A 42,938-nucleotide genomic window follows, 5' to 3' on the forward strand; every position below is an offset into this window, starting at 1 on the left:
ATCTGGCGTTGACTTTTGGCACGCTGTTGAGTTCTCAAGGAACGGACGCTTCCTTCGGACCGCCTTCCAGCGGGCCCTCCGGGCTTCGTTCTTTCGTGTTTCCAGCTTACCAGATGTTTTCCGCTCCGTTTACCGGGGCTTCATTCATCCGATTCCCGCTGGCGGGATTTCCTGCGAACTTCGTCCCGAAGCCTATCAAGGCTTTCGGAGTGCTCAGTCCGTGGGATTTGCTTCGTCGGAGGGCGCGCATTTCGTGAAACGCGCTCGCCTCGATTCGGCGGTGTCGTAGACACTAACGCCCGGGCCCGACTGTTGTCCAGTCAGTCCCAACCGTTCAAACCTACTAGCCCACCCGCACCACGTCAATGGTTTGGCCGGGGTGAGAGGAAGAGTAGCAGGTCAGGAGCCTGTTGATCACATCGGGCTCAGGCCGCGACGGGCTGGAGGTCCGCCCGATCGGCCGCGTCCAGATCACCGGACTCGCCGGCCGCGGCGGCCTTTCGGCCCAGCACCAGGGCGTAGACGAGGAAGGCCGCCTCGGCGAGCACGCCGATGGAGATGCGGGCCCAGGTCGGCAGGCCGGACGGGGTCACGAAGGCTTCGAGGACGCCGGAGACCGCCAGCACCGTCGCCAGGCCGATCGACATGCCGATGATCGCGCGGCCCTGTTCCGCCAGCGCCACCGAGCGGGTCCGCGGGCCGGGGTCGATGACGGTCCAGCCGAGGCGCAGGCCGAGGCCGCCGGCCACGAAGACCGCGGTCAGTTCCAGCAGGCCGTGCGGGATGAGCAGGCCGAGGAAGACGTCGAGGCGACCGGCCGAGGCCATCAGCCCGACGCCGACGCCGAGGTTCACCGCGTTGGTCCACATCACGTAGAGCACCGGAATGCCCAGCGCGATCCCGAACAGCAGGCACTGCACGGCGATCCAGGCGTTGTTCGTCCAGACCTGCGCCGCGAAGGAACTGGCCGGCCGGTCCGAGTAGTACGTCTCGTACTGGCCGCCGGGGCGGGTCAGCTCCTGGAGGTGCTCGGGTGCGACCAGGCTGTTGCGGACCTCCGGGTGGGTGGCCACCCACCACGCGAGCAGGACGGCGGCGACCATCGAGACGATCGCCACCGGCACCCACCAGCGGCGCGCGCGGTACAAGGCGGCCGGGAAGCTCACCGTGTAGTAGCGGGCGACGTCCTGCCAGCCGTTGGTCCGGGCTCCGGTCACCGCGCTGCGGGCGCGGGAGACCAGGCCGGTCAATCGGCTCACCAGGGCCGGATCGGGCGCGGCGGCCTGGACCTTGGCCAGGTGGCCGGTGGCGCGCTGGTAGAGCGTGACCAGTTCGTCGGCCTCCTCGCCGCTGAGCCGGCGCCGCCGGGCGAGGGCGTCCAGCCGGGCCCACTCCCCCTGGTGGGTGGCGACGAAGACGTCCAGGTCCATTTCGGCGGCTCCATGATCGGCGGCGGGCGCGGACGTGCGCGGGCGGGCGGGTGGGTCCAGGCTGGCGGTCCGGGCCGGCGGGTCCGGGCGGACGCGTGCGGCCCAGCATGCCAGCAGGGACTGCCGCCCGGGCCGTCGGGATCTCACTTCCCGTGCGCCCGCCGGGCCCCGTATGTTGGCGGCTGCGGATCAGACTGCGGAGAGCGGGTCAGGGGGAGCCGGTCCGGGGTGACTGCCTCCCCCGGGTGCAGCCGCTGTCCCAGGGGTGGATCTCCATGGGCGAGCCGTACGGGCTCCAAGAACGTGAACGGACAGGTGTCTTGAGCGACCTGGTGACGGGTGAGGCGGTCGTTCTCGGCCTCCAGACGGCGAAGCTTCCGAGCAGGGCCCTGGCGATCGTGATCGACCTGTTGGTGGAGTTCGCCGCCCTGCTGGTGTTCACGCTGGTGCTGAGCGTCGCCCTGATCGGCCTCGACAACGCCGCGCTGGCCGCCACGATGATCGGCCTGACGGTGTTCTTCCTGGTGGCCGTGCCGGTGATGATCGAGACCCTCACCCGCGGCCGCTCGCTCGGCAAGGCCGCGCTCGGTCTGCGGGTGGTGCGCACCGACGGCGGGCCGGTGCGGTTCCGGCACTCGCTGGTGCGCGGGCTGGTCGGCTTCTTCGAGATGATCGTGCTGACCGGCGCCCCGGCCGTGATCACCTCGGCGGTGCACTCGGACGGCAAGCGGCTCGGCGACATCTTCGCCGGGACGGTGGTCGTCCGCGAGCGCACCCCGGGTGCGGGCGGTTCCGCCGCCCCGCTGCCGCCCGTGCACCCGCAGCTGCTGCAGGCGATGGGCCACGAGCTGGTCGCGATGGACCTGTCCGCCGTGCCGGAGCCGCTCTGGCTTGCCATCCGCCAACTGCTCGGCCGGGTCGGCCAGTTGGACCCCGCGGTGATGAACCAGATGTCCACCCGGCTGGCCGGGGACCTGTCCGCCAAGATCGGCCACCCGGTCGCACCGGGGCTGCACCCGGCGGCGTACCTGGGCGCGGTGCTCACCGAGCGCCAGCGGCGCGAGTGGACGCGGGCCCGGGAGCAGCAGTGGGCGGCCGGGCCGGTACCCGCTCAGCCGGTCCCCGCCCAGGCCCCGGCTCCCGCGCCGGCTCCGATGGCCCCGGCCGGTCGGCCCACCCGGGTCCTCGGTCTTCCGCCGCAGCAGCAGCCCGCTCCCATGCCCCCGGCCGTACCCGCGGCCCCGCCCGCGCCGGCCCCGCCCGCCGCACCGACCGCACCGTCCCTCGACAAGCCCACCGACACCGGCTTCGCCCCGCCCGCCTGAACCCGGCCCGCCCGAGCCCCGCCCGTCTGAAGCCGGCTCGCCCGAAGCCCGGCCACCACGGCCGTACGGGCCCGCTACTCCTCCTCCGCCCCCACCCGCCAGGCGTTCGGCGGCGACTCCAGCTCCTCCAGCTCGATCCCCTCCGCCGCCAGCACCACGTCCCCCGCCAGGTGCACGACCTGCTGCTCGCCCGTCTCCAGGTCCGCCACCTGGTACCGCTCGACCAGCAGCGGCCCCGAATCCGTCTCGTGGGTGTCGACGCCCTCCAGCAGCCACCCCTGGTCGAGGGTGCGCGGCGCCAGCACCGGCTCGGTGAAGGCCACCAGCCGCACCCGCGCGCTCGCCCCCTCCCGCAGCCGCAGCAGCCGGGCGGTGGCGACGAGGAAGCCCGGCGAGCGGCCGGTGAAGGCGTGCGCCCGGTCGTGGCCCTCCACCGCGTGCTCGCCACCGGGGTCGGCCGCGTCGGTACGGACCCAGGCCACCCCGTCCACCGCCCCGCCGCGCACCTGCCAGCCGCCGGCCCGCAGTTCCATCCGCAGCGGCCGGGCCCGCGAGTCCAGCGTGAGGTCGGTGCTGCCGAGCACCCGGCCGTCCGGCGCGTAGGTCTTGGAGACGTACCGCCAGCCGGCCGCCCCGGGGGCGCAGCTGAAGCGCTCCTCCCCGAGCAGGACGTGGTCATGAGGGTCATGGAGCGAGTACCGGCCGTTGGGCATGCCGGAAAGCCTACGTGCGCCGCGTGCGCGCTCCGCGTGCAACCTTCCGGCCGGTGCCCGCATTAGAGCGGCGGACGGCGCGGCGGCGCGTCGCCACCACGACGAGAGGGGGTGCGGATGGCGAAGCAGACGCGCGACGTGGAGTTCACGGATTACGTGGCCTCCAGGAGCGGCTGGCTGCGCAAGGTCGCCTATCTGCTGTGCGGGGACTGGCACCGGGCCGACGACCTGGTGCAGGAGTGCGCGACCAAGCTGTACGTGAACTGGTCACGGGCCGGCCGGGTGGAGAACCTCGACGGCTACGCCCGCAGGGTGCTGGTCAACACCTTCCTCGCCGAGCAGCGCACCTCCTGGTGGCGGCGGATCTCGCGGACCGCGACGCCGGTGGACGTCGCGTCGGTGGCCGCCGACCTCGACGCCAACCTGGACCTGCGCGAGGCGCTGGCCGCGCTGCCGCCCAGGCAGCGGGCCACCGTGGTGCTCCGGTACTACTGCGATCTCACGGTCGATCAGACCGCCGAGGCGATGAGCTGCTCCTCGGGCAATGTGAAGAGCCAGACCTCACGCGCTCTCGCCACCCTCCGGACGACCCTCACCCCTCGTCCCACCACCACCGAGAGGACGCCATGAGGACGCACGAGCAGCGTGATCTGACCGCCCGGCTGAGCGCCCTCGCCGAGGCCCCGGCGCCGCCCCCCGCACTCGACGCCTCGGCCGTGATCGCCCGCGGGCGGGTCCGGCTGCGCCGCCGACGGCAGGCCCTGATCGGCGTGGTGGCCGGGTCGACCGCCGCCGTCCTGGCCGGGGTGCTGCTGCTGCGCCCGGCCGGGGGCCCGCCCGCGCCGGCCGTCCCCGCGCCCACCGCACCGGCCTCGATCACGCCCTCCCCGACCGCCGCGCCGACCCCGGCGGCCGCCACCGGTCCGCTGAGCACGGAGGTCCGCTTCGGCTGGCTGCCGCAGTGGCTGGCGCACCCGGCCGTCGGCTACGCGAACAGCGACGGCCGGTCCGTCGCGACCGCGGCCACCACGGTCGCCGTCCTCAACGCGGTCCCCGACCTGAAGCTCCAGCTGCTGCGCGGCACCGAGGAGTCCCCCGCCCCCGGTACGCACACCGCCACCGCGCCCCCGGTCGCCGGCCGGGAGGCCCACTGGCTGGTCACCGACGCGTCGGGAACCACGGTCGGCCTGCGCTGGCTGACCGACTCCGGCCGCTGGGCCGAACTGCGCGCCACGGTGTGGCTGGGGTCGAAGGTCCAGGACGACCTGCTACGGGTCGCGGCCGACGTCCGGTTCGGCGGCTCGGACGTCCCGTTCCCGGTGCGGCCGACCGGCGTGCCCGCCGACCTCAGGCTGCGGACCGCCGAGGTCCACCGGCCCACCAAGGACTCCGAGCCCAAGTGGAGCGCCATCCTGTCGTACACCGTCGACGGCAAGTGGCTGAGCGTCACGGTCCAGCCGGAGGGCTTCGGGACGTTCGTGGACGGCCGGCCGGACGGCGGCACCCCGGTGTGCCGGGTCGCGAAGGGCGTCCGGCTCTGCGCCAACGGCACCGCGGCGCAGGCTCCCTCGGTCCAGGCGGCCGGCGGGCTCGCCGGCCTGCTCGAACGGTTCGACGTGCTCGGCGCGGACGAGGCGTCCTGGGCCCGCTGACGCACCCCGCACACACGCCGGCGGCCGGCGCCCCCGGAGAGGAGGCGCCGGCCGTCGGACCGTCAACCGGTCAGTAGCGGTACTGCTCGGCCTTGTACGGGCCCTCGACCGGAACGCCGATGTAGTCGGCCTGCTCCTGGGTCAGGGTGGTCAGCTTCACGCCCAGCGCGTCGAGGTGCAGGCGGGCGACCTTCTCGTCCAGGTGCTTCGGCAGCACGTAGACGCCGATCGGGTACTGCTCGGTCTTCGTGAACAGCTCGATCTGGGCGATCGTCTGGTTGGCGAAGGAGTTGGACATCACGAAGGACGGGTGGCCGGTCGCGTTGCCCAGGTTCAGCAGGCGGCCCTCGGACAGCATGATGATGGTGTGGCCGTCGGCGAAGCGCCACTCGTGGACCTGCGGCTTGACCTCGGTCTTCACGATGCCGGGCAGCTTCGCCAGGCCCGCGATGTCGATCTCGTTGTCGAAGTGGCCGATGTTGCCGACGATCGCCTGGTGCTTCATCTGCTCCATGTGCGAGGCGAGGATGATGTCCTTGTTGCCCGTGGTGGTGATGAAGATGTCGGCGATCGAGACGACGTCCTCCAGGGTGGTGACCTGGTAGCCGTCCATCGCGGCCTGGAGCGCGCAGATCGGGTCGATCTCGGTGATGATCACGCGGGCGCCCTGGCCGCGCAGCGACTCGGCGCAGCCCTTGCCGACGTCGCCGTAGCCGCAGACGACCGCGACCTTGCCGCCGATCAGGACGTCGGTGGCGCGGTTGATGCCGTCGATCAGCGAGTGGCGGCAGCCGTACTTGTTGTCGAACTTCGACTTGGTGACGGCGTCGTTGACGTTGATGGCCGGGAACAGCAGCTTGCCGTCACGGTGCATCTCGTACAGGCGGTGGACACCGGTGGTGGTCTCCTCGGTCACGCCCTTGATCGTGGAGGCGACCTCGGTCCACTTGTTCGGGGTGTCCTTGAGGGTGCGGTTGAGCAGCTCCAGGATGATCCGGAACTCGTCGTTGTCCGCGGTGGACGGGTCCGGAGCGGCACCGGCCTTCTCGAACTCGACGCCCTTGTGGATCAGCAGGGTGGCGTCGCCGCCGTCGTCCAGGATCATGTTCGGGGTCTTGCCGTCAGGCCAGGTCAGGGCCTGCTCGGTGCACCACCAGTACTCGTCCAGGGTCTCGCCCTTCCAGGCGAAGACCGGCACGCCCTGCGGGTTCTCCGGGGTGCCCTCCGGGCCGACGGCGATGGCCGCGGCCGCGTGGTCCTGGGTGGAGAAGATGTTGCAGGAGCACCAGCGGACCTCGGCACCGAGCGCCGTCAGGGTCTCGATCAGGACGGCGGTCTGCACGGTCATGTGCAGCGAGCCGGTGATGCGGGCGCCGGCCAGCGGCTGCGACTCGGCGTACTCGGCGCGGATCGCCATCAGGCCGGGCATCTCGTGCTCGGCCAGCTGAATCTCCTTGCGGCCGAACGGCGCCAGGGAAAGGTCGGCGACCTTGAAGTCACCGGTGATGTCGGTCGACATGCGTCTGCTCCTCGCTGATGGGGTGGGGCCAAAGCTCCGGGCGTGCTTCGCGCGCGTCAGGCCGTACGGGTGCACGGCCACGCCGGGACCACCGGATCCGCGCCGGACCGGCCTCCCGTTGCGCAGCACAAACCGTCGGAGGACCTCTCTCCCTCGACCGGCGCACGCCCTACGGGTGCGGACCGCCGATCGACCGCCATCAGCAGCGACGTTCTGGCTCTGGTGACGAATCTACACCGACGGCCCCGTCGGCCGTCCGCCGATGACCGATTTCGGCCTGCGGTCCGACCGGGCCCGAGCCGGGCCCGCGAGAGTCCCCGGCCGTGGCCGGGGACGGCTCAGTGCTCGCCGCCGGGGCCCGGGCCACCGGGCGTGGCGGCCGGGTCGTCGCCCGCCGCGGCCTTCTCGGCGCTGTAGACGTCGGGCTCCAGGTAGATCGCCCGGGCGATCGGGACGACCGCGCGCACCCGCTCCTCGGCCGCGTCGATCGCCTCCGCGACCCGGGCGGCGCTGTCCTCGGCGTTGACGGCGATCTTGGCGGCGACCAGCAGCTCCTCGGGGCCGAGGTGCAGGGTGCGCATGTGGATCACTCCGGTGACGGTCTCGCCGTCCACCAGCGCCTCCCGGATCCGGCGCACCGACTCCTTGTTCGCCGACTCGCCGAGCAGCAGCGACTTGGTCTCCAGGGCGAGCACCACGGCGATCACCACCAGCAGGAGGCCGATGCACAGGGTGCCGATGCCGTCCCAGACGCCGTCACCGGTGATCACGGTGAGCCCGACGCCGAACAGCGCCAGCACCAGGCCGATCAGCGCGCCGGTGTCCTCCAGCAGCACCACCGGCAGCTCCGGCGCCTTGGCGGTGCGGATGAACTGGGTCCAGCTCTGCTTGCCCTTGGCCTTCTCCGACTCCCGCATCGCCGTCAGGAAGGACCAGCCCTCCATGCCGATCGCGAAGACCAGCACGCCGATCGCCCAGCCCCAGGCGTCCAGCGTCTCCGGGTGGCTGATCTTGTGCCAGCCCTCGTAGATCGCGAACAGGCCACCGACGCTGAACAGCACGATGGCCACCAGGAAGCCGTACACGTAGCGCTCGCGGCCGTACCCGAAGGGGTGCTCCTCGTCGGCCTCCCGGCGCGCCCGCTTGCCGCCGATCAGCAGCAGCACCTGGTTGCCGGAGTCGGCCACGGAGTGCACGCCCTCGGCGAGCATCGAGGAGGAACCGGTGAAGCCGAAGGCGGTGAACTTGGCCGCCGCGATCGCCAGGTTCGCGGACAGTGCCGCGATCAGTGCCTTGGTGCCGCCTTCGGTACTCATGCCTCTTCTTCCTCACGGGTCGGTCAGCGTCGTCGAGCGCTTACCGTACCGGCCTGGAAGTCCCGTCCGGCCGACCGCCTCAGGACTGCGCGGCCGCGAGCCCCAGGTAGACGGCGGCGAAGTCGGTCAGCGCGACCAGGTCGGCCAGCGCGTGCAGCGCGTCCGGCCGGGCGCTCGCGTACTCGGTCAGCCGGACGTCGTGGGCGGCGGCCAGCCGGTGCGCCCGGGTGACGCCGAAGCTGCGCGGCCCGGCGTCCTCCTCCGGCACCTCGACCGGGCCGTCCCGCCCCTCCTCCGTCACTGGTCCGGCCGCGCCCGGGACGTGCCGCAGCAGCAGGACCTGCAGGTACAGCGGGTCCGGCTCCTCGACCCGGTCGCGGAAGAAGTCGTCCGGGTCGGCGCCCGCTCCCAACTGCCCGGTGAACATGCCGCGGTGGGCGGTGAGCACCTGCGGCAGCGGCCCGGCCAGCGCCGGGCGCCCGGCCCGGTCGGCCAGCTGGGCGGCGAACCGGGCGGCGGCGGCCCCGGCGATCGGGCCCTCGGCCCACAGCAGCGGGACCGTCCCGGCCAGCCGGGCGGCCAGGCCCTTCGCCGGGTTGGTGTACGCGGCGGCGTCCGGGCGGCAGCGCACCGCGGCGGCGTCCAGCAGGTCGGCGACGGCCGGCAGCGCGTCGTACGGGAGCTGGGTGAGGCCGATCTTCTGGGCCAGCGCCAGCATCGGGGTGAGGTGGGACCAGAGCGCCGCCGGGTCCTCGGCCGGCAGGTCCGGCTCGGCGGCGGCCACGGGCGCGAGGTCCTCGGACAGCACCGAGGCCGTGAACGGCAGCGGCAGCGCGCGCACCTGCAGCGCGGCCTCGGCCAGCGCGCTGCCGGCCGGGGCGGTGACGACGATCGCGCAGCCGCGCGCGTACGCCTGCTCGGCGAGGCTGACCAGGCCCTGCTCGCCGCCGTCGGCGGAGCTGATCACCAGCAGGTCCAGCGGGCCGGCCCAGCCGGGCAGCTGCCAGCCGAGTCCGGCGGTGAAGGCGGGCCGGGTGCCGGCCCGATCGGCGCGCGGGGCGGCCGCCTCGGTCGGCGGCAGCGCGGTGACCAGGGAACCCGTGCCGGCCAGCGCGGACAGCATCTCGGCGGCGGTCAGCGCGCTGCCGTGCCCGGCGACCAGGACGGCGCGCGGACGGCCGTCCGGACGCAGCCGGTCGAGGCCGGCCGCCTCGGCCTGCCGCAGCGCGGTGCGGACCCGCGCGCCGGCGCCGGCCAGGGCCAGCAGGGCGCGGTCGTGGTCGGCGCGCTGCAGCGCGGCCGGGTCGTCGAGCAGGGTGTCGTCGAGCATGCGGCGAACCTCCGGCTGCGGTCCTCTGGGCGCGCGCTCCGCTGCGCGCCGGGCGGTCGGGGTGGGGCTTCGCCCCCAGGATCACGCCGGGCGGCGGGCCTCGTCCACCAGGAGGACCGGAATGCCCTCGCGGACCGGGTACGCGAGGCCGCAGTCCGCACCGGTGCAGACCAGCTCGGGCTGCTCCTCGGTGCCGCCCTCGGCGAGCGCGGCCCGGCACTGCGGGCAGACCAGGATCTCCAGCAGGAAGGATTCGAGCTTCATGGGGCTCTCCAAAGTTCGGGGGTGGCACGGAGGTGCCCCGGCCGATAGGAAACCCTACCGGCCGGGGCACCGGGGCCCGTGGTCAGGCGCGGGGCTCGGACCGTGGCCCCCGGGCCTGGGGGCTCAGCCGCGGACGACGGCGAGCACACCGTCGCGCAGCTCGGCCATCTTCGCCGGGTCCTTGGCCTCGACGTTCAGGCGCAGCAGCGGCTCGGTGTTGGAGGCGCGCAGGTTGAACCACCAGTCCGGGCCGGCCACGGTCAGGCCGTCCAGCTCGTCCACCGTGGTGCCCTCGCCGCCGGCGTACGCGGCGCGGACGGCGGCGGTGCTGGCGGCCTGGTCGGCCACGGTGCTGTTGATCTCGCCGGAGGCGGCGTAGCGGTCGTACTCGGCGGTGAGCGCGGACAGCGTGCCCGGCTGCCCGCCGAGCGCGGCCAGCACGTGCAGCGCGGCGAGCATGCCGGTGTCGGCGCGCCAGAAGTCGCGGAAGTAGTAGTGGGCGGAGTGCTCGCCGCCGAAGACGGCGTCGGTCTCGGCCATCTCCTGCTTGATGAAGGAGTGGCCGACCCGGGTGCGCACCGGCTTGGCGCCGAGCTCGCGGACCACCTCGGGGACGGTCCAGGAGGTGATCAGGTTGTGGATGACCGTCGGCTCGGCCTCGCCGGCGGCCTTGGCGCGGGCGACCTCGCGGACGGCCACCAGGGCGGTGATCGCCGACGGGGAGACCGGCTCGCCGCGCTCGTCCACGACGAAGCAGCGGTCGGCGTCGCCGTCGAAGGCCAGGCCCACGTCGGCGCCGACCTCGCGGACCTTGGCCTGGAGGTCGACCAGGTTCTTCGGGTCGAGCGGGTTGGCCTCGTGGTTCGGGAAGGTGCCGTCCAGCTCGAAGTACATCGGGACGAGCTCGATCGGCAGGCCGTCGAAGACGGTCGGCACGGTGTGGCCGCCCATGCCGTTGCCGGCGTCCACCGCGACCTTGAGCGGGCGGATCGCGGTGAGGTCGACCAGGCCCAGCAGGTGGTCGGCGTAGCCGCGCAGGGTGTCCTGGGCGGACAGCGCGCCCGGCTTCACGTCCTTGGCCGGGACGGTGACGGTGTCGTCCTCGGCGGTCCAGGACTCGACCAGCTCGCGGATCTCGGCCAGGCCGGTGTCCTGGCCGACCGGGGCGGCGCCGGCCCGGCACAGCTTGATGCCGTTGTACTGGGCCGGGTTGTGGCTGGCGGTGAACATCGCGCCGGGCAGGTCGAGCTTGCCGCTGGCGTAGTACAGCTGGTCGGTGGAGCACAGCCCGATCTGCACCACGTCGGCGCCGTAGGCCGCCGCGCCCTCGGCGAAGGCCAGGCTCAGCGACGGGGAGGAGGGCCGCATGTCGTGCCCGACCACGATCGCGGACGCGCCGGTGACCTGCACGAACGCGGCACCGAAGGCCCGGGACAGGCTCTCGTCCCACTGGTCCGGGACGACGCCCCGGACGTCGTACGCCTTCACGAGCTGCTTGAGGTCGCGCACTGCGGCTCCACCCTGGTCTTAGGACTGATCACGATACGTCTGGGCCACCGCGCGTCCGGTCGACGGGCGCGGTGACGGTAGACGGGCAGCGTACCCGGGCCGGACGAACGCCCCGTGCCGGGTGAGGCCTCAGTTGTCGGGCGAGCGCAGGACCCGGAGGTGGCCGCGGCGGCCGCCCTCGGTGGACTCGCCCTCGGGGGCCCGGCCCTGACGGTGGGTCTGCGGGCGGGCGGCCTCCCGCACGGCGTTGGCCAGCGCCTCCAGGTCGTCGCTGCTGCGGCGCAGCGGCCCGGCCTCCGCGGCGAGCCGGACGACCTCCCAGCCGCGCGGGGCGGTGAGGCGCTCGGCGTGCTCGGCGCACAGGTCGTAGCAGTGCGGCTCGGCGTAGGTGGCGAGCGGGCCGAGGACGGCGGTGGAGTCCGCGTAGACGTACGTCAGCGTCGCGACGGCCGGCCGGCCGCACGCGGTCCGCGAACAACGACGTACAGAGCTCACGAGGGTGGACGGTACCGCACTCCCCGCCGGGGAGCGAAGACCGGCTGCCCGGAGGGGGTGCCGTGTCGCCCTCCGAGCGCCGGGGCGCGGATCCGGCGCCCCGTGTGATTCCCCGTCGGAGTGGTCCACTTCCGACCGTCCAAGGACTACCCTCGGCAGTGATATGGACAGCTCCGCACCGCAGTCATCGACAGGCCCGGCGCGCCGCCCCCGGCACCGCGACCGGCACGGGCGGGGCCTGCGCGGCCCACTGGCGCCGCCCCAGGTGCCGATCTCGCTCACCCGCTCCGAACTGTTCGACGACTACGTGCGCGAGTCGGTGGAGCGCCTCGAGCGGCGTTGGCCGCAGCTGATCGAGGTGGAGTTCGCCGTGCAGGAGGTGCCGCTGCACGAGCCGGACGGCGCCGACCCCGAGGACGGCGTGCCGCTCGGGCGGGTGTCGCCGGGCGGGCAGGGGCGCAAGAGCCAGATCGTGGTGTACCGGCGGCCGGTGGAGATCCGGGCGAAGACCCGGGAGGACCGCGCGGCGCTGGTGCACGAGATCCTGATCGAGCAGGTCGCCGAGCTGCTGGGGCTGTCGCCGGACGCCATCGACCCGCGCTACGACGAGGACTGAACCCCGACGGGGGCGGCACCCGGTGGTGCCGCCCCCGTCGTCCGCCCCGAGCGGGACGGCTCAGCGCAGGACGACGCCCGGGTCCTGGCCGGCCTGCGGGACCTTGACGGTGCTGCGGTCGTCGTGCAGCGCCTGGACGGTGAACATCGGCACGTCCTTGGCCGGCAGGGACAGCATCCGGGCGGCCACCACGGGGCCGCCGGAGACGGTCTCCACGGTGAGCGCGAAGGTCCCGTTCAGCCCGGCGGGCTCGGGTGCCGGGAGGGCGACCGTGCCGCCGGCCGGGACCTGGACCTCCTTGGTGGCCGGGGTGCCGCCGCCGCTGCCGGCCGAGGCGGTGACCCGGACGGTGGCGGCGTCGCCGCTGGAGGTCAGGTAGAGCGTGGAGGCGCCGGCCCGGTTGTCGGCGACGGTGGCGCGGGCACCGACCGGGTTGCTGCCGGTCAGCCAGGCCGCGTCGGTCTTGCCGTTGGCCGCCGCCCGGTCGACCCGCAGTCCGGCCACGATCGGGGTGCGGTGCTTGTCGTCGCTGGGCGACAGCCGCAGCCCGGCGACCTCGTCCCGGGTGACCTTGCCGAGGTCGACGGCGGCCACCATGCCCGCCTTGACGTGGATCGACTCGTTGCCGGCCGGGCTGAACCAGCCGTTCTTGCCGGACAGCTGGATCTTCAGGTCGGCGTCGTCCTCGGGCGGCGCCCAGACCACCAGGCGGGCCGAGGCGGTGTCGGCGGGCAGGCCGGGCAGCACCTGGACGGGGGCCGGGTCGGCCGAGGCCGGGACCCAGTCGGCGCCCTTACCGCTGTCGGCGGCGTGCAGCGCGGCCCCGACCCGCCCGGAGCGCGCCACCACGTGCACCGCGAGGTCGGCGACCGCGCCCTTGCTGATGGTCGACAGCAGGATGGCCTGGGAACTGCCGGGCGGGACGGTTATCCCGTTGGCGGCGTCGTTGTCGATCAAGCCCTTGTCGCCGTACAGCTTGATGTCCACCACCGCGGCGGAGGACTCGGTGTTGACCAGGCTGACGTAGTCGACCCGGTCGGCGGCGGTGCTCGCCCCGGCGAACCAGAAGCCGGTCCCGGCCGGGGTGCAGGTGAGGCCGGACAGGCCGAGGCCGCGCGGCTCGGTGACCACCGTGGTCTGGGTGACGGTGAAGCCGGGGGCGAGGACGCCGGTGGCGACGGCCCCGGTGCCGGGCGCGGCGTCGCCGTTGGCGGCCGGGCCGGTGGCCGGGGTGCCGGGCTTGGGGACGGTCAGCCGGGCGTCGGCGGGCGCCGCGTTCCTGTCCTGGACAGGGGCGGCGGGGGTGCCCGAGCCGGTCGGCGCCGGGGTGGCGGGCGCCGCCGGAGCGGCGGTCGGCTGGGCGGCGGGCGCGGCCGCGTCGGAGAGCCAGCCGGCCCCGCCGGTGGCGGCGCCCGTCCCGGGCGGGGTGTAGGCGGTGAGCGTGGTCGAGCCGGTCAGGCCCTGGAGCGGCTGCGGGCAGACCGCGGACGTCCGCTCCACCTGTGCGGTGGTCGGCGCCACGCCGGCGGCCGCCTTGGCCGGAGCGGCCGGCGGGCGCACCTCGGCGATCCCGAACACCGCCGCCAGCACCACGGCCGCGGCGAGCAGCGACGGGGTGGTCCTGGCCGCGCCGCCGGCCCCGGCGGCGAACCGGCTGCGGCCGGGGCGGGCCGCCGGGGCCGGCCCGGACGGCTCCGCCGCGAAGGCGGGCCCGGCCGGCTCGGCGGCCGCGTCGGCGCCGGCGCCGGACTTCTTCCTGAACGCTGGCTTCTTCATCGCGGGCTTCTTCATCGCGGGTCAGCTCCCCGATCCGTGCTGGTGCGGGTACCGGCCGGGGCCGTTGGGGTCGTTCGGGTCGTAGTAGGGCTCGGGCTGCTGCCGGCCGGGCCCCCAGGACTGCCCGTCCGGCTGCGGCTGGTGCCCCTGGTACCCGTGGGCGTCGTAGCCGTACGGCTGCTGCTCGGGCTGGTACGGCTGCTCGTAGCCCTGCTGCTGTTGCTGGTAGCCGTCGTACGTCTGTCCGCCGTACGGTGCGGCGGCCGGCTGCTGGGCCGCGTACTGGTCGTAGCTGTACGGGTCGGCCTGCTGGTACGCCTGGTACGGGTCGCTGTACTGCTCGGTGTCCTGGACGGCGGCGGCCGCCTGGACGGCTCCGGTCAGCGGCTCGGCGGTCGGCTGGGCCGGGATCGCGCCCGGCCTGTCGTACACCCCGGACTCCTCGGCGCCGCCCTCGGCGCCCTCGCCGGCCTCGCCGCGCTCGGCCATCCGGCGGGCCCGGCGGCTGCCGGGCGCGGGGGCCTGCGTCTGGGCGGCGGCCAGCGCGGCGGCGGCGACCACCTCCTCGGGCAGGTCGTCGTCCTTGTGGCTGCGGCGGCCGGGCAGGGCCAGCACCAGGATGGTGAGGCCGAGCAGCACCTGGGCCCAGATCCAGCCGGTGTGGGCGGCGCCGCCCTCCCGGGTGACGGTCAGCTTGCCGCCGGCGGCCGGGAGCTTGAAGCCCTGCGCCCAGCCGTCGACCGTGGTGGGCTCCAGCGCGGTGCCGTCCACGGTGGCCTTCCACTCCGGGGCGGCGGACTCGGCGAGCCGCAGCACCCGGCCGTCCGGGCCGGCCGGGACGGTGGTGGACAGGTCACGGGCGCCGGACGGGACGACCACCGGGGTGGCGCCCGGGGCCGTGATCACCGCGCGGACCGCGGGGGCGCCGTTGACCTGCCAGAGCGCGGCGGCGCCGTCCTGGTTGGCCTTGACCAGGCCGGGGGTGGTGTCCAGGACGTCCTTGTAGACGTCGATCACCGGCTGCTGGACCAGCACGTAGGCGATGCCGTAGCCGGCCAGGGCGCTCGCCTGGTCGGCACCGGAGCCGGCCAGCAGGCTGCCGACCATCCGGTTCAGACCGTCCTGGGTGCCGGTCGCCGGGTCGACGGTGGACTCGGCCTGGCCGAGCGTCAGACCGGCGCCGCGCAGCACGGTGTAGCGGACCGCGCCGCCGTTGCTGTCACCGGTGACGACGAGGGTGCGGGCCCGGTCGGTGGTGCCAGCCTCCTCGGCGATGAAGGCGGGGACCTGGTCTGCCTGGCCGCGGTGCAGCGGACCGCCGGCGCCGGTCAGCGCCCACCACAGGCCGGTGCCGAGCGGGGCCAGGACGGCCGCGGCCACCACCAGGGCGGCCACCGGCTGGCGCCAGCCGAAGGCGATCCCGGCGACGCGGGCGTTGGCGCCGTCGGCGCCGATCGCGGCGGCGGCCAGCAGGGCGATCCCGGCGATCAGGGTGGCCGGTCCGGCCCAGGCGGGCACCGCCGGGCCACCGGAGGCCGGGGTGACCGAGGTGCCCGCCACCGCGACCGCGAAGACCAGACCGGCGCCGGCCGCGCCCCAGGCCACGAGCACCGCGCGGCGGCGGTCGGCGCGCAGCAGCGCGGCCAGCGCGGCCAGCACGACACCCGCCGAGAGCCAGATCGGCGGCACTCCGGCGCCGCCCGGGTTGACCAGCAGCAGGCCGGCCGCGCTCGCGCCGGTGCCGTGCAGGCCGGGCAGCCCGGCCTCCAGCAGCAGCCACTGCGGGTGCGACAGCACCTTGAGCGACCACGGGGCCAGCACCGCGACCGGCACCGCCAGGATCACCAGGACGCGCAGGCCGAGCAGCCGCAGCGCCGTGCCGCCGGAGCCGAAGGCGCCGCCGCGCACCACCGCGACGACCAGCATCGCCAGGCAGAGCGGCACCGCGAGCGCCCACGTTATCGGGACGAACGCGGTGGCCAGGGTGAGCAGCAGGACGGTCATCCAGACCGGGCGCCAGCCCGGGCGGGCGCCCTTGGCGGCGCTCTCGTCCCGGATGCCGAGGCCGGCCGCGATGGCGGCGGCGCGGGCCAGCGGCGGCAGCAGCACGGCGAGCACGGCGGTGCCGATCCGGCCCTGGGCGAGCGCGCCGGTCGCGGCGGGCAGCAGCGCGTAGGTCGCGCTGGCCCAGGCGCGGACCAGCTTGGAGTCCAGCAGCGGCCGGGACACCAGGTAGGCGCTGACCGCGGACAGCGGGACGGCGAGCACCACGAGCAGGGTGAGCGCGAGGTCGGCGTGGTCGAACAGCAGCCACGAGAGCACCGCGAGCACGCCGAGGTACGGCGGTGCGGCGGCGGTGGAGCCGGTGCCGACCGGGTGCCAGGAGTCCGCGTACATCGACCAGAGGCCGCCGGCCCCGTCGGCCGCGGGCAGCAGGGCGCCACCGAACAGTTCCCCGCCGGCGAGCAGGCCGCGGCAGGCGATCAGGGCGAACACCAGCAGGGCCGCGAACAGCACCGGCGCCGGGCGCCGGGCGAGCTTCTTGAGCAGCGTGAACTGCTCGACGACCAGGTCCTCGGCGTCCTCGTCGCCGCCGGCCTCGGCCGAGCCGTGCCGGCCGCCGGTGTCGTCGCCGCCCCCGATCCCGAGCGAGCCGATGACGCCCTCGACCGCCAGCCGGGTGGTGGCGCCGGGGGCCGGGAAGAGCGTGCGGTCGTCCAGGGCGTCCGCCGACCGGGACTTGGCGCGGCGTTTGCGCGCGGCCAACAGCCGTGGGAGGCGGACGAGTTCGTGGCCGAGGCCGGCGAGTTCGTCGAACGCCTGGCGCGGGTCCTTGCCGAGCAGGTTGGTGACGGCCCGCACCAGGGTGCCGAGCACCAGCCGCAGCAGGACGTAGGGGAAGAGCGCGCCCTTGCTGTTGGCGAGCAGGGTGTAGACGGCGCCGGCCTTGTCCACCCGGTGCGGGTGGGAGGGGCCGCAGTCGATCGCCCGGCGCTCGCGGGCGGCCGCCTCGGCGTGCCGCAGCACGGCGTCGGGGGCGACCACCACCCGGTGGCCGGCGGCGTTGACCCGCCAGCAGAAGTCGGTGTCGTCCCGCATCAGCGGGAGGGCCCGGTCGAAGCCGCCGAGCTCCTCGAAGACGTCCCGGCGCACCAGCATGCCGGCGCTGGAGACGGCGAGCACCGGGCGGACCTGGTCGTGCTGGCCCTGGTCCTGCTCGCGGCGGTCGAGGCCGGTCCAGCGGCGGCCGGAGCGGGCGATGGTGACGCCGACCTCCAGGAGCTGGCGGCGGTCGTACCAGCTGCGCAGCTTGGGGCCGACCACGGCGGCGCTGGGGGTGGAGTCGGCGACCTGGAGCAGTCGGCGCAGCGCGTCGGTCTGCGGCTCGCAGTCGTCGTGCAGCAGCCAGAGCCACTCGACCGGCCGGGTCTCGCGCGGGCCGCCGCGGCCGAGGTCGTCCTCCTGGGCGAGCGGGTCGCCGAAGTCGTCCCAGCCGCCGGTGACCGGGTCGTAGCCGGAGGGGTCGAGCCGGTACGGCAGGTCCTCCGGGCGCAGGGGCGCGCTGCCGGCCACGGCCTCGGCGACGGCGGTGCCGAAGCCGGCCCGGCGGCCGAGGACCAGCGGGCCGCTCTCGGGCAGCCAGTCGGCGAGGGTGTCCGCGAGCAGTTGCGGAGAGTTGTCGGTGGATCCGGTGTCGACCGCGAGGATCCGCTGGACCTGGCGGTCCTGACCGAGCAGGCCGGCCAGGGCCTGCGGGAGCCAGCGGGCGCCGTCGTGCGAGACGACCACGGCGGTGACCAGGTGGCGCGGGTAGGCGGGCGGCCGGGAAGCGGTGAAGCCGCTCTGGTGGCTGTAGACGGTCATCGAGTGCGCGGGCCCCAGTTCTCGGTGGACACAGCCGGTGAACGGCAACCGGATGGCGCACCACACTAACGGCTCCTGATGACCGCTTCGTCCGGGGTGTGCGTGCGGGGACGGTGAAAGGGGCCCCGGGAACGCGAAAGCGCCCCACCACCGCGGTGAGGCGCCCGTACAGCTGTGCGGTTGTCCGTCGTTGTCGAAGGGTCAGCGGGGGCCCGGGGCCGTCCGGTCAGACCGCGCTCTTCTTGAGCCGCCGGCGCTCGCGCTCGGAGAGGCCGCCCCAGATGCCGAAGCGCTCGTCATTGGCGAGGGCGTACTCCAGGCACTCCGAGCGGACCTCGCAGGCGAGGCAGACCTTCTTCGCCTCGCGAGTCGAGCCGCCCTTCTCGGGGAAGAAGGACTCGGGGTCGGTCTGCGCGCACAACGCACGCTCCTGCCAACCGAGTTCCTCCTCGTCCTCCGCGATGCCGTCCCCGATCAACAGCTCAAAGAGCTCGCTCATATGGCGCGCCTCCTCTGCCCCTACTTGGCGTCCCCGTGGTTGCCGTTGCCTCCTGCGGCTGACGACACGAGTGAAATTACAGTTGCGTCACTCTGGCCCAGTCAAGCCGAGCTCTGGTATTGGGGCCGGGATTCACTCCCTGGCACCAAGCCGTTACGAATAGTGTACATATCCGGACACATCGGACCTTTCGCCTCAAAGTCCTGAACGGTGCCGAACCATCCGCAACCACTCGCCGGGTGACGCACGATCACCGCCACAAGGCCGGTCATCGGCCTGCCTTCCCGGCGATCTTCCCATCGAAACATAGAGAGTGATGAATCACCCCATCAGGGAAAGATCCGGACCTAACCCACTCGAATGCCGCATCATTGCGTTTGACACCGGCCCTGCGAATGCGGTGTCCTTGCTGCTATGTCAGAGTTCGCCAGCCCCCGGAGCGGTTCCACCCTCCGCCGTGCCGTGAACTCCTGTTGTCGCCTCTGTTCCTGCTGTATCTAGGCGCCCGCGTCCCACCGCGCGCCGCCCCCAGGAAGCACAGAGGCCGCCCGCGATTCCCGTCCCAGGACATCCCGGATCCGGCTGATACCGACACGCCAGCCGACCCCTCCGAGGACGACTCCCGTGCGCATGATCCGCATCCGCAAGCGGAACCGCGACCGCAACAAGCTCGCCCGCCGCAGCCCCGCCACCGTCCGCACCGGCACCCCCGCCGACGCCCGGACCCGCCAGTGGGCCGACGGCCTCAGCGACGTCTCCATCGCGGGCGACCCGCTCGCCTTCCCGCACCTGGCCCGCACCGACCTGCCGGCCCACCCCGCCAGCGTCGCCGAGTACGCCCGGCTGGTGCGCGAGATCGCCGCCGACCGCGCCCGCTGGGAGCCGCTGGTCCGCTACGACGCGCTGACCCGCTGGTACGCCCGGCTGGAGACCGGCCCCGGCTACGAGGTCTGGCTGCTCAGCTGGCTGCCCGGCCAGTCCAGCGGCTTCCACGACCACGGCGAGTCCTCCGGCGTGATGAGCGTCGTCCGGGGCGAGCTGGTCGAACGCTCCCTCACCCCGACCGGCGAGAAGACCCGGGAGCTGCGACCGGGCGGGCAGCGGGTGTTCTCCTCCGGATACCTGCACGAGGTCGTCAACGGCGCGCTCGAACCCGCCGTCTCCATCCACCTCTACGCCCCGGGCCTGACCGAGATGAACCAGTACGGCGCAACCGCCGTCCCCGAGCAGCACCCGGAGCGGCAGGCGCAGGCCGGATCGCACTGAACCCGGCTGGAGGGAAGTCCGACCGTGGCAGGATGAGCCCCATGCGCATCGTGGCACTGGCAGGCGGAATCGGCGGAGCGCGCTTCCTGCGCGGGCTCCGCGCGGCAGTCGGACCGCAGGACGAGATCACCGTCATCGGCAACACCGGCGACGACATCCACCTCTACGGCCTCAAGGTCTGCCCCGACCTCGACACCGTGATGTACACCCTCGGCGGCGGCATCAACGAGGAGCAGGGCTGGGGCCGGACGGACGAGACCTGGTCCATCAAGGCCGAGATGAAGGAGTACGGCGTCGGCCCCGAGTGGTTCGGGCTCGGCGACCGGGACTTCGCCACCCACCTCGTGCGCAGCCAGATGCTCACCGCCGGGTACAGCCTCAGCCAGGTCACCGAGGCGCTGTGCGTGCGCTGGAAGCCGGGCGTGCGGCTGCTGCCGATGAGCGACGACCGGGTCGAGACCCACGTGCGGATCACCGACGAGCAGGGCACCCGGGCGATCCACTTCCAGGAGTACTGGGTCAAGCTGCACGCCGCGGTGGACGCCGAGGCGATCGTCGCGGTCGGCGCGGACACCGCCAAGCCCGCGCCCGGCGTGCTGGAGGCGATCGCCGAGGCGGACGTCATCCTCTTCCCGCCCTCCAACCCGGTGGTCTCGATCGGCACCATCCTCGCCGTCCCCGGCATCCGGGAGGCCGTCGCCGCCGCGCCCGCCCCGGTGGTCGGGCTCTCCCCGATCGTCGGCGGGGCGCCGGTGCGCGGCATGGCCGACAAGGTGCTCGCGGCGGTCGGCGTCGAGGCCACCGCGGACGCGGTCGCACTCCACTACGGCTCCGCCCTGATCGACGGATGGCTGGTGGACACCGTGGACCGGGCCTCGGTGGCCGCCGTCGAGGCCGGCGGGATCGCCTGCCGGGCCGTCCCGCTGCTGATGACCGACGTCGAGGCCACCGCCGAGATGGCGCGCGCCGCGCTGGCCCTGGCGGAGCAGGTGCGCAAGTGACGCTGGAGATCCTCGGAGTCGACGGCATCCCGGAGGTCACGGCCGGGGCGGACCTGGGCGAGCTCATCGCCAAGGCGGGGACGTACCAGGACGGCGACATCCTGCTGGTCACCTCGAAGATCGTCAGCAAGGCCGAGGGCCGGCTGCTGCACGCCGCCGACCGGGAGGCCGCGATCGACGCCGAGAGCGTCCGGCTGGTCGCCCGGCGCGGGCCGATCCGGATCGTGGAGAACCGCAACGGCTTCGTCATGGCCGCCGCCGGCGTCGACGCCTCCAACACCGCCCCCGGCACCGTGCTGCTGCTGCCCGAGGACCCGGACGCCTCCGCGAGGGCGCTGCGGGCCCGGCTCCAACAGCTCACCGGCCGCCGGCTCGCCGTCCTCCTCACCGACACCTTCGGACGGCCCTGGCGCGACGGGCTGACCGACGTCGCGATCGGCGCCGCCGGGCTCGGCGTCCTGGACGACCACCGGGGGCGCGTCGACGGCCACGGCAACACGCTGGAGTCGACCGTCGTCGCGACGGCCGACGAACTCGCCGCCGCCGCCGACCTGGTGAAGGGCAAGACGACCGGCGTCCCGGTGGCGGTGGTGCGCGGACTCGGACACCTCGTCACCGCCGAGGACGGCGAGGGCGTCCGGCCGCTGGTGCGGCCCTCCGCGGACGACATGTTCCGGCTCGGCACCTCCGAGGCGCTGCGCCAGGCCGTCACCCTGCGGCGCACCGTCCGCTCCTTCACGGCGGAGCCGGTCGACCCGGGCGCCGTCCGGCGGGCCGTCGCCGCCGCCGTCACCGCGCCCGCCCCGCACCACACCACACCGTGGCGGTTCGTGCTGCTGGAGTCGGCGGACACCCGGGTGCGGCTGCTCGACGCGATGCTCGCCGCCTGGCAGCGCGACCTGCGCGAGCTCGACGGCTGGGACGAGGAGCGGATCGCCCGGCGCACCGCCCGCGGCGACGTCCTGCGCGACGCCCCGTACCTGGTGGTGCCCTGCCTGGTGACGGACGGCTCGCACGATTACCCCGACCGGCGCCGGGCCACCGCCGAACGGGAGATGTTCACCGTCTCGGCCGGCGCCGCCGTGCAGAACCTGCTCGTCGCGCTCACCGGCGAGGGCTACGGCTCCGCCTGGGTCTCGTCCACGATGTTCTGCCGCGACACCGTACGAGCGGCCCTGGACCTCCCGGACGACTGGGACCCGATGGGCGCCATCGCCGTCGGCCGCCCCGCCGAACCCCCGAAGCCCCGCCCGGAGCGCAGTGCCGACGCCTTCATCGAGGTGCGGTAGGGCCGGTCGCGGCGGAAGCGGACCGGCTCAGCGGCGGCGGTGGTCGTTGGGGGCCAGGCGGGGGCCGTAGCGGGGGGCCCGGGCGCCGGCGGCCAGCAGGAGGCGGCAGAGCCGGTGGCGCTGGGGGCGGTAGGGCTCCAGCAGGGCGAGCATCTGGGCGTCGTCGCTGCGGGGGCGGCCGGCCAGGGCCCAGCCGACCAGGTTGGGCAGGTGGAAGTCCCCGACCGAGACCGCGTCCGGGTCGCCGTTGCTGCGCTGCAGCGTCTCGGCGGCCGTCCAGACCCCGATGCCGGGGACGGCGGTGAGACGGGCGAAGGCCTCCTCGTGGCCCATCGCCGAGGACTCCTCCAGCCGCGGCGCCAGCCGGACCGCGCGGATGACCGTCGCGGAGCGCTTCGGGTCCACGCCCGCCCGGTGCCACTCCCAGCTCGGCACCAGCGCCCACTCGCGGGCCGACGGCGCCACCCACATGCCCTCGGCCGGGCCCGGCGCCGGGGTGCCGAAGTCCCGCAGCAGGGTGCGCCAGGCGCGGTAGGCCTCGTCGGTGGTGACCTTCTGCTCCAGGATCGCCGGTATCAGCGACTCCAGCACCAGCCCCGTCCTGGTCAGCCGGACCCCGGCGGTACGGCGCTGGGCGTCCCGCAGCGGACCGGGCGGCAGGACCAGCGACTCCGGGGCGTCCTCCGCGCCGAGCAGGGCGGGGAGGCGGTCGAGGAGCCAGTCCGCGCCCGGACCCCACGCGCTCGCCTCGACCTCGCCGGCGGCCGGACGCGGCAGCACCCGCAGGGTGCCGACACCGGCCGGGGTGCGGGAGGCGCGCCAGACGGCGCCGTCGCCGGTGCTGCGGTACGCCGGGTCGGCGGGGCCTCGGCGCAGCGGGAGCAGGGTGCGGGCGACGTCCAGCGGGAAGCCCGGGCGCCAGCGCCGTACTGCCTCCACCGTCGCCTCCTGTGTCGCCTCCTGGTGTAGCCCCCGGATATGAACGATACGCGCGGGGTCGGACAGGCCCGGAGGGGGCGCCGGACGGGCGCCGCGCGGCACGAGGCTCCCGCGCCCCGGGCGGGACGCGGGAAGCGGAGGGGGACGGGTAGAGCGGCGGGTCAGGGGGCCTGGAGCCGGGCCCCGGCCGCGCGCAGGGCGGGCAGGCGGGCGTAGAGGGCGTCGCCGGGGCACTCGGTGGCGACGCCGTCGCGGTGGCCGGAGATGGCGTCGAACTCGACGACGGTGCCCAGGGGGTAGCGGCTGGCGCTGGAGCCCGAGGTGAGCTTGGTGCGGCCGTCGGTGGCGCGGCCGGTGAGGCCGAGCTTCCAGGCGGAGATGGCGGCGAGGCCGTCGAGGAGGGGCTGGGGCGGCTGGTCGTCGACATAGGTGCCGATCGCGGCGACGCCGGAGGTGTCGGTGTTGAAGCCGAGGGTGTGGGCGCCGTGGACGGGCTGCTCCACGCCGCCGGCCCGGCCCTCGTAGACGGTGCCGCAGCGGTCGACCAGGAAGTTGTAGCCGATGTCCCGCCAGCCGTTGGTCTTCACGTGGTACTGGTAGATCGCCCGGATCATTTGGGGCGCGTCGGCGCAGTCGTAGGCGGTGGCGGTGGCGGTGTGGTGGATGAACACCGCGCGGACCGGGCCGGTGTAGTCGAAGTCCTTCCCGCGCAGTGACTCGTCTGCGCCCCAGCCGGCCCGGGTGACGATCGCCGGGCGCGGGGCCTGGCCGGTGAGGAGCACGCTGGGCGGCCCGACGGAGGACCCCACGGGCGGCTCCGCGGGCAGGGTCCGTACGGCGGCGGAGGCGGCGCCTGGCCCCGGGTCGACCAGGTCGACCCGCAGCCCGGGCGGCACTCCGGCGGGCCCGGGCCGCAGTTCGACCGCGACGCCGTCGCTGCGGCCGGTCCAGAGCGGGGCGGTGGCGCCGTGCGCCGGGTGGTCGGGGCCGTCCCCGGCGTCGGCCTCCAGCCGGTGCCAGTCGCTCCAGCGGCCGGTGGCCGCGTCCCGGGTGCGGACCCGGGCCACCGCGCCGGCGAGCGCGTCGGCCGGGCCGTCCCAGCCCAGGCCGAGGAGGTCGAACGGCGGGGTGCCGCGCGGGGCGAGTCCGGCCCCGTCGGGCAGCGGGAGCGTGGTGGTCGAGCCGCCGCCGGGGAAGTCGTGGCGTTGCGGGGCGGGCGAGGAGGGCGAGGGGGCCGCGGTGGCGGCGGGTTGGAGGAGGAGGGCGGCGGTGCAGCCGGCGAGCAGGGCGGCCGGTAGTGAAAGGCGCATGAAACGGATCGTCGCCGCAAAACGGACCGCCCGCCACGCCGCTGCGCGCCCGTTCGGCCGCCCCTCCCTGCCTCCCACCCGAAGGCCGTAGGCTGGGGCGCACCATGACTGCGCCTTTCGCTGCCGATGCCCGCACCCCCGTCGAGCTGCTGCACGCATTCCTGCGCGGCGGCACCCCTTCGGTCGATCCCGCGGCCCCGCTGGTCACCTTCTACGACGACGCCACCGGCGAGCGGGTGGAGCTGTCCGCCCGCACCTTCGACAACTGGGTGGCCAAGACCGCCAACCTCCTCCAGGACGAGCTGAACGCCGGTCCCGGCGACCGGGCGGCGCTGCTGCTGCCCGCCCACTGGCAGAGCGCCGTGTGGCTGCTGGCCTGCTGGTCCGTCGGGGTGACGGCGGTGCCTGGCGGCGACCCTGCCGCCGCCGACCTGGTGGTCAGCGGCCCGGACGGGCTGGAGGTCGCCCAGGCGTGCGAGGGCGAGCGGGTCGCGCTCGCCCTGCGCCCGCTCGGCGGCCGCTTCCCGCAGCGTCCGGACGGCTTCCTCGACTACGCCGCCGAGGTGCCCGGCCAGGGCGACCGCTTCGCGCCGTACTCCCCCGTCGCCCCGGACGCGCCGGCCCTGGAGACCGCCGTGGACGGACTGCCGCTGAAGCTGACGGGCGAGCAGACCGTGGCACTGGCCAGGGAGGGCGCGGTCCGGCTCGGTCTGAAGCCCGGTGACCGGGTCCTGTCCACCCTGTCCTTCGACGACTGGGCCGGTCTGGAGGCCGGTCTGCTGGCGCCGCTGGCGGCCGGCGCCTCGGTGGTGCTGTGCCGCAACTCGCAGGGGCTGGACGCCGGGCAGTGGGAGAAGCGGACCGAATCCGAACGGGTGACACTGCGCCTCGGCTAACCCCCGGGCCGGGCCTGGCGGGTAGGGATCGCTGCCATGGCCGAGGACGACACCGAGCACCCCCCGACCGCCACTCCCCCGACGGACGGCCCCGCGCAGGAGAGCCGGTCGACGGACGCCCCTCCGGACGGAACGAAACGCCCGCGCAAGCGCCGGCGGTGGCTGATGATCACCGCCGGCGCCGTCGCGTTCCTGCTGGTCGCCACCGGGGCGCTGATCTGGATCGCCTACCGCAAGCTGGACGGCAACATCCGCACCGACTCGGCCACCGACCGGCTGCTCGCCAAGCTGGAGGCCGAGCGGCCGAGTCGCACCGCCGGGGCGCGGGGCGCCGAGAACATCCTGCTGATCGGCAGCGACGACCGGTCCGGCGCGAACGGCTCGTACGGCGGCGAGGCCGGCAGCCAGCGCTCGGACACCACGATCCTGCTGCACCTGGCCGCCGACCGGAAGCACGCGACGGCGGTCTCCGTCCCGCGCGACGTCATGGTCAGCGTGCCCGCCTGCGAGAAGCCGGACGGCACAAGCAGCCGACCGGCGCTGATGCAGTTCAACCAGGCCTTCGAGACGGGAGGTCCGGCCTGTTCGATCCGGGCGGTCGAACAGCTGAGCGGCATCCGGATCGACCACTACGTCATCCTCGACTTCAGCGGCTTCAAGACGATGGTGGACTCGATCGGCGGGGTCGAGGTGTGCGTGCCGCAGCCGATCCACGACAAGGACGCCAGGCTCGACCTGCCCGCCGGCCGGCAGGTGTTGCACGGCGAGCAGGCGCTCGGCTACGTCCGGGTCCGGGAGAGCCTGGGCGACGGCAGCGACACCCAACGCATGGGCCGCCAGCAGCAGTTCCTGGCCTCGCTGATCCGCAAGGCGCAGTCGCAGGGCGTGCTGCTGAACCCGGCGAAGCTGTGGCCGGTGCTGAACGCCGCCACCTCCTCCGTCCGGGCGGACGGCGGGCTGTCCTCGCTCGGCGCGCTGTACGACCTCACCCAGGACCTGCGCGGTGTCCCCTCGGCGAACGTGGTCTTCCTGACCGCGCCGCGACGCCCGTACCACTACGACTCGGACCGGGACGAGTTCGTGCAGCCGCAGACCGGCCAGCTGTTCGCGGTGCTGCGGGACGACCGGCAGGTCGCCGTACGGCCGCCCGCGTCCGTGTCCTCGCCGGGCCCGGCCGCGGGGACGGGCCCCACCCCGGCGCCGGGGCAGGGAGCGGGCACCGGGACGAACCCGACGGCCGGCGCGGCGGCGCTGGCGGACACGTCACCCTCGGCGAGCGCCGCTCCCACCTTCGAGGGACGCACCGCCGACGTGGACGCCTGCGCCCCGCACTGAGCCCGGCACCCGGGACCGGCGCGCCCGCCGATCGGGATGCTTCCGCAATTGCTCGGCCGCGAGCGGTATTTGGCTCCGCACTGCCGGAACGTGGCGGAGATCACACCGGGAACGACTCCTCCGTTCGGCTCGTCTAGTGTGTCCGGATCGGCCCGTCCGCGCGGGCGGTCCGTAGCCGTGACCGGTCGAAGGTAGGGAACCCCGTGCACGAGGAGCAACCGGAAGCCGGACGGTACCGGGTGGAGCCGCCCCCCGGCGTCCCCCGGCAGCGCCTCCGGGCCGCCGAGGCACCGACCGCACCGACCGCACCGACCACGGAGGGCCGCCGGGACAGCCGGCGGCGGGCGGCGGCGCTCGCCAGGCGCAGCCGGCGCCGACGGGCGCTCAAGTGGACGGCCGGGGCGGGCGCCCTGGTGATGGTGGCGGGCTGCGGCGGGGCGTACTACCTGTACCGGCACTTCAACGACAACCTGACCTCGGTCAAGGTCCAGCTGGGCGACGAGTCCGAGCGCCCGGCGGCGGCCGGGGACGCGCTGAACGTCCTGGTGATCGGCACGGACAGCCGGGAAGGCCTCGGCCGGGAGTACGGCGACGAGGGCAGCACCGGGCACGCCGACACCACGCTGCTGTTCCACATCGCCAAGGACCGCTCCAACGCGACGGTGGTCAGCCTCCCGCGCGACCTGATGGTGCCGATCCCGGAGTGCCAGAACGCCCAGGGGAAGAAGATCCCGGGCTCGACCCGGACCGAGTTCAACAACAGCCTCGGCCAGGAGGGGCGCGACGCGGGCTGCACCTGGAAGACCGTCGAGAAGATCACCGGCGTCCGGGTCGACCACTTCGTGCAGGTCAACTTCGAGGCGGTGAAGACCCTCTCCACCGCCGTCGGCGGGGTCGAGGTCTGCGCGGCCAAGGACATCAACGACTCCGGCTCCCACCTCAAGATGACCAAGGGCCGGCACGTGGTCCAGGGCGACGAGGCGCTGGCCTTCGTCCGCACCCGGCACGCGGTCGGCCAGGGCGGCGACCTCACCCGGATCCCGCTCCAGCAGCAGTTCATCAGCTCGATGATCCGCAAGATCAAGAGCGACGACACCCTGACCAGCCCGAGCAAGCTCTACAAGCTCGCGGACGCCGCCACCAAGGCGCTCACCGTGGACTCAGGCATCGGCAGCGTGGACAAGCTCAAGGACCTCGCGCTGGACATCAGCAAGGTGGACACCAAGAACATCACCTTCACCACCGCGCCCGTCCTGGACGACCCCAAGGACAGCGACCGGGTGATCCTCAAGCAGCCGGACGCCGGGCAGCTGTTCGCGATGATCGCGGGCGACCGCTCGCTGACCGGGGCCGCCGCGCCGCCCGCCCCCGAGGCCCCGGCCACCGACGCCGCGTCGCCCGCGCCGCAGGCCCCGGCCGCCACCGCGCCGGCCACCACGCCGGCCGCCGCCCCGGCCCTGCCCGCCAAGCTCGTCCAGCTGACGGTGCGCAACGGTAGCGGCACGCGCGGGCAGTCCGGGCCGACCGTGGAGAAGCTCCGGGCGAAGGGCTACGACAAGGCCGCGGTGGGCAGCGACGCACCGCCCGCCGACACCACGACGGTGTCCTACCCGTCCGGCCGGGAGGCCGAGGCCCAGGCCCTGGCCGCGGCCCTCGGCCTGCCCGGCGACGCCGTCCGGCCGGCCGAGAAGGCGGACCCGAAGGGCGGGCTGCTGCTGGTGCTCGGCAAGGACGTGCTGGCCGCCCCGACCGGCCCGGCGGCGGTGCCCACCGAGGCGCCCGAGGACCTCCAGCGGGTGCAGGCGGACGACACCGACGTCTGCGCCAAGTAGCCGCCGGAGTACGGGGGGTCCGTGCTGCTCCCGCTGCCGCTCCGCGGTCCGGGGACACGCCGGCCGCGCCCGGCTCGGTCCCGGCCCCGGCCGACCCGCCGTCGACTGCCGCCCTGCGCACCGGCGGCAGCGGGGCCGACGCCGGTCACGAGCGGGTGACGAAACGAATCAGCGGGTGTGCGGCTCGGCGGTGTGCGGGTCAGCCGGCCTTCGAGAGCACGTCCTTGGCGGACGGGCCGACGCTGGCGATCACTCTGCGGGCCAGCGAGCGCGGCGAGGTCAGGAAGCCGAAGCCCCAGCTGAGGTGCATGGTCGCGAGGGCCACCGGCAGCAGCGCCTTGGCCTTGAACGACAGGCCGCGGCCCTCGACCGCCGCGCCGCCGAGGATGCCCAGCAGGTAGGCGCCGGGCACCGCGAGGAAGGCCGGGTGGACGGCCGCGCCGAGCACCACCCCGAGGACGACCGCGGCCAGCGCGGCCGGAGGGGCGAGGTAGCGCATGTTGACCGAGCCGCGGTGGTAGCGGGTGACCACCCGGCGCCAGCGGCCGTAGTCCTTGTACTGCTTGGCCAGCGCCCGCACCGAGGGGCGGGGCCGGTACGTCACCTTGAGCTGCGGGGTGAACCAGACCAGCCCGCCGTCCTGGCGGATCCGGTAGTTCAGCTCCCAGTCCTGGGCGCGGATGAACTCCTCGTTGTAGCCGCCGAGCTTCTCCAGCACCTTGCGCCGGAACACCCCGAGGTAGACGGTGTCCGCCGGGCCGGCCAGGCCGCCGGTGTGGAAGGCCGCGTTCCCGACGCCGATCTTGGAGGTCATCGCGGCGGCGACCGCGTGCTCCCACTCGGTCTCGCCCTCGGCGTGCATGATGCCGCCGACGTTGGCCGCGTCCATCTCGCCGAGCAGCCGGACCGCCGTGGTGATGTAGCCCGGCGTGAGCAGGCCGTGACCGTCCACGCGCACGACTATCGGGTGCCGGGAGCCCCGGATCGCGGCGTTCAGCCCGGCCGGCGTCCGGCCGGTGGGGTTCGCCACCGTCCGCACCCGCGGGTCCTCCGCCACCAGCTCGGCCGCGATCTCCGCGGTGCGGTCGGTGGAGGGCCCCAGGGCGATCACCACCTCCATCGGGCCGGGGTACTCCTGGTCCAGGATGCGGCGGACCGCCGTGCGCAGGTGACGTTCCTCGTTGAGCACCGGCATGATCACGGAAACAGCCGGCAGCTCCTCAGCAGCCTTGGTGTTCATCGGGGCCAACCGTACCGGTGCGGACACGTCCCCGTCTTGTCCCGGTCAGGGCCTTCCGGGACGCCTCGCGGCGCGACACCGGCGCTGTGATCAAGAACACCGTACTCCCCCTCGGAGGCGGGCCGGAAGCGGTGTGGATCCGGTGTCGGTCCGGGGCGGGTTCAGAGTGCGTAGTGGGCGACGGTGAACACCGCGTAACCGGTCAGCGCGAGCCGGTTGACCAGGTGCTGGGGGCCGCCGAGGCGGTCCGGCAGGGCCTGCACCGGGCGCAGGTCGGGGCGGTGGGCGGCGGTGGCGACGGTCCTGGCCAGCGCCGCGGGGTCGTACCGGCCGCCGAAGAGCGCGGCCAGCCAGACCGTCGGGCGGTTGAAGAAGGAGAACTCCCGGCCGCCGCGCACCCGGATGGTGAGCAGGTCCCGGTGCACCGCCGCCGCGGTGATCTCCGCCCACCGGTAGCCGCGGGTGCGCAGCGCGGTGGCCACCCGCAGACCGTCGCGGTCGGCCACCAGCTGCCAGGAGAGCGCTTGGGCGCAGGCGAGGATCACCAGCGAGCCGATCCACAGCGGGCGCAGCAGCCCCTCCCACCAGCCGTCCTCGTCGAGCAGCACGACGGCGGCGGCGACCAGCAGCGCCGCCAGCGGCCCGGCCGCCGCCCGCAGCGGCAGCGGCATCTCCCACCGGCGGGCGGCGAGTGGCTCGGTGTCCGGACCGGGTTCGGGGGCGGCGGCGACGGTCTCGGCGGTCAGCGCGGCGACGGCGAGCTCGCGCTCGCGGTAGCGCCCGGAGCGCCGGCCGAGGCGCGGGGCCCGGGCGGCGGGGGCGACCACGGCCGCCACCCAGTGCGGGTCGCCGTCCAGCAGGCCGGGGCGGACGAGGAGCTGGTGGTCGGGGCCGTCGGGGCCGACGTAGAGCACGGCGGGCACGCTGCGCCCGGCGCGGGCCAGCCACTCGGCGGCCTCGGCCGGGGTCGCCCGGTCGAACAGCTCCTCGTACTCCTCCTCGTCCTCGTCGTGGTCGAGGACCGGGTCGGGGTAGTCGGCCTCCTCGTCCTCGGTCCCCCGGTGCTCGGGCACCCAGGCCGGGGACTCGCCGTCCGGGGCGGCGGCGCGGGCCCAGCGGTAGCGGTCGCGTTCGACCAGCCGCCAGAGCCCGGGGCCGTCCGGCGGGCCGTCCAGGGGCAGCACCAGCAGGTCGCCGCGGGCGTCGGCGCGCACCCGTACGGCGAGCGCGGGGGCGGCGCCGACGAAGGCGGGCCTGCTCCGGCGGGCGCTCGCCGCGGCGGCCGAGCCGAGCAGCGCCAGGCCGGGCAGGGCGATCAGGCCGCCGGCGGTCAGCTGGCCGGAGACCTCGTAGTCGTCGCCGAGGGCGCGCACCGACTCGTCGTTCACCAGCAGCGGGACGGGGTCGCCGGAGCGGGGGCGGTGCTGCCACCAGACGTCCAGGTCGGCGGTGCGCTCGGGGCCGCCGCCGGGCGGCTGGAAGCGGACGGTGAGCACGCCGTCCCGGCCGTCCCCGTCCACGGTGCCGGTCACCCGGGTGGCCAGGTCGGCGGCGGCGGTCTCCCGGGCCTGCGCCCAGAGGCCGTACACCGGGAAGGCCGCCGCGACCACCAGCAGCAGGACGCCGAGGGCGCGGCGCAGCACGGGTGGGCCGTCCGGTTGGACGGGCGAGGGCGCGCCGGCGGCCGCCCAGGGGTAGGGGACGGGCGGGGCCATCAGCTCGTCCAGCTGCTGGCGGGCGCGGCGGCGGCCGGCCTCGGCGCCGAGCAGGACGGCGGCGAGCAGCACGTGGACCAGCACCGCCGACCAGCGGGCGAGCGGGGTGACCAGACCCTCCGGGAGGTACCAGAGCAGGGCCAGGACGACCGGCGGGACGAGCACCCGGATCCTGGCCCTGGTGGCCAGCAGGACGATCTCGGCCAGCGCCGACCAGGCGGCCAGCCCCGAGCCCCAGGTGTCCCGGCAGATGTTCTGGGCGTTGCACCGGCCCACGTCCGGTTCCACCACGCTCGCCAGGATCACGAACCCGAGCGGCACCAGCGCGAGCCGGCGGCCGTCCAGCCGCCAGGCGGTCCGGGCGGCTCGCCAGCGGGCGGCGGCCGCGCCGGTGAGGGGCGCGGCGTTGGGGAGGGACGGGGCGTCCGAGGGGAACATCGGACGATCATCTCAGCACTCCGGAGAGCGGACGCCGCTCGGGCGGAACCGCCTTGCGGGGGCGAGAAAGGGGGGCGGGGAACGGCACCGGGGCCGGGTGCTGTCGCGCACCCGGCCCCGGTCCCCCGTGCCCCCGTTTCCCCCGTGGGCTCCCCCGTTTCCCCCGGTTTCCCCCGTGGGCGTCCCCGTCCCCCGTTCCCCCGTGGGACCGCCCCGTTTCCCCCGTGCTCCGGACCCGGCGCCCGCCGGCGCCGGGTCCGGGTCAGTCCGTCGCGATGGCCGCGAGGACGTTCATCCGTCCGGCCCGGAAGGCCGGGACGAGAGCGGCGAACAGGCCGATCAGCACCGAGGCGACCAGCGTGATCGCCACCGTGACGGTCGGGACGGAGAGCGTCCCGAGGCCCTGGTCCCGCAGCACCCGCTGGGCGGTGACGCCCCAGGCGAGGCCCAGCCCGGTGCCGAGGACCGCGCCGAACACCGCGATCACCACGGACTCCAGCCGGATCATCCGGCGCAGCTGGCGGCGGGAGAGCCCGATCGCCCGCAGCAGGCCGATCTCGCGGGTCCGCTCGACCACCGACAGCGCCAGGGTGTTGACCACGCCGAGCACCGCGACCGTGATGGACAGCGCGACCAGCCCGTAGATCAGGTACAGCAGGGTGTTGATCTGGGACTGGGCGAGCTCCTTGTAGCCGGCCCGGTCCTTGATGGTCAGCTGCGGGTACTCCTTGAGCCCGTCCTCCAGCGCGGCGAGCGTCTTCTCGACGTCGGCGCCGGAGGAGGCCTTGGCGAAGAAGGTCCACACCGGCGGCTGTTCGGCGGCCGGGACGGCCTTCTCCATGGTGTCCATGGCCACGAAGGAGCCGTCGCCGAACAGTTCGCCCTTGCCGAGGACCGCGCCGACCGGCAGCGCCTGGGTGCGGCCCTGGCCGTAGTCGACGGTGACCTGGTCGCCGACCTTCAGTCCGTGGTCCTTGGCGAAGGCGGCGCCGATCGCCAGCGAGCCGCGCTGGAGCGAGTCCACCGCGCCGGAGTCGACGGTCGGCCGGAAGTCGGTGCCGAAGAAGGCGGGCGGCACCGCGGTCAGCTGGGTCTTCGCCTGCTGCCCGTCCGACAGCCGGACCTTCGCGGAGAAGAAGAACCGCTGGATGGTGATGTGGTCGATGCCCTGGGTCCGCTTGACCGCGTCCATCATCTCGGGGGTGACCGCGGTGCGGCCGCCGGAGACGATGTAGTCCGCGCCCACCGACTTGTCGATCTGCGCGCTGGTCGAGGTGACGGCCGAGGAGCTGAACACCGCGGAGGCGATCACCAGCGCCAGGCCGATCATCAGCGCGGCGGCGGTGGCGCCGGTGCGGCGCGGGTTGCGCATCGCGTTGCGCTGGGCGAGCCTGCCGGACGGGCCGAACAGCGCCGGCAGCAGCGCGCCGAGCACCCGGACGACGGCCGAGGCCAGCAGCGGGCCGAGCACCACGAAGCCGACCAGGGTGAGCACCACGCCGAGGCCCAGGTACCGGCCGCCGGTGGCGGCCTTCTCCGCCCCCGCGCCGAGCACCAGCACCGCGCCGCCGCCCGCCGTCAGCAGCAGGCCGAGGACGGTGCGGACCAGGTTGCCCCGGGACTCGGCCGGGGTGCCGTGGTCGCGCAGCGCGGCCATCGGCGAAATCCGGCTCGCCCGGCGGGCCGGGAGCCAGGCCGCGGCCAGGGTGACCACGATGCCCAGCGCGTACCCCGCGACGAACACGTCCGGCCCGATCTGCAGGTCGGCCGCCTCGAGGTCCATGCCGATCGCGGTCATCAGCTTGATCAGGCCGACCGCCACGCCCAGGCCGGCCGCGACCCCGAGGGTCGAGCCGAGCACGCCCAGGATCAGCGCCTCGACCAGCACCGAGCGGTTGACCTGCCGCCGGCTGCCGCCGATGGCGCGCAGCAGGCCGATCTCCCGGGTGCGCTGGGCGACCAGCATCGAGAAGGTGTTGACGATCAGGAAGGCGCCGACGATCGCCGAGACGAAGGCGAAGCCGAGCATCGCGTACTTCATGAAGCCGAGGCCCTTGCCGACCTGCTCGCTGCGGTCGGCCTTCTGCTCGGCCGCCGTCTTCACCTGGTAGCCGGTGCCGAGCCCGGCCAGCGCGTCCGCCTTGAGCCGGTCGTCGCCGCGGCTGCCGTCACCGTACGCCTCGACGGTGGTGAAGGCCTGCTCACCGAGCAGCGTGCGCTGGGCGGTCGGGGTGTCCAGGAAACCGAGCGCCGCGCCCGGGTTGGTGGTGGTGAAGGTGGCGATGCCGACGATGGTGAAGTCCTGCCGGCCGAGCGGGTTCTCGACCCTGAGGGTGGCGCCGAGGCCGAGCTTGGCCTTCTTCGCGGTGTCCGCGTCCAGCACCAGCTCGGTCGGGCCGCCCGGGGTGCGGCCCGAGGTGATCTTCACCGGGTTGCTCGGGGTGTCGATCCAGTTGCCGAGCAGGGTGGGCGCGCCGGTGGTCGGGCCGACCAGCTTGTTGGTGGCCGGGTTGATCAGGACGGCGTTCTCGACCAGGACCTGGCCGACCGCGCGCTTCACCCCGGGCAGCCCGGCGACCTGCTGTTCCAGCGCGACCGGGACGGTCGGCGGCTTGACGGCGGCCTGCTGCATCTCGTCGTCGGAGGGCTTGGGCGGCTGGACCGAGATGTCGGAGGCGGTCGCGGCGAAGAGCTTGTCGAAGGTGCCGGTGGCCGTGTTGGAGAAGACCAGGGTGCCGGAGACGAAGGCCACCGACAGCACGACGGCGATGAGCGAGAGCGCCATCCTGCCCTTGTGGGCGAAGAAGCTCCGCAGTGAGGTCTTGAGCAGCATGATGGTGTCGCCCCGCCGCTCAGCTGGTGCGCTTGCCGTCGAAACGGCGCATGCGCTCGAGGACGGAGTCGGCGGTGGGCGCGTACATCTCGTCCACGATCACGCCGTCGGCGAGGAAGAGCACGCGGTCCGCGTAGCCGGCGGCGACCGGGTCGTGGGTGACCATCACGATGGTCTGGCCCAGCTCGTCCACCGAGCGGCGCAGGAAGGTCAGCACCTCGGCGCCGGAGCGGGAGTCCAGGTTCCCGGTGGGCTCGTCGCCGAAGATGATCTCGGGGCGGGCGGCCAGCGCCCGGGCCACCGCGACGCGCTGCTGCTGGCCGCCGGAGAGCTGGGTCGGGCGGTGCTTGAGCCGGCCGGACAGGCCGACCGTCTCCACCACCTGGTCCAGCCAGGCCCGGTCGGGTCTGCGCCCGGCGATGTCCATCGGGAGCGTGATGTTCTCCAGCGCGTTCAGGGTCGGGAGCAGGTTGAACGCCTGGAAGATGAAGCCGATCTTGTCGCGCCGGAGCCTGGTGAGCTGCTTGTCCTTGAGGCCGGTGATCTCGGTGTCGCCGATCCAGATCCGTCCCGCGCTGACCGTGTCCAGGCCCGCCAGGCAGTGCATCAGGGTGGACTTGCCGGAGCCCGAGGGGCCCATGATCGCGGTGAACCGGCCGCGCTGGATGTCGACGTCGACCGCGTCGAGCGCGGTCACCCTGGTCTCGCCCGAGCCGTACGCCTTGGTGACCTGACGGGCCGACGCGGCGACGGCGGACGCTCCGCCGGGAAGCTGGGGGTCGTACACGGCTGCTGGTGCCGTCGTCACTGGAGTCTCCTCAGAAGATGCGCTCACCCGTTGGCCCCCAGCCTCGCGGGCCCGCCCGCCGCGCGACATGGCGCAGGCAGTAGTCCTCGACCGGGAGTTGGCACCACCCTCCCGGTGGAGCCGGCCACCGGACCCGGCATGGCCGGACCGCTTCCTGACGGGCGGGGATGCGAGAACCACGTTAGGAGTCGGCGCCGGACGGCTCGTCATCCGCCGGAATGACCCCTCCCAACCAAGGTTCTACGGGCCCCGGAGCGCATCCCCCTAGGGGTCGCCGCGGCCCGTCTCGGGGACGCCCCGTACGGGCCGCGGCGACGGGGCGTCAGCCCGCCAGCGCGGGTGCGGCCAGCCGCTCCAGGGCCGCGGCGAAGCCCGCCACGACCGGGGCCAGCAGCGCCTCGGTCTCGCGCTCCACCAGGGTCGTGCCGTCCTCCCGGGCGGTGATGTGGCGGTCGAGCACGAACCAGCCCTGGGTGATGTGGTCGGCGCCCATCGAGCTGAGCACCGGGCGCAGCGCGTAGTCCACCGCGAGGACGTGCGCGGGCGAGCCCCCGGTGGCGAGCGGCAGGACGGCCTTGCCGGCCAGCGCGTACTGCGGGAGCACGTCCAGCAGGGCCTTCAGCAGGCCCGAGTAGGCGGCCTTGTAGACGGGGGTGCCGATGACGACGCCGTCGGCGCGGGCGAACAGCTCGGTGACGGCGACGATGTCGGGGTGGTCGAAGTCGCCCGACAGCAGCGCGTGCGCGGGCAGGCTGCGGGCCTCGAAGGGGACGACCCGGTGGCCGCGCTCCGCCAGCTGCGCGTCGACGTGGCGCAGCAGGCGGGTGGTGCGGGAGGTGGCGGACGGGGAGCCGGAAACGGACAGGACGACGGCCATGGGTTCACCTCTGGCTGGAAGCGGGGCGGCGCGGGGCGGCAGGGCGTGGTGCGGTGGGGACCGCGCTGCGGCGGGGCCGGGACCGGGAGAAGCGGTGCCGGGGCGGCACCGGGGCCGCTACGTCGGCGGACGTGCGGGAAACGCGGACGTGCGGGGAACGCGGGCGCGCGGATCGTTACGGCGGGGCGCGCGTCAGCCGCGACAGAGCGAACAGGCCACACCGCGCCGCAGGTCGACGTGCCGCCGACGCGTGAGTGCCCAACGCTGATCCATGCCAGGAATGCAAACACGCCGTGTTCGAGCCGGTCAAGAAACGTTTCAGCAGCCGGAACGCCGGGTGTCCGGACGTTACAGCGGAACGATCCGGTACGTGCATCAAAACTGCTACAAGAGACCTGGCGGACCCCCCGGGGGGAGTCAGCCCGACCGGGGTCGGGCATCCTCGTCGGCATGAACACGTGGCAGGAGGGCCGCCCGGGGGGCGGCGGGAACCCGTACGGCGGCAACGGCGGACGCGGCGCGGGCGAACGGCCGCTGCCGCCCTCGCTGAACCCGCGCGGGCCCGGGGCGGCCGCGCCGCGACAGCCGGGGCAGCCCGGGCCGTCCCGACTCGGCGGGGTCCCTCCGCAGGGGGCCGGCGCCCCCGGTGGCCGTCCGGGCGAGCCCGGAGGCCACGGCGGTCCCGGTGGTTCCGGTGGTCCGGGTCGCCCCGGTCCGGGCGGTCCGGGCGGGGCCGGTCGTCCCGGCGGTCCTGGCGGGCCCGGCGGCAGCCGCCCGTCCGGTGCCCAGGCCCGGCGCTGGCCGCGGCGGCGGATCGTGAAGTGGTCGGTCTTCGGCCTGCTGATCGCCGTCATGGTGACCGCCGTCTCCACCTGGTTCTGGGCGGACTCCAAGCTCAACCACGAGAACGTGCTCGCCGACTACCCCGGCCGCCCGGCCGCGGGCAAGGGCACCAACTGGCTGATCGTCGGCTCCGACAGCCGCCAGGGCCTCACCGACGCCGAGCAGGACGACCTGCACACCGGCCACGACACCGAGGGCAAGCGCAGCGACTCGATGATGATCCTGCACATCGGGGACAACGGGAACACCCTGATGAGCATCCCGCGCGACTCCTGGGTGCCGATCCCCGAGCACCCCGGCAGCAACGGCAAGCCGGTCAAGGGCACCACCGCGAAGATCAACTCGGCCTTCGGCAACGGCGGCGGCCGACTGCTGGTCCAGACCGTCGAGCAGACCACCGGCCTGCGGATCGACCACTACGCCGAGATCGGCTTCGGCGGCTTCGTCGGCATCGTCGACTCGATCGGCGGCGTCGAGATGCACATCGACCAGGACGTCAAGGACAAGGACTCCGGCCTCGACCTGAAGGCGGGCGACCAGACCCTCAGCGGCAAGCAGGCCCTGGCCTTCGTCCGCCAGCGCCACCAGATGGCCGACCAGGACCTCGGCCGGATGCGCAACCAGCAGAAGTTCCTCGGTGCCCTGGCCCACCAGGCGGCCTCGCCCGGCAACCTGATGAACCCGTTCACCTTCTACCCGCTGGTCGACTCGGCGCTCGGCACCCTGATCGTCGACGAGGACTGCGGGCTGACCGACCTCGGCTCGCTCTTCCTCGCCATGAAGGACGTCAACGGCGGCGACGGCAGGTCGCTGACCGTGCCGATCGGCAACCCGGACTTCCGGACCAAGACCGGCGAGTCCGCCGTCCTGTGGGACACCAACAAGTCCAAGCAGCTCTTCGACGCCTTCAAGAACGACACCACGGTGCCTGAGTTCAAGTAGTCGGCCACCTCGTGTGACCGAGCCGCCACAATGGGTGGATGTCACTCGTCACCGCACTGATCCGCCACCGTCGCCACCGCCTCCTGGGCCGCCTGGTCCAGGAGGGGCTCGCGCTCTACGGGATGGAGGTGCCCGCCGCCTGCGAGATCGGGCCCGGGCTGCTCGTCTACCACCGCGGCTTCGGCACCGTGCTGCACCCGTACACCACCCTCGGCGCCGGCGTGACGCTCTACAACGGCGTGACCATCGGCCGGGCCGACCCGTGGGTGCCGCAGGAGAAGAGCGCGATGCGGCGGGTGGTGGTCGAGGACGGGGCGGTGCTGTGCGCGGGCGCCAAGGTGGTGTGCAAACAGGGCGTGCTGACCGTCGGCGCGGGCACCGTCGTCGGGGCCAACGCGGTGCTCACCCGCTCGACCGGGCCCGGGGAGATCTGGGCCGGCGCACCGGCCCGGAAGGTGGGGATGCGGGCGGGCGACTGGGGGCCGGCGCCGGTGCCGGCCCAGCCCGCCCCGAGCCCCTCCTGAGCGGGCCGGCGCCCTCCCGAGCGGACCCGATCAGACGAACGGCAGCAGGCCGGTGCCGCACTCCGGGAAGCGGACCAGCCACTCCCCCTCGCCGCCGGCCGCCTCGGTCGCGCCCGCGAAGCCGTAGTGGATCGGCTGCCCGTCACCGCTCAGCCACCTCGCGTGGGTCAGCTGCACCGACAGCGCGGCCGGGCGGAGCGGGGCGGTCACCCGGGCGGTCGGGGCCGGCTGCTCCAGCACCAGTTCGTGCTCGGTCTCGCCCGGCCGGAAGGTCACCACGGTCTCGGTGCCCGGGCGGCGCGGGAGGGCGCCCGCCGGGTCCGTCCAGTACGCGGCGACCATGACCGCGAGGGTGCCTTCCAGGCTGCCGGTGTCCGGGTGCACGTACTCCTCGTCCGCGACCCAGCGGGAATGGTGGCGGACCTCCTCCGGGCCCCACCGCTCGTCCCAGCGCACCCAGTAGCCCGCCACCCGCTTGACGGTCATGCCCTCGCGGACGACCCGGACGGCGAACCGCGCCGGGCCGACCGGCTCGCAGCCGACCAGGGAGACCACCGTCACCTGCTCGTAGGTCACCTCGCCGTCGTCGGCGCCCTGCTCCATCATCGGTCAACCACCTTGCCGCTGAGTCGAGTTCGGCCGCGGATGGAGCCGCGTCCGATTCGAGCGTAGGGCCCCGGCCAAGGACGGCCACCCGATTGCCCGGTTCCGGCCCGGAGAGCGGCGCTCCGGGCTACCCTGCCCACCGCACCGCGACCGGCCACGCCGGGGGCACGAGGCCGGGGCGCGGGCGGGTGCGCGGCCGGACACGAAACCGCCCCGGAGCGGGGCGCCGGAACTCTCCGACGTCCCGCTCCGGGGCGGTGCGTGCCAGGTGGCGGCGGTCGTTACTTGACGTCGCCGACCACGCCGGACTTGGCGATGGTGATCTTGGCCGAGGTGCGGCCGCTCTGCGAGCCGAGGCCCTCGATCTTCTTGACCAGGTCCATGCCCTCGACGACCTCGCCGAAGACGACGTGCTTGCCGTCCAGCCAGTCGGTGACGATGGTGGTGATGAAGAACTGCGAGCCGTTGGTGTTGCGGCCGGCGTTGGCCATCGACAGCAGGCCCGGGCGGTCGTGCTTGAGCTGGAAGTTCTCGTCCGCGAACTTCTCGCCGTAGATGCTCTTGCCGCCGGTGCCGTTGTGGTTGGTGAAGTCACCGCCCTGGAGCATGAAGGCCGGGATCACGCGGTGGAAGCCGGAGCCCTCGTAGCCGAAGCCGTTCTGGCCGGTGGCCAGCTCGCGGAAGTTCCGGGCGGTCTTGGGGACGACCTCGTCGAACAGCTTGAAGACGATCCGGCCGGCCGGCTCGTCGTTGATCGTGATGTCGAAGAAAACGTTGGAAGACATGCAGGCGATGATGGCACGATCACCTGCCCGGCGCGCGGCGCCCCCCGACCGGGCGGAGCCGGGCACGGCCTGGCCACCCGGTCGCGCGGCCCGGCTCCCGCGCCCCACCGGCCGGAGCCGCGGAGGCTAACATCATTGCCGGATCCAGGACTTGGCACGGCACGACGACCGGGACGGCGGGGTGGACGGCATGCGGATCGGCGAACTGGCCCGGCGGACGGGTGTGAGCGAGCGCTCGCTGCGGTACTACGAGCAGCAGGGCCTGCTGGCCGCCCGCCGCACCGAGGGCGGGCACCGGGAGTACCCGGAGGCCGCCGTCGACCGGGTGGTGCACATCCAGGAACTGTTCGCGGCCGGACTGCACAGCCGGACCATCCACAAGCTCCTCCCCTGCATGCGGGACTCCGACGGCGGCCCGAACGAGATCGCCACCCCGCTGCTGGTCGAGGAGCTCACCGCGCAGCGCGAGCGGATCGACCGGACGATCAACGACCTGCTGCGCTCCCGCGAGGTGCTGGACGAGGTGATCGCGACCGCCGCCGGGAGGCCGCCGACCGCCGCCGGGCAGCCGGCGGCCCCCTCCGAGGCCGCGTAGGAGCCCTCAGCCCTTCGGCTTGCGGGCCAGCACGTACGCCTGCGGGGTCGGCTCGTCCCCCTCCGGCTCGCGGACCGTGCGCGAGGTGACCTGCAGGCCGGCCTCCCGGGCCAGTTCCTCGACGCGCTCCGGCCGCAGCCGCCGGAAGTCCAGCGACACCGGGTGGCCGAAGGGGCGCTCCTGGCGCGAGGGCCGGTCGCCGACCTGGAAGGCGAGCATCAGGTGGCCGCCGGGGGCGAGCACCCGGGCGAACTCGGCGAACACCTCGGGCAGCCGCTCCGCCGGGGTGTGGATGATCGAGTACCAGGCCACCACCCCGGTCAACTCCCCGTCCCCGAAGGGGAGGTCGAACATCGAGCCGACGCTGAACGGCACCTCCGGGTGGGTCTCGCGGGCCAGCTCGACCATCCGCGGCGAGAGGTCGATCCCGTGCACGTCCACGCCGAGCCGGTGCAGCGGGCCGGTCATCCGGCCCGGGCCGCAGCCGAGTTCGGCCGCCTTGCCGTCCGGCCGCTCGGCGCGCACCAGGTCCGCGAAGAGCGCCAGCATCGCCCGGTCCATCGGCATGCGGTCCAGCGCGTCCCGGAAGAGGTCGGTGTACTCGGTGGCGACGGCGTCGTAGAACGCCCTGGTCTCGGTCAGGAAGTCCGGTTCGGTCATGCCGCGGGACCCTACCGGGCGGCCACCGCCCGTGGAACCGGCCCCGCCAACCGGCCGGAGGGGCACGGAAGTCGAGCGGGATCGGGGCCCACCCGGCGCACCCGCGGCCGTGCAGCCCCGACCACCCGCCGTACGGGGCCGTGGTGGACGAACCGCGCGGGCACGGCTGCGAGGCGCGCGCCCACGACCTCCACGCGGCGGCGCCGCTCAGCCGAGCGGCGGGAGGTCCCGCTCGGCGACGGCCTGGTCGCCGCTGGTCTCCCCGGTCGGCCGGAAGCCGAGGCGGGCGTAGAACTCCGCCGGGCCGTCCGGGCCGGGGTGGTAGGTGACCGTCGCCCGGGTGCCACCGCGGCGGCGGATCTCCGCGCAGACCTGCTCGACGGCGAAACGGCCGTAGCCGCCGCGCTGCCGCTCGGCGTCGACCAGCAGCCGCCACAGGCCGGAGCGGGGGAGGTCGCCGGGGCGGTCGGGGTGGAAGGTGATGTCGAAGAAGGCCATCACGAAGCCGACCGGCCGCCCGCCGTCCAGGATCAGCCGGGGCCAGGCCGTCTCCCCGTACGCGTACGCCTCCGCCAGCGACTTCACCACCGGCGCCACCAGGCCCTCCTGGCCGGGGCGGACCCGCAGCGCGAGGGCGGCGTCGATGTTCTCGGGGGTGATGGGAGCCAGGCTGAGCGCGGGCGGCGTGATCGGCATGGCGGGCAGCCTAGGGATCACGGCCGCCCGCCGTCGCGCGGTTTTCCGGGCGCCCCGCCGGGCGGGGCTACCGCCTGGGGCTACTGCCCGGCCGGGAAGTCGGTGCCTCGGCCGACCTCCGCCCAGGCCTCGGTCTCCCGCCGCGCCTCGTCGAGGGCGCCGAGGACGCCGTCCACCGCGTCGCCGCCGAGCGCGAGCCGCAGCGGGGTCCGCTCGGCGGCCAGCGCGGCCAGGATCGCCTCGGCGGCCTTCACCGGATCCCCGGCCTGCTTGCCGTCGGAGTCCGGCAGCCCGCTGCGGACCGGGCCGACGATCGGGTCGTACGCCTCGATCGGGGTGGAGTGGGCGAGCGCGTCGCCGCCCGCGAAGCCGGTGCGGAACGCGCCGGGCTCGACGATCAGCACCTTGACCCCGAAGCCGGCCACCTCCTTGGCCAGCGCCTCGGACAGCCCCTCCAGGGCGAACTTGGTGGCCGAGTAGGCGCCCACACCGGGGAAGCTGAAGCGGCCGCCCATGCTGCTCATCTGCACCACCGCGCCCGAGCCCTGGGCCCGCAGGTGCGGCAGCACGGCCCGGGTGAGGGCGGCCGGGCCGAAGAAGTGCAGCTCCATCAGGTCCCGCAGCTCGCGGTCGGTGGACTCCTCGACGGCGCCGATCAGCCCACGCCCGGCGTTGTTCACCAGGACGTCGATCCGGCCGTGCCGCCGGACGGTCTCCTCGACGACGACCGGGATCCGCTCCTGGTCGGTGACGTCCAGCCGGACCGGGAACAGCTTGCCGGGGTGCCGGGTGGCCGCCACCTCCAGCGTCTCGGGGCGCCGGACGGCCGCCACGACGGTGTCGCCGGCCGCCAGCGCGACCTTCGCGATCGCCCGGCCGAAGCCGGAGTTGGCGCCGGTGACCAGCCAGACCTTGCCGGCGGTGTCCTGCTCGGGAGTGCTGCCCATGATCGTCTATCACTCGCAATCGTCGCTTACGGCACATGAATTGACGATCATTTATGACACCGGCACGGGCGCCGCGTCCAGGACGGTTCGATGCCGGACGACATACGGCCCCCGACCGCGGACGGGCGGTCGGGGGCCGTCGGAGCAGGTCAGGGCACGGTTACGGGAGGTTGCGGGCCATCACGATCCGCTGGACCTGGTTGGTCCCCTCGTAGATCTGCGTGATCTTCGCGTCCCGCATCATCCGCTCCAC

At 74.3% G+C, this 42,938-nt stretch carries 38 protein-coding genes; 14 read left to right on the forward strand and 24 right to left on the reverse strand.

The features are described 5' to 3' along the window. Positions 1 to 257: hypothetical protein (locus ACWDBE_RS36825; RefSeq protein WP_449810147.1), on the forward strand; the 257-nt coding region annotated here is incomplete at its 5' end. Positions 258 to 425: 168 nt separating this feature from the next. Here the strand turns inward: ACWDBE_RS36825 and ACWDBE_RS36830 are convergent. Next, entirely contained in the window at positions 426 to 1,430 is a 1,005-nt protein-coding gene (locus ACWDBE_RS36830) for a stage II sporulation protein M (protein ID WP_449810148.1), read from the reverse strand. A 320-nt stretch (positions 1,431 to 1,750) separates the two neighbouring features. On the opposite strand from ACWDBE_RS36830, the gene ACWDBE_RS36835 reads away from it, so the two are divergent. After that, positions 1,751 to 2,755, forward strand: a complete 1,005-nt coding sequence (locus ACWDBE_RS36835; protein WP_449810149.1) for an RDD family protein — start codon at positions 1,751 to 1,753, stop codon at positions 2,753 to 2,755. A 74-nt stretch (positions 2,756 to 2,829) separates the two neighbouring features. Here ACWDBE_RS36835 and ACWDBE_RS36840 read toward each other — a convergent pair whose 3' ends face one another. Then, entirely contained in the window at positions 2,830 to 3,468 is a 639-nt protein-coding gene (locus ACWDBE_RS36840) for a hypothetical protein (protein WP_392924524.1), read from the reverse strand. A gap of 117 nt (positions 3,469 to 3,585) precedes the next feature. Here ACWDBE_RS36840 and ACWDBE_RS36845 point away from each other — a divergent pair, with 117 nt between their 5' ends. Both ACWDBE_RS36845 and ACWDBE_RS36850 read left to right on the forward strand, forming a co-directional pair. After that, positions 3,586 to 4,098 (forward strand): SigE family RNA polymerase sigma factor, encoded by a 513-nt coding sequence (locus ACWDBE_RS36845; RefSeq protein ID WP_449810150.1) that lies wholly within the window; start codon positions 3,586 to 3,588, stop codon positions 4,096 to 4,098. Then, entirely contained in the window at positions 4,095 to 5,120 is a 1,026-nt protein-coding gene (locus ACWDBE_RS36850; protein WP_449792951.1) for a hypothetical protein, read from the forward strand. Before ACWDBE_RS36845 ends, ACWDBE_RS36850 begins: the two co-directional genes overlap by 4 nt. Before the next feature lie 70 nt (positions 5,121 to 5,190). Here ACWDBE_RS36850 and ahcY read toward each other — a convergent pair whose 3' ends face one another. The 6 genes from ahcY to ACWDBE_RS36880 form a co-directional block, all read right to left on the reverse strand. Continuing rightward, positions 5,191 to 6,639 carry an adenosylhomocysteinase gene (ahcY, locus tag ACWDBE_RS36855; RefSeq protein WP_392884466.1) on the reverse strand — a complete coding sequence of 483 codons (1,449 nt, stop codon included), beginning with the start codon at positions 6,637 to 6,639 and terminating at the stop codon, positions 5,191 to 5,193. Positions 6,640 to 6,977: 338 nt separating this feature from the next. After that, the gene (locus tag ACWDBE_RS36860; RefSeq protein WP_449792950.1) at positions 6,978 to 7,955 is read right to left on the reverse strand and encodes a cation diffusion facilitator family transporter; all 978 of its coding nucleotides are present in this window, start codon (positions 7,953 to 7,955) and stop codon (positions 6,978 to 6,980) included. Positions 7,956 to 8,034: 79 nt separating this feature from the next. Next, on the reverse strand, positions 8,035 to 9,285 hold the full coding sequence (locus tag ACWDBE_RS36865; protein WP_449810151.1) for an SIS domain-containing protein: 1,251 nt from the start codon (positions 9,283 to 9,285) through the stop codon (positions 8,035 to 8,037). A gap of 81 nt (positions 9,286 to 9,366) precedes the next feature. Beyond that, positions 9,367 to 9,549, reverse strand: coding sequence for a Trm112 family protein (locus ACWDBE_RS36870; RefSeq protein ID WP_224284587.1), 183 nt, complete (start codon positions 9,547 to 9,549; stop codon positions 9,367 to 9,369). Between the two features lie 123 nt (positions 9,550 to 9,672). After that, the gene (locus ACWDBE_RS36875; protein WP_449792948.1) at positions 9,673 to 11,058 is read right to left on the reverse strand and encodes a phosphomannomutase/phosphoglucomutase; all 1,386 of its coding nucleotides are present in this window, start codon (positions 11,056 to 11,058) and stop codon (positions 9,673 to 9,675) included. 129 nt (positions 11,059 to 11,187) lie between these two features. Continuing rightward, on the reverse strand, positions 11,188 to 11,553 hold the full coding sequence (locus tag ACWDBE_RS36880; RefSeq protein ID WP_449792947.1) for a DUF3499 domain-containing protein: 366 nt from the start codon (positions 11,551 to 11,553) through the stop codon (positions 11,188 to 11,190). A gap of 163 nt (positions 11,554 to 11,716) precedes the next feature. On the opposite strand from ACWDBE_RS36880, the gene ACWDBE_RS36885 reads away from it, so the two are divergent. After that, entirely contained in the window at positions 11,717 to 12,169 is a 453-nt protein-coding gene (locus ACWDBE_RS36885) for a metallopeptidase family protein (RefSeq protein ID WP_392884459.1), read from the forward strand. A 60-nt stretch (positions 12,170 to 12,229) separates the two neighbouring features. On the opposite strand, the gene ACWDBE_RS36890 is transcribed toward ACWDBE_RS36885, so the two are convergent. From ACWDBE_RS36890 to ACWDBE_RS36900, 3 genes are all read right to left on the reverse strand, one after another. Continuing rightward, positions 12,230 to 13,945, reverse strand: a complete 1,716-nt coding sequence (locus ACWDBE_RS36890; RefSeq protein WP_449810152.1) for a DUF5719 family protein — start codon at positions 13,943 to 13,945, stop codon at positions 12,230 to 12,232. A 21-nt stretch (positions 13,946 to 13,966) separates the two neighbouring features. After that, entirely contained in the window at positions 13,967 to 17,809 is a 3,843-nt protein-coding gene (locus ACWDBE_RS36895; protein ID WP_449810153.1) for a glycosyltransferase, read from the reverse strand. A 226-nt stretch (positions 17,810 to 18,035) separates the two neighbouring features. After that, the gene (locus ACWDBE_RS36900) at positions 18,036 to 18,308 is read right to left on the reverse strand and encodes a WhiB family transcriptional regulator (protein WP_030062195.1); all 273 of its coding nucleotides are present in this window, start codon (positions 18,306 to 18,308) and stop codon (positions 18,036 to 18,038) included. A gap of 624 nt (positions 18,309 to 18,932) precedes the next feature. Between ACWDBE_RS36900 and ACWDBE_RS36905 the strand changes: the two genes are divergently transcribed. From ACWDBE_RS36905 to ACWDBE_RS36915, 3 genes are read left to right on the forward strand one after another with little or no spacing between them, the layout of a single operon-like run. After that, positions 18,933 to 19,574, forward strand: coding sequence for a cysteine dioxygenase (locus tag ACWDBE_RS36905; protein ID WP_449810154.1), 642 nt, complete (start codon positions 18,933 to 18,935; stop codon positions 19,572 to 19,574). 41 nt (positions 19,575 to 19,615) lie between these two features. Next, the gene (cofD, locus tag ACWDBE_RS36910; protein ID WP_449810155.1) at positions 19,616 to 20,575 is read left to right on the forward strand and encodes a 2-phospho-L-lactate transferase; all 960 of its coding nucleotides are present in this window, start codon (positions 19,616 to 19,618) and stop codon (positions 20,573 to 20,575) included. After that, a complete protein-coding gene (locus ACWDBE_RS36915) occupies positions 20,572 to 21,864 on the forward strand; it encodes a coenzyme F420-0:L-glutamate ligase (protein ID WP_449810156.1) in 1,293 nt (430 codons plus the stop codon). Before cofD ends, ACWDBE_RS36915 begins: the two co-directional genes overlap by 4 nt. A 27-nt stretch (positions 21,865 to 21,891) precedes the next feature. Here ACWDBE_RS36915 and ACWDBE_RS36920 read toward each other — a convergent pair whose 3' ends face one another. Then, complete coding sequence (locus tag ACWDBE_RS36920) at positions 21,892 to 22,803, reverse strand: DNA-3-methyladenine glycosylase family protein (RefSeq protein WP_449792942.1); 912 nt, start codon at positions 22,801 to 22,803, stop codon at positions 21,892 to 21,894. A 161-nt stretch (positions 22,804 to 22,964) separates the two neighbouring features. Next, positions 22,965 to 24,113 (reverse strand): peptidoglycan recognition protein family protein, encoded by a 1,149-nt coding sequence (locus ACWDBE_RS36925; protein ID WP_449792941.1) that lies wholly within the window; start codon positions 24,111 to 24,113, stop codon positions 22,965 to 22,967. 104 nt (positions 24,114 to 24,217) lie between these two features. Here ACWDBE_RS36925 and ACWDBE_RS36930 point away from each other — a divergent pair, with 104 nt between their 5' ends. The 3 genes from ACWDBE_RS36930 to ACWDBE_RS36940 all read left to right on the forward strand — a co-directional run bounded on the left by ACWDBE_RS36930 (position 24,218) and on the right by ACWDBE_RS36940 (position 28,176). Continuing rightward, a complete protein-coding gene (locus ACWDBE_RS36930) occupies positions 24,218 to 25,009 on the forward strand; it encodes a TIGR03089 family protein (protein WP_449810157.1) in 792 nt (263 codons plus the stop codon). A gap of 36 nt (positions 25,010 to 25,045) precedes the next feature. Then, the gene (locus tag ACWDBE_RS36935; protein WP_449810158.1) at positions 25,046 to 26,344 is read left to right on the forward strand and encodes an LCP family glycopolymer transferase; all 1,299 of its coding nucleotides are present in this window, start codon (positions 25,046 to 25,048) and stop codon (positions 26,342 to 26,344) included. Positions 26,345 to 26,547: 203 nt separating this feature from the next. After that, the gene (locus ACWDBE_RS36940; protein WP_449810159.1) at positions 26,548 to 28,176 is read left to right on the forward strand and encodes an LCP family protein; all 1,629 of its coding nucleotides are present in this window, start codon (positions 26,548 to 26,550) and stop codon (positions 28,174 to 28,176) included. A gap of 199 nt (positions 28,177 to 28,375) precedes the next feature. Here ACWDBE_RS36940 and ACWDBE_RS36945 read toward each other — a convergent pair whose 3' ends face one another. From ACWDBE_RS36945 to ssuE, 5 genes are all read right to left on the reverse strand, one after another. Further along, a complete protein-coding gene (locus tag ACWDBE_RS36945; protein WP_449792937.1) occupies positions 28,376 to 29,416 on the reverse strand; it encodes a glycosyltransferase family 2 protein in 1,041 nt (346 codons plus the stop codon). Positions 29,417 to 29,577: 161 nt separating this feature from the next. Continuing rightward, entirely contained in the window at positions 29,578 to 31,569 is a 1,992-nt protein-coding gene (locus ACWDBE_RS36950; protein ID WP_449810160.1) for a hypothetical protein, read from the reverse strand. A 262-nt stretch (positions 31,570 to 31,831) separates the two neighbouring features. Then, positions 31,832 to 34,405: an ABC transporter permease gene (locus ACWDBE_RS36955; RefSeq protein ID WP_449810166.1), complete on the reverse strand. Its 2,574-nt coding sequence runs from the start codon at positions 34,403 to 34,405 to the stop codon at positions 31,832 to 31,834. A gap of 16 nt (positions 34,406 to 34,421) precedes the next feature. Further along, positions 34,422 to 35,210, reverse strand: a complete 789-nt coding sequence (locus ACWDBE_RS36960; protein ID WP_449792934.1) for an ABC transporter ATP-binding protein — start codon at positions 35,208 to 35,210, stop codon at positions 34,422 to 34,424. 322 nt (positions 35,211 to 35,532) lie between these two features. Then, the gene (ssuE, locus tag ACWDBE_RS36965; RefSeq protein WP_449792933.1) at positions 35,533 to 36,087 is read right to left on the reverse strand and encodes an NADPH-dependent FMN reductase; all 555 of its coding nucleotides are present in this window, start codon (positions 36,085 to 36,087) and stop codon (positions 35,533 to 35,535) included. 816 nt (positions 36,088 to 36,903) lie between these two features. Here ssuE and ACWDBE_RS36970 point away from each other — a divergent pair. Together ACWDBE_RS36970 and ACWDBE_RS36975 are read left to right on the forward strand one after the other, a co-directional pair. Continuing rightward, positions 36,904 to 37,872: an LCP family protein gene (locus tag ACWDBE_RS36970; protein WP_449810161.1), complete on the forward strand. Its 969-nt coding sequence runs from the start codon at positions 36,904 to 36,906 to the stop codon at positions 37,870 to 37,872. Between the two features lie 38 nt (positions 37,873 to 37,910). After that, the gene (locus ACWDBE_RS36975) at positions 37,911 to 38,396 is read left to right on the forward strand and encodes a hypothetical protein (protein ID WP_449810162.1); all 486 of its coding nucleotides are present in this window, start codon (positions 37,911 to 37,913) and stop codon (positions 38,394 to 38,396) included. Between the two features lie 30 nt (positions 38,397 to 38,426). Here the strand turns inward: ACWDBE_RS36975 and ACWDBE_RS36980 are convergent, their stop codons facing one another. Both ACWDBE_RS36980 and ACWDBE_RS36985 read right to left on the reverse strand, forming a co-directional pair. Beyond that, positions 38,427 to 39,002: a hypothetical protein gene (locus ACWDBE_RS36980; RefSeq protein WP_449810163.1), complete on the reverse strand. Its 576-nt coding sequence runs from the start codon at positions 39,000 to 39,002 to the stop codon at positions 38,427 to 38,429. Between the two features lie 281 nt (positions 39,003 to 39,283). After that, positions 39,284 to 39,787, reverse strand: a complete 504-nt coding sequence (locus tag ACWDBE_RS36985; RefSeq protein WP_449792929.1) for a peptidylprolyl isomerase — start codon at positions 39,785 to 39,787, stop codon at positions 39,284 to 39,286. 190 nt (positions 39,788 to 39,977) lie between these two features. Here ACWDBE_RS36985 and ACWDBE_RS36990 point away from each other — a divergent pair, with 190 nt between their 5' ends. Continuing rightward, positions 39,978 to 40,382, forward strand: a complete 405-nt coding sequence (locus ACWDBE_RS36990; RefSeq protein WP_449810167.1) for a MerR family transcriptional regulator — start codon at positions 39,978 to 39,980, stop codon at positions 40,380 to 40,382. 6 nt (positions 40,383 to 40,388) lie between these two features. Here ACWDBE_RS36990 and ACWDBE_RS36995 read toward each other — a convergent pair whose 3' ends face one another. The 4 genes from ACWDBE_RS36995 to ACWDBE_RS37010 all read right to left on the reverse strand — a co-directional run. After that, the gene (locus ACWDBE_RS36995; RefSeq protein WP_449810164.1) at positions 40,389 to 41,042 is read right to left on the reverse strand and encodes a class I SAM-dependent DNA methyltransferase; all 654 of its coding nucleotides are present in this window, start codon (positions 41,040 to 41,042) and stop codon (positions 40,389 to 40,391) included. Positions 41,043 to 41,249: 207 nt separating this feature from the next. After that, on the reverse strand, positions 41,250 to 41,738 hold the full coding sequence (locus tag ACWDBE_RS37000) for a GNAT family N-acetyltransferase (protein WP_449792927.1): 489 nt from the start codon (positions 41,736 to 41,738) through the stop codon (positions 41,250 to 41,252). 80 nt (positions 41,739 to 41,818) lie between these two features. After that, positions 41,819 to 42,685 (reverse strand): oxidoreductase, encoded by an 867-nt coding sequence (locus tag ACWDBE_RS37005; protein ID WP_449810165.1) that lies wholly within the window; start codon positions 42,683 to 42,685, stop codon positions 41,819 to 41,821. 160 nt (positions 42,686 to 42,845) lie between these two features. Beyond that, positions 42,846 to 42,938: acyl-CoA dehydrogenase family protein (locus tag ACWDBE_RS37010; RefSeq protein WP_132919430.1), on the reverse strand; the 93-nt coding region annotated here is incomplete at its 5' end.

Source organism: Kitasatospora sp. NPDC001132 (genome assembly GCF_053598415.1).

Excerpts from the sequence above, each read along its gene's own strand:
- ACWDBE_RS36830 (WP_449810148.1), bottom strand. The coding sequence starts at position 1,430 with ATGGACCTGGACGTCTTCGTCGCCACCCACCAGGGGGAGTGGGCCCGG.
- ACWDBE_RS36840 (WP_392924524.1), bottom strand. The coding sequence starts at position 3,468 with ATGCCCAACGGCCGGTACTCGCTCCATGACCCTCATGACCACGTCCTG.
- ACWDBE_RS36845 (WP_449810150.1), top strand. The coding sequence starts at position 3,586 with ATGGCGAAGCAGACGCGCGACGTGGAGTTCACGGATTACGTGGCCTCC.
- ACWDBE_RS36850 (WP_449792951.1), top strand. The coding sequence starts at position 4,095 with ATGAGGACGCACGAGCAGCGTGATCTGACCGCCCGGCTGAGCGCCCTC.
- ahcY (WP_392884466.1), bottom strand. The coding sequence starts at position 6,639 with ATGTCGACCGACATCACCGGTGACTTCAAGGTCGCCGACCTTTCCCTG.
- ACWDBE_RS36860 (WP_449792950.1), bottom strand. The coding sequence starts at position 7,955 with ATGAGTACCGAAGGCGGCACCAAGGCACTGATCGCGGCACTGTCCGCG.
- ACWDBE_RS36865 (WP_449810151.1), bottom strand. The coding sequence starts at position 9,285 with ATGCTCGACGACACCCTGCTCGACGACCCGGCCGCGCTGCAGCGCGCC.
- ACWDBE_RS36870 (WP_224284587.1), bottom strand. The coding sequence starts at position 9,549 with ATGAAGCTCGAATCCTTCCTGCTGGAGATCCTGGTCTGCCCGCAGTGC.
- ACWDBE_RS36885 (WP_392884459.1), top strand. The coding sequence starts at position 11,717 with ATGGACAGCTCCGCACCGCAGTCATCGACAGGCCCGGCGCGCCGCCCC.
- ACWDBE_RS36890 (WP_449810152.1), bottom strand. The coding sequence starts at position 13,945 with ATGAAGAAGCCAGCGTTCAGGAAGAAGTCCGGCGCCGGCGCCGACGCG.
- ACWDBE_RS36895 (WP_449810153.1), bottom strand. The coding sequence starts at position 17,809 with ATGACCGTCTACAGCCACCAGAGCGGCTTCACCGCTTCCCGGCCGCCC.
- ACWDBE_RS36900 (WP_030062195.1), bottom strand. The coding sequence starts at position 18,308 with ATGAGCGAGCTCTTTGAGCTGTTGATCGGGGACGGCATCGCGGAGGAC.
- cofD (WP_449810155.1), top strand. The coding sequence starts at position 19,616 with ATGCGCATCGTGGCACTGGCAGGCGGAATCGGCGGAGCGCGCTTCCTG.
- ACWDBE_RS36925 (WP_449792941.1), bottom strand. The coding sequence starts at position 24,113 with ATGCGCCTTTCACTACCGGCCGCCCTGCTCGCCGGCTGCACCGCCGCC.
- ACWDBE_RS36930 (WP_449810157.1), top strand. The coding sequence starts at position 24,218 with ATGACTGCGCCTTTCGCTGCCGATGCCCGCACCCCCGTCGAGCTGCTG.
- ACWDBE_RS36935 (WP_449810158.1), top strand. The coding sequence starts at position 25,046 with ATGGCCGAGGACGACACCGAGCACCCCCCGACCGCCACTCCCCCGACG.
- ACWDBE_RS36945 (WP_449792937.1), bottom strand. The coding sequence starts at position 29,416 with ATGAACACCAAGGCTGCTGAGGAGCTGCCGGCTGTTTCCGTGATCATG.
- ACWDBE_RS36950 (WP_449810160.1), bottom strand. The coding sequence starts at position 31,569 with ATGTTCCCCTCGGACGCCCCGTCCCTCCCCAACGCCGCGCCCCTCACC.
- ssuE (WP_449792933.1), bottom strand. The coding sequence starts at position 36,087 with ATGGCCGTCGTCCTGTCCGTTTCCGGCTCCCCGTCCGCCACCTCCCGC.
- ACWDBE_RS36975 (WP_449810162.1), top strand. The coding sequence starts at position 37,911 with ATGTCACTCGTCACCGCACTGATCCGCCACCGTCGCCACCGCCTCCTG.
- ACWDBE_RS36980 (WP_449810163.1), bottom strand. The coding sequence starts at position 39,002 with ATGATGGAGCAGGGCGCCGACGACGGCGAGGTGACCTACGAGCAGGTG.
- ACWDBE_RS36985 (WP_449792929.1), bottom strand. The coding sequence starts at position 39,787 with ATGTCTTCCAACGTTTTCTTCGACATCACGATCAACGACGAGCCGGCC.
- ACWDBE_RS36990 (WP_449810167.1), top strand. The coding sequence starts at position 39,978 with ATGCGGATCGGCGAACTGGCCCGGCGGACGGGTGTGAGCGAGCGCTCG.
- ACWDBE_RS36995 (WP_449810164.1), bottom strand. The coding sequence starts at position 41,042 with ATGACCGAACCGGACTTCCTGACCGAGACCAGGGCGTTCTACGACGCC.
- ACWDBE_RS37000 (WP_449792927.1), bottom strand. The coding sequence starts at position 41,738 with ATGCCGATCACGCCGCCCGCGCTCAGCCTGGCTCCCATCACCCCCGAG.
- ACWDBE_RS37005 (WP_449810165.1), bottom strand. The coding sequence starts at position 42,685 with ATGGGCAGCACTCCCGAGCAGGACACCGCCGGCAAGGTCTGGCTGGTC.